The sequence below is a fragment of the Pseudomonas anguilliseptica genome (genome assembly GCF_900105355.1).
Classification (GTDB): Bacteria; Pseudomonadota; Gammaproteobacteria; order Pseudomonadales; family Pseudomonadaceae; genus Aquipseudomonas; species Aquipseudomonas anguilliseptica.
On record NZ_FNSC01000001.1, the window covers coordinates 3,122,153 to 3,179,319 of the forward strand.

48 protein-coding genes and 4 pseudogenes (2 of these 52 running past the window's edge) are annotated in these 57,167 nt (G+C 59.4%); 40 read left to right on the top strand and 12 right to left on the bottom strand.

What is annotated here, in order from left to right:
* The 15 genes from bamA to ispD form a co-directional block, all read left to right on the top strand.
* On the top strand, positions 1-1,320 hold the 3' portion of the coding sequence (gene bamA, locus BLW24_RS15125) for an outer membrane protein assembly factor BamA (protein ID WP_090383251.1). 1,029 nt of this gene lie to the left of the window's left edge; the window shows 1,320 of its 2,349 coding nt (coding positions 1,030-2,349); its start codon lies off the left edge, out of view; the stop codon is at positions 1,318-1,320.
* 43 nt (positions 1,321-1,363) lie between these two features.
* Positions 1,364-1,867: an OmpH/Skp family outer membrane protein gene (locus tag BLW24_RS15130; RefSeq protein WP_090248384.1), complete on the top strand. Its 504-nt coding sequence runs from the start codon at positions 1,364-1,366 to the stop codon at positions 1,865-1,867.
* Positions 1,867-2,931, top strand: coding sequence for a UDP-3-O-(3-hydroxymyristoyl)glucosamine N-acyltransferase (gene lpxD / locus BLW24_RS15135; protein ID WP_090383254.1), 1,065 nt, complete (start codon positions 1,867-1,869; stop codon positions 2,929-2,931). Before BLW24_RS15130 ends, lpxD begins: the two co-directional genes overlap by 1 nt.
* 48 nt (positions 2,932-2,979) lie before the next feature.
* Positions 2,980-3,420, top strand: a complete 441-nt coding sequence (gene fabZ, locus BLW24_RS15140) for a 3-hydroxyacyl-ACP dehydratase FabZ (RefSeq protein WP_090383257.1) — start codon at positions 2,980-2,982, stop codon at positions 3,418-3,420.
* On the top strand, positions 3,417-4,193 hold the full coding sequence (gene lpxA, locus BLW24_RS15145; protein WP_090383258.1) for an acyl-ACP--UDP-N-acetylglucosamine O-acyltransferase: 777 nt from the start codon (positions 3,417-3,419) through the stop codon (positions 4,191-4,193). The genes fabZ and lpxA overlap by 4 nt, the downstream gene beginning before the upstream one ends.
* Positions 4,194-4,196: 3 nt before the next feature.
* Positions 4,197-5,330, top strand: coding sequence for a lipid-A-disaccharide synthase (gene lpxB, locus BLW24_RS15150; RefSeq protein ID WP_090383261.1), 1,134 nt, complete (start codon positions 4,197-4,199; stop codon positions 5,328-5,330).
* Positions 5,330-5,926, top strand: a complete 597-nt coding sequence (rnhB, locus tag BLW24_RS15155; RefSeq protein ID WP_090383262.1) for a ribonuclease HII — start codon at positions 5,330-5,332, stop codon at positions 5,924-5,926. The genes lpxB and rnhB overlap by 1 nt, the downstream gene beginning before the upstream one ends.
* A gap of 111 nt (positions 5,927-6,037) precedes the next feature.
* Positions 6,038-9,559, top strand: coding sequence for a DNA polymerase III subunit alpha (gene dnaE, locus BLW24_RS15160; RefSeq protein WP_090383265.1), 3,522 nt, complete (start codon positions 6,038-6,040; stop codon positions 9,557-9,559).
* A gap of 168 nt (positions 9,560-9,727) precedes the next feature.
* Positions 9,728-10,678 carry an acetyl-CoA carboxylase carboxyltransferase subunit alpha gene (locus BLW24_RS15165; protein ID WP_090383272.1) on the top strand — a complete coding sequence of 317 codons (951 nt, stop codon included), beginning with the start codon at positions 9,728-9,730 and terminating at the stop codon, positions 10,676-10,678.
* A 60-nt stretch (positions 10,679-10,738) separates the two neighbouring features.
* The gene (gene tilS / locus BLW24_RS15170; RefSeq protein ID WP_090383275.1) at positions 10,739-12,055 is read left to right on the top strand and encodes a tRNA lysidine(34) synthetase TilS; all 1,317 of its coding nucleotides are present in this window, start codon (positions 10,739-10,741) and stop codon (positions 12,053-12,055) included.
* A 168-nt stretch (positions 12,056-12,223) separates the two neighbouring features.
* The gene (locus BLW24_RS15175; RefSeq protein WP_090383284.1) at positions 12,224-13,855 is read left to right on the top strand and encodes a CTP synthase; all 1,632 of its coding nucleotides are present in this window, start codon (positions 12,224-12,226) and stop codon (positions 13,853-13,855) included.
* Positions 13,856-13,859: 4 nt separating this feature from the next.
* A complete protein-coding gene (kdsA, locus tag BLW24_RS15180) occupies positions 13,860-14,705 on the top strand; it encodes a 3-deoxy-8-phosphooctulonate synthase (RefSeq protein WP_090383287.1) in 846 nt (281 codons plus the stop codon).
* Between the two features lie 145 nt (positions 14,706-14,850).
* Positions 14,851-16,140 (top strand): phosphopyruvate hydratase, encoded by a 1,290-nt coding sequence (gene eno / locus BLW24_RS15185; protein WP_090383292.1) that lies wholly within the window; start codon positions 14,851-14,853, stop codon positions 16,138-16,140.
* Positions 16,141-16,330: 190 nt separating this feature from the next.
* Complete coding sequence (ftsB, locus tag BLW24_RS15190; RefSeq protein ID WP_090383296.1) at positions 16,331-16,612, top strand: cell division protein FtsB; 282 nt, start codon at positions 16,331-16,333, stop codon at positions 16,610-16,612.
* Entirely contained in the window at positions 16,609-17,319 is a 711-nt protein-coding gene (gene ispD, locus BLW24_RS15195; RefSeq protein WP_090383302.1) for a 2-C-methyl-D-erythritol 4-phosphate cytidylyltransferase, read from the top strand. Before ftsB ends, ispD begins: the two co-directional genes overlap by 4 nt.
* A gap of 52 nt (positions 17,320-17,371) precedes the next feature.
* Here the strand turns inward: ispD and BLW24_RS15200 are convergent, their stop codons facing one another.
* Entirely contained in the window at positions 17,372-18,259 is an 888-nt protein-coding gene (locus BLW24_RS15200) for a LysR family transcriptional regulator (protein ID WP_090383307.1), read from the bottom strand.
* A gap of 123 nt (positions 18,260-18,382) precedes the next feature.
* Between BLW24_RS15200 and BLW24_RS15205 the strand changes: the two genes are divergently transcribed.
* The 12 genes and pseudogenes from BLW24_RS15205 (at position 18,383) to BLW24_RS27205 (ending at position 28,574) form a co-directional block, all read left to right on the top strand.
* Positions 18,383-19,495: an S-(hydroxymethyl)glutathione dehydrogenase/class III alcohol dehydrogenase gene (locus BLW24_RS15205; RefSeq protein ID WP_090383314.1), complete on the top strand. Its 1,113-nt coding sequence runs from the start codon at positions 18,383-18,385 to the stop codon at positions 19,493-19,495.
* Between the two features lie 40 nt (positions 19,496-19,535).
* A complete protein-coding gene (fghA, locus tag BLW24_RS15210; protein WP_090383318.1) occupies positions 19,536-20,381 on the top strand; it encodes an S-formylglutathione hydrolase in 846 nt (281 codons plus the stop codon).
* Positions 20,382-20,470: 89 nt separating this feature from the next.
* Complete coding sequence (gene ispF, locus BLW24_RS15215; protein ID WP_090383324.1) at positions 20,471-20,944, top strand: 2-C-methyl-D-erythritol 2,4-cyclodiphosphate synthase; 474 nt, start codon at positions 20,471-20,473, stop codon at positions 20,942-20,944.
* Positions 20,941-21,999, top strand: a complete 1,059-nt coding sequence (gene truD / locus BLW24_RS15220; RefSeq protein ID WP_090383329.1) for a tRNA pseudouridine(13) synthase TruD — start codon at positions 20,941-20,943, stop codon at positions 21,997-21,999. The genes ispF and truD overlap by 4 nt, the downstream gene beginning before the upstream one ends.
* Positions 21,987-22,736 carry a 5'/3'-nucleotidase SurE gene (surE, locus tag BLW24_RS15225; RefSeq protein ID WP_090383334.1) on the top strand — a complete coding sequence of 250 codons (750 nt, stop codon included), beginning with the start codon at positions 21,987-21,989 and terminating at the stop codon, positions 22,734-22,736. The genes truD and surE overlap by 13 nt, the downstream gene beginning before the upstream one ends.
* Positions 22,737-22,777: 41 nt before the next feature.
* Positions 22,778-23,413, top strand: coding sequence for a protein-L-isoaspartate(D-aspartate) O-methyltransferase (locus tag BLW24_RS15230; protein ID WP_167360449.1), 636 nt, complete (start codon positions 22,778-22,780; stop codon positions 23,411-23,413).
* A gap of 23 nt (positions 23,414-23,436) precedes the next feature.
* Complete coding sequence (locus BLW24_RS15235) at positions 23,437-24,387, top strand: polyprenyl-phosphate transporter (RefSeq protein ID WP_090383339.1); 951 nt, start codon at positions 23,437-23,439, stop codon at positions 24,385-24,387.
* A gap of 50 nt (positions 24,388-24,437) precedes the next feature.
* On the top strand, positions 24,438-25,301 hold the full coding sequence (locus BLW24_RS15240; protein WP_090383345.1) for a peptidoglycan DD-metalloendopeptidase family protein: 864 nt from the start codon (positions 24,438-24,440) through the stop codon (positions 25,299-25,301).
* Positions 25,302-25,406: 105 nt separating this feature from the next.
* Positions 25,407-26,417 (top strand): RNA polymerase sigma factor RpoS, encoded by a 1,011-nt coding sequence (gene rpoS, locus BLW24_RS15245; protein WP_090383351.1) that lies wholly within the window; start codon positions 25,407-25,409, stop codon positions 26,415-26,417.
* 127 nt (positions 26,418-26,544) lie between these two features.
* A complete protein-coding gene (locus BLW24_RS15250; protein ID WP_090383356.1) occupies positions 26,545-27,081 on the top strand; it encodes an acyltransferase family protein in 537 nt (178 codons plus the stop codon).
* Positions 27,082-27,238: 157 nt separating this feature from the next.
* Positions 27,239-27,880, top strand: a complete 642-nt coding sequence (locus tag BLW24_RS25635; protein ID WP_139272678.1) for an acyltransferase family protein — start codon at positions 27,239-27,241, stop codon at positions 27,878-27,880.
* A 32-nt stretch (positions 27,881-27,912) separates the two neighbouring features.
* A pseudogene (locus BLW24_RS27205) lies at positions 27,913-28,574 on the top strand (SGNH hydrolase domain-containing protein).
* Positions 28,575-29,199: 625 nt separating this feature from the next.
* On the opposite strand, the gene tnpC (BLW24_RS15255) reads toward BLW24_RS27205, so the two are convergent.
* Together tnpC (BLW24_RS15255) and tnpB (BLW24_RS15260) are read right to left on the bottom strand one after the other, a co-directional pair.
* A complete protein-coding gene (gene tnpC / locus BLW24_RS15255; RefSeq protein ID WP_090375563.1) occupies positions 29,200-30,756 on the bottom strand; it encodes an IS66 family transposase in 1,557 nt (518 codons plus the stop codon).
* Between the two features lie 18 nt (positions 30,757-30,774).
* Positions 30,775-31,170, bottom strand: coding sequence for an IS66 family insertion sequence element accessory protein TnpB (gene tnpB, locus BLW24_RS15260; RefSeq protein ID WP_244161054.1), 396 nt, complete (start codon positions 31,168-31,170; stop codon positions 30,775-30,777).
* A 188-nt stretch (positions 31,171-31,358) separates the two neighbouring features.
* Here tnpB (BLW24_RS15260) and BLW24_RS15265 point away from each other — a divergent pair, with 188 nt between their 5' ends.
* Both BLW24_RS15265 and BLW24_RS15270 read left to right on the top strand, forming a co-directional pair.
* Entirely contained in the window at positions 31,359-31,949 is a 591-nt protein-coding gene (locus BLW24_RS15265; protein ID WP_090383363.1) for a hypothetical protein, read from the top strand.
* A 61-nt stretch (positions 31,950-32,010) separates the two neighbouring features.
* Positions 32,011-32,238: a hypothetical protein gene (locus tag BLW24_RS15270; RefSeq protein WP_090383368.1), complete on the top strand. Its 228-nt coding sequence runs from the start codon at positions 32,011-32,013 to the stop codon at positions 32,236-32,238.
* Between the two features lie 135 nt (positions 32,239-32,373).
* On the opposite strand, the pseudogene BLW24_RS15275 reads toward BLW24_RS15270, so the two are convergent.
* Positions 32,374-32,745, bottom strand: a pseudogene (locus BLW24_RS15275) (transposase); the annotation flags it as partial.
* A gap of 48 nt (positions 32,746-32,793) precedes the next feature.
* On the opposite strand from BLW24_RS15275, the gene tnpB (BLW24_RS15280) reads away from it, so the two are divergent.
* Together tnpB (BLW24_RS15280) and tnpC (BLW24_RS15285) are read left to right on the top strand one after the other, a co-directional pair.
* Positions 32,794-33,189 carry an IS66 family insertion sequence element accessory protein TnpB gene (tnpB, locus tag BLW24_RS15280; RefSeq protein ID WP_244161054.1) on the top strand — a complete coding sequence of 132 codons (396 nt, stop codon included), beginning with the start codon at positions 32,794-32,796 and terminating at the stop codon, positions 33,187-33,189.
* An 18-nt stretch (positions 33,190-33,207) separates the two neighbouring features.
* Positions 33,208-34,764 (top strand): IS66 family transposase, encoded by a 1,557-nt coding sequence (gene tnpC / locus BLW24_RS15285; RefSeq protein ID WP_090375563.1) that lies wholly within the window; start codon positions 33,208-33,210, stop codon positions 34,762-34,764.
* A gap of 60 nt (positions 34,765-34,824) precedes the next feature.
* Here tnpC (BLW24_RS15285) and BLW24_RS15290 read toward each other — a convergent pair whose 3' ends face one another.
* Entirely contained in the window at positions 34,825-35,643 is an 819-nt protein-coding gene (locus BLW24_RS15290) for a PPK2 family polyphosphate kinase (protein ID WP_090383373.1), read from the bottom strand.
* A 147-nt stretch (positions 35,644-35,790) separates the two neighbouring features.
* Entirely contained in the window at positions 35,791-36,798 is a 1,008-nt protein-coding gene (gene yejK, locus BLW24_RS15295; RefSeq protein WP_090383377.1) for a nucleoid-associated protein YejK, read from the bottom strand.
* 378 nt (positions 36,799-37,176) lie between these two features.
* Here yejK and BLW24_RS15300 point away from each other — a divergent pair.
* Positions 37,177-38,784, top strand: a pseudogene (locus BLW24_RS15300) (M28 family peptidase).
* A gap of 90 nt (positions 38,785-38,874) precedes the next feature.
* Here BLW24_RS15300 and BLW24_RS15305 read toward each other — a convergent pair.
* Together BLW24_RS15305 and yjeH are read right to left on the bottom strand one after the other, a co-directional pair.
* The gene (locus BLW24_RS15305) at positions 38,875-40,200 is read right to left on the bottom strand and encodes a TAXI family TRAP transporter solute-binding subunit (protein WP_090383382.1); all 1,326 of its coding nucleotides are present in this window, start codon (positions 40,198-40,200) and stop codon (positions 38,875-38,877) included.
* A gap of 74 nt (positions 40,201-40,274) precedes the next feature.
* Positions 40,275-41,543, bottom strand: a pseudogene (gene yjeH / locus BLW24_RS15310) (L-methionine/branched-chain amino acid transporter).
* Positions 41,544-41,672: 129 nt separating this feature from the next.
* On the opposite strand from yjeH, the gene BLW24_RS15315 reads away from it, so the two are divergent.
* The 5 genes from BLW24_RS15315 (at position 41,673) to BLW24_RS15335 (ending at position 49,165) form a co-directional block, all read left to right on the top strand.
* Entirely contained in the window at positions 41,673-42,092 is a 420-nt protein-coding gene (locus BLW24_RS15315; protein WP_090383388.1) for an Lrp/AsnC family transcriptional regulator, read from the top strand.
* Positions 42,093-42,094: 2 nt separating this feature from the next.
* Positions 42,095-43,315, top strand: a complete 1,221-nt coding sequence (sbcD, locus tag BLW24_RS15320) for an exonuclease subunit SbcD (protein WP_090383395.1) — start codon at positions 42,095-42,097, stop codon at positions 43,313-43,315.
* The gene (locus BLW24_RS15325) at positions 43,312-46,746 is read left to right on the top strand and encodes an SbcC/MukB-like Walker B domain-containing protein (RefSeq protein ID WP_090383399.1); all 3,435 of its coding nucleotides are present in this window, start codon (positions 43,312-43,314) and stop codon (positions 46,744-46,746) included. Before sbcD ends, BLW24_RS15325 begins: the two co-directional genes overlap by 4 nt.
* A 271-nt stretch (positions 46,747-47,017) precedes the next feature.
* Positions 47,018-47,809, top strand: a complete 792-nt coding sequence (locus BLW24_RS15330; protein ID WP_208600181.1) for a substrate-binding periplasmic protein — start codon at positions 47,018-47,020, stop codon at positions 47,807-47,809.
* Positions 47,810-47,878: 69 nt separating this feature from the next.
* Entirely contained in the window at positions 47,879-49,165 is a 1,287-nt protein-coding gene (locus BLW24_RS15335; RefSeq protein WP_090387756.1) for an ABC1 kinase family protein, read from the top strand.
* Here the strand turns inward: BLW24_RS15335 and BLW24_RS15340 are convergent.
* Positions 49,162-50,304, bottom strand: coding sequence for an ABC transporter substrate-binding protein (locus BLW24_RS15340; protein ID WP_167360384.1), 1,143 nt, complete (start codon positions 50,302-50,304; stop codon positions 49,162-49,164). The genes BLW24_RS15335 and BLW24_RS15340 overlap by 4 nt on opposite strands.
* 121 nt (positions 50,305-50,425) lie before the next feature.
* Positions 50,426-51,220 carry a substrate-binding periplasmic protein gene (locus BLW24_RS15345; RefSeq protein WP_090383410.1) on the bottom strand — a complete coding sequence of 265 codons (795 nt, stop codon included), beginning with the start codon at positions 51,218-51,220 and terminating at the stop codon, positions 50,426-50,428.
* A 78-nt stretch (positions 51,221-51,298) separates the two neighbouring features.
* Here BLW24_RS15345 and BLW24_RS15350 point away from each other — a divergent pair, with 78 nt between their 5' ends.
* The 3 genes from BLW24_RS15350 (at position 51,299) to BLW24_RS15360 (ending at position 55,428) form a co-directional block, all read left to right on the top strand.
* Positions 51,299-52,279 carry an IS5 family transposase gene (locus BLW24_RS15350; RefSeq protein ID WP_090375275.1) on the top strand — a complete coding sequence of 327 codons (981 nt, stop codon included), beginning with the start codon at positions 51,299-51,301 and terminating at the stop codon, positions 52,277-52,279.
* Positions 52,280-52,588: 309 nt separating this feature from the next.
* Positions 52,589-53,956: a choice-of-anchor I domain-containing protein gene (locus tag BLW24_RS15355; RefSeq protein WP_139272680.1), complete on the top strand. Its 1,368-nt coding sequence runs from the start codon at positions 52,589-52,591 to the stop codon at positions 53,954-53,956.
* A 233-nt stretch (positions 53,957-54,189) separates the two neighbouring features.
* Positions 54,190-55,428, top strand: a complete 1,239-nt coding sequence (locus tag BLW24_RS15360) for an SLC13 family permease (protein WP_090383424.1) — start codon at positions 54,190-54,192, stop codon at positions 55,426-55,428.
* 139 nt (positions 55,429-55,567) lie between these two features.
* On the opposite strand, the gene rlmF is transcribed toward BLW24_RS15360, so the two are convergent.
* Together rlmF and BLW24_RS15370 are read right to left on the bottom strand one after the other, a co-directional pair.
* Entirely contained in the window at positions 55,568-56,596 is a 1,029-nt protein-coding gene (gene rlmF / locus BLW24_RS15365) for a 23S rRNA (adenine(1618)-N(6))-methyltransferase RlmF (protein WP_090383429.1), read from the bottom strand.
* 90 nt (positions 56,597-56,686) lie between these two features.
* On the bottom strand, positions 56,687-57,167 hold the 3' portion of the coding sequence (locus BLW24_RS15370) for a VTT domain-containing protein (protein ID WP_090383432.1). 83 nt of this gene lie beyond the right edge of the window; 481 of the gene's 564 nt are visible here — the last part of the coding sequence; its start codon lies beyond the right edge, outside the window — the gene reads right to left on this strand; its stop codon occupies positions 56,687-56,689.

Consider the following 57,167-nt stretch of genomic DNA (forward strand, 5'->3'; position numbering starts at 1 on the left):
CGTGCTTACGTTAACCGCATCAACTTCCGTGGCAACACCAAGTCGGAAGACGAAGTGCTGCGCCGTGAAATGCGACAGATGGAAGGTGGCTGGGCTTCGACTTACCTGATTGACCAGTCCAAGACCCGTCTGGAGCGTCTGGGCTACTTCAAGGAAGTCAACGTCGAAACCCCACAGGTGCCGGGCACCGATGACCAGGTTGACGTCAACTACAGCGTTGAAGAGCAGGCTTCCGGTTCCATCACTGCCCGCGTCGGTTTTGCCCAGAATGCCGGCCTGATTCTCGGTGGCTCGATTACCCAGAACAACTTCCTCGGTACCGGTAACAAGGTCAGCGTCGGCTTGACCCGTAGCGAGTACCAGAGCAACTACAACTTCGGTTTTGTTGATCCCTACTGGACGCCAGATGGCGTCAGCCTGGGCTACAACGCCTTCTTCCGTGAAACCGATTACGACGAACTGAATACCGATGTGTCCAGCTATTCGGTGGACAGCTATGGTGCAGGTGCCAGCATTGGTTATCCAATCAGCGATACCTCGCGTCTGACTTATGGCCTGACCATCCAGAACGACAGCATCGGTACTGGCGTGTATACCGTTGATGAGATTTTTAACTTTATTGAGGAAGAGGGTGACAGCTACCTGAACCTCAAAGCATCCATTGGCTGGTCTGAGTCGACTCTAAACCGTGGCGTGCTGGCTAATCGCGGTCACTCGCAAAGCCTGGTGTTCGAAACCACAGTGCCGGGTAGTGATCTGTCGTTCTTCAAGGTGGATTACCGTGGTCAGGTCTTCAAGCCACTGAGTGACACCTATACCCTGCGTTTGCACACCCAACTGGGTTACGGCGAGAGCTATGGCTCTACTTCCGACCTGCCGTTCTACGAGCACTACTACGCGGGTGGTTTCAATTCGGTACGTGGTTTCAAAGACAGCAGCCTGGGGCCGCGCAGCACACCGAGCAAGGGTACCAATCCAGGTACTGCGCGCGATCCGGATCAAGATCCACTGCCCTTCGGTGGTAACGTCCTGATTCAAGGCGGTGCTGAACTGCTGTTCCCCATGCCGTTTGTCAAGGATCAGCGCTCCCTGCGTACTGCGCTGTTCTGGGATGTGGGTAATGTATTCGACACCAATTGCGGCAAGTCGCAGGAAGAGTGCGGCAGCATCGATCCAGGCAACTTGGCCAGCTCCGTGGGTGTCGGCCTGACCTGGATTACAGCGCTGGGTCCGTTGAGCTTCAGCTTGGCCATGCCAATCCTCAAACCGGATGATGCCGATACGCAGATTTTCCAGTTCTCTCTCGGTCGGACGTTCTAAACGTCGGATTTTTGAATACCAACAGTTTTGCAGGAGTTGCATCGTGCGTAAGTTGACTCAACTGGTTTTGTTAAGCGTTGCCTTGCTGGCGACCCCGGCTTTTGCCGAGATGAAAGTAGCGGTACTGAACTACCAAATGGCGCTGCTGGAATCTGACGCTGCCAAGCGTTACGCGGTGGATGCCGAGAAGAAATTCGGCCCGCAGCTGAACAAGCTGAAAACCCTGGAAAGCGACGCCAAACGCATTCAGGACCGCCTGGTCAAGGACGGTGAGAAAATGCAGACCGCCGAGCGTGAGCGCCTGGAGCTTGAATTCAAGCAAAAGGCCCGTGATTTCCAGTTCCAGTCCAAGGAGCTGAACGAGTCCAAGGCTGTAGCGGACCGTGAAATGCTGAAGAAGCTCAAGCCCAATCTGGACAAGGCCGTGGAAGAGGTAATCAAGACCGGTAACTTCGACCTGGTGCTGGAGCGCGGTGCGGTGATTGATGTCAAACCTCAATTCGACATCACCCGCCAGGTTATCGAGCGCATGAATCAGCTGCGCTGATCATGAGTGCAACGGTTTATACCCTTGATCAGTTGGCCGAGCGTCTGGGCGGCGCCACCTTGCGTGGTGCCTCGGATAAGCCGATCAGCGGCTTGGCTACCTTGCAGGAAGCAGGCGCTGATCAGCTGAGCTTTCTCGCCAATGCGCAGTACCGCAAGTTTCTCTCGGGCTGCCAGGCTGGCGCGGTGCTGTTGACCGCTGCTGATGCCGAAGGCTATGCCGGCAATGCCTTGGTCGTTGCTAATCCTTACCTGGCGTATGCCGAACTTTCCCACCTATTTGACCGCAAGCCTTGTGCATTGCCTGGCGTGCATCCCACCGCTGTGGTGGCTGCAGATGCGCACGTTGATGCGAGTGCCAGTATCGGCGCCTATGCGGTGATCGAGAGTGGCGCGCAGGTTGCGGCTGGCGTGACTGTTGGTGCGCAGTGTGTTGTTGGCGCGCGTTCGGTTATTGGTGAGGGCGGGTGGTTGGCTCCGCGCGTGACGCTGTATCACGATGTGCGGATCGGCAAACGTGTGGTGATTCAGTCTGGTGCGGTGATCGGCGGTGAGGGTTTCGGCTTTGCCAACGAGAAGGGCGTCTGGCAGAAGATCGCACAGATCGGTGGGGTGACTATCGGTGATGACGTCGAGATTGGCGCCAATACCACGGTCGACCGTGGTGCGCTGTCGGACACGCTGATTGGTAATGGGGTCAAGTTGGATAACCAGATCATGATCGCGCACAACGTGCAGATCGGCGACAACACGGCCATGGCCGGTTGCGCGGGTATTTCCGGCAGCACCAAGATTGGCAAGAACTGCATGATCGCCGGTGGCGTGGGCATGGTTGGGCATATCGAGGTGTGCGACAACGTGTTCGTCACCGGTATGACCATGGTTACCCGCTCGATCACCGAGCCGGGCTCTTATTCGTCGGGCACCGCCATGCAGCCAGCGGCTGAGTGGCGCAAGAGCGCGGCACGGATTCGTCAGTTGGATGATATGGCGCGACGCCTGCAACAGTTGGAAAAGCAGCTGGCCGCCGTGACCCCAGCAGCTGATACCTCATCTGATGCCTGAGCCGGTATTTGCCGGCTTCTCTTTTTTCTCTTACAGGCTTCTCTGCACATGATGGACATCAACCAGATTCGCGAATACTTGCCGCACCGCTACCCGTTTCTTTTGGTGGACCGGGTGGCTGAGCTGGATCTTGAGGGCAAGCGAATTCGCGCCTACAAGAATGTCAGCATCAATGAGCCGTTCTTCAACGGGCATTTTCCTGAGCACCCGATCATGCCAGGCGTTTTGATCATCGAAGCCATGGCCCAAGCAGCCGGTATTCTTGGCTTCAAGATGATGGATCTGAAGCCATCCGATGGCACCCTGTATTACTTTGTCGGCTCCGACAAGCTACGCTTTCGCCAGCCAGTGGTGCCGGGTGATCAACTGATCCTCGAAGCCCGCTACCTGAGCAGCAAGCGCAGCATCTGGAAATTCGAGTGCAAGGCCAGCGTCGACGGCAAGGAAGTCTGCTCGGCAGAAATCATCTGTGCGGAACGCAAACTATGAGTTTGATTGACCCTCGCGCCATCATCGATCCCAGCGCCAAGTTGGCTGACGACGTAGTCGTCGGCCCTTGGTCGATAGTCGGGGCCGATGTAGAAATTGGCGAGGGTACAGTGATCGGCCCCCATGTGATCCTCAAGGGGCCGACGCGGATCGGTAAACACAACCGCATCTATCAGTTTTCCTCGGTGGGTGAAGATACCCCCGATCTCAAATACCAGGGCGAGGCGACTCGGCTGGTAATTGGCGACCACAACGTGATCCGCGAGGGCGTCACCATCCACCGCGGCACCGTGCAGGATCGCAGCGAAACCACCCTGGGTGATCACAACCTGATCATGGCCTATGCCCACATCGGCCATGACAGTGTGATCGGCAACCATTGCATCCTGGTCAACAACACCGCGTTGGCCGGGCATGTGTGGGTCGATGACTGGGCGATTCTCTCTGGTTACACCCTGGTCCATCAGTTCTGCCGTATCGGTGCGCACAGTTTCTCCGGCATGGGCACGGCGATTGGCAAAGATGTACCGGCGTTCGTCACCGTGTTCGGCAACCCGGCCGAAGCGCGCAGCATGAACTTCGAAGGCATGCGCCGTCGTGGTTTCAGTGCCGAGGCGATTGCTGCCTTGCGCCGCGCCTACAAAATCGTCTATCGCCAGGGGCTTACGGTTGAGCAGGCGATGGGCGAACTGGCCGAGTCGTCCGCAGAATTTCCCGAAGTCGCGATCTTCCGCGATTCCATCCAGGCTTCAAGCCGCGGCATTACCCGATAATTTATGACTGACCTGATGCGTGTCGCGCTGGTCGCCGGCGAGGCGTCTGGCGATATTCTTGGTGCGGGCCTGATGCAGGCCCTCAAAGGCCAATACCCACAGATCGAATTTATCGGTATCGGTGGCCCGCTGATGCAGGCCCAGGGGCTGAATTCCTATTTTCCGATGGAGCGTCTGTCGGTAATGGGTTTGGTCGAGGTGCTTGGCCGTCTGCCTGAGCTGCTGTCACGGCGCAAGCGGCTGATCAATACCCTGAGCGCGGCCAAACCGGACGTGTTTATCGGTATCGATGCGCCGGATTTCAACCTTACCCTGGAGTTCAAGCTGCGTCAGGCTGGGATCAAGACTGTGCATTACGTCAGCCCTTCGGTTTGGGCCTGGCGGCAGAAACGCGTGCTGAAAATTCGCGAAGCCTGCGACCTGATGTTGACCCTGTTCCCGTTCGAGGCGCAGTTTTATCAGGATCATCAAGTGCCGGTGCGTTTTGTCGGCCACCCGCTGGCCGATACCATTCCGCAGCAGGCGGATCGTGCTGCGGCCCGTTATGCGCTGAACTTATCGCATGATCAGTCGGTAGTGGCCCTGTTGCCGGGCAGTCGTGGTGGCGAGGTCTCGCGCCTGGGCAGCTTGTTTCTCGATGCGGCGGTGCGCTTGCGTACTTTGCGCCCCGGTATCCAGTTTGTTCTGTCGTGCTCCAGCCCGGAGCGTCGTGCGCAGCTTGAGCAGATGCTGGTGGGCCGCGATCTGCCGCTGACCTTGCTCAATGGCCGCTCCCATGAGGCGCTGGCAGCGTGCGATGCCGTCTTGATTGCATCCGGCACGGCGACCCTTGAGGCCCTGTTGTACAAGCGGCCGATGGTGGTGGCCTACAAGGTTGCGCCATTGACCTATCGCATTCTCAAGCGCCTGGTCACCAGTGCTTATATTTCCCTGCCGAATCTGCTGGCCGAGCGTTTGCTGGTGCCGGAAATGATTCAGGATGCCGCCACCCCGGAGGCCTTGGCCCAATTGCTGGCACCATTGCTGGACGGCGGCGAGGTGCAGACCGAGGGCTTTGATGTGATTCACCGCGCACTGCGGCGTGACGCGTCGGCGCAGGCTGCCAAGGCCGTGCTGCAACTGACAGGGCGCGGCTGATGCAGTTAGGGCTGGATTTCACCCTGGTGCAGGAGTTGGTGGCTGGCGTTGATGAAGTCGGCCGTGGCCCGCTCTGCGGCGCCGTTGTTACGGCGGCGGTGATTCTCGATCCGGCACGGCCGATTCTCGGTCTAAACGATTCGAAAAAACTGACCGAGACGCGTCGGGAAAAACTCTTCGACGAAATTCGCGAAAAAGCCCTGGCCTGGTGTATCGCCCGTGCCGAGGTCGAGGAAATCGACCAGCTGAATATTCTTCAGGCCACCATGTTGGCCATGCAGCGCGCGGTCGAGGGCTTGAGCGTCACGCCCAAGCTGGCGCTGATTGATGGCAATCGCTGCCCGAAACTTCAGGTGCCCAGCGCAGCTGTGGTCAAGGGTGACAGTCAGGTGCCGGCGATTGCTGCGGCGTCGATCCTGGCCAAGGTCAGTCGTGATCGCGAGATGCTGCTGCTGGATCAGCAATACCCCGGTTACGGTATCGCTGGGCACAAGGGCTACCCGACTCCGGTACACCTTGAAGCGCTGCGGCGACTGGGGCCGACCCCTATTCACCGGCGCTCGTTTGGCCCGGTACGTGCGTTGTTGGACGACTGATACAACGCTTCTGAAATTCCCTCGTTATCCTGTGCCCGGTAGCGCTTGTCGCGCGCTGCTGCGGTTGTACAATCCCTGCCTTGTCGTTTTTGCGTTTTGTATAGGACTGCCATGACCGCTTCGTTCGTCCACCTGCGTTTGCACACCGAGTTTTCCCTGGTCGACGGGCTGGTGCGGGTCAAGCCACTGATCAAGTCGGTGGCGGCAGCCGGAATGCCGGCGGTAGCGGTTACCGATATGAGCAATATGTGCTCGTTGGTGAAGTTCTATAAGGCGGCCATGGGCGGCGGTATCAAACCGATCTGCGGCGCTGATATCTGGCTGGCCAGTGCCGATGAAGATGGTCCGCTGAGCCGCATGACTCTGCTGGCGATGAATGCCAAGGGTTATCGCAACCTCACCGAGCTGGTCTCACGCGGCTGGAGCGAAGGGCAGAGCAATGATCTGGTCATTATCCAGCGCGACTGGGTTAAGGAAGCGGCCGAGGGGCTGATTGCCCTGTCGGGGGCAAAGGAAGGCGAAGTCGGCCATGCCTTGCTTGATGGCGAGCAGGCGCAGGCCGAAGCTGTTCTGCGCGAGTGGATGGCAGTGTTCCCCGAGCGCTTCTACCTGGAAGTACAGCGCACCAACCGGGTTAATGATGAAGAGAGTCTGCACGCCGCTGTCGCCCTGGCCGACAAGGTTGGCGCGCCACTGGTAGCGACTAACGATGTGCGCTTTATCAAGCAAGACGACTTCGCCGCCCATGAAACCCGTGTGTGCATCGGCGAAGGCCGTAGCCTGGACGACCCGCGCCGTCTGCGCACCTACTCCGATCAGCAGTACCTAAAAAGCCCGGAGGAAATGGCCGAGCTGTTCAGTGATTTGCCCGAGGCGCTGGAAAACACCATCGAGATTGCCAAGCGCTGCAATATCGAGGTGCAACTGGATAAGTACTTCCTGCCAGATTTCCCCGTGCCGGCCGGCCTGACCATGGACGAATACTTTCGTCAGGTTTCGTTCGAGGGGCTGGAAGAGCGTCTGGCGGTGCTGTGGCCGAAGGACACCACTCCGAATTACGAAGAGAAGCGTCAGGTCTATATCGATCGGTTGAATTTCGAACTGGATATCATCATTCAGATGGGTTTTCCCGGTTACTTCCTGATCGTAATGGACTTTATCAAATGGGCGAAAAACAACGGTGTGCCCGTGGGCCCTGGCCGTGGGTCGGGTGCCGGTTCACTGGTGGCCTACGTGCAGAAGATCACCGACCTCGATCCACTGGCCTATGACCTGCTGTTCGAGCGTTTCCTGAACCCGGAGCGGGTCTCCATGCCCGACTTTGACGTCGACTTCTGCATGGACGGTCGCGACCGAGTAATCGACTACGTGGCCGAAAAATACGGCCGCAACGCGGTGAGCCAGATCATCACCTTCGGCACCATGGCGGCCAAGGCGGTGGTGCGCGACGTGGCGCGTGCGCAGGGTAAGTCCTACGGTCTGGCCGACCGTCTGTCGAAGATGATTCCCTTTGAAGTCGGCATGACCCTGGAAAAGGCCTACGAGATGGAGGAGCCGCTGCGCGACTTCCTCAAGGTCGATGAAGACGCCCGGGAAATCTGGGAGATGTCGCTCAAGCTCGAAGGCATCTGCCGCGGTACCGGCAAGCACGCTGGGGGTGTGGTGATCGCGCCGACCAAACTCACCGACTTCTCGCCGATTGCCTGTGATGACGAGGGTGGCGGCCTGGTCACCCAATTCGATAAAGACGACGTGGAATCCGCCGGTCTGGTGAAGTTCGACTTCCTCGGTTTGCGCACCCTGACCATCATCAAGTGGGCGATGGAAACCATCAACCGCGAGCAAGCCAAGCAAGGTTTGCCGGATCTGAACATCGACTTTATCCCGCTGGATGACAAACCGACGTTCAGCATGCTGCAGAAAGCCGAGACCACTGCGGTGTTCCAGCTTGAATCGCGCGGCATGAAGGAGCTGATCAAAAAGCTCAAGCCAGACTGCCTGGAAGACATGATCGCTCTGGTGGCCCTGTTCCGTCCGGGGCCGCTGCAATCGGGCATGGTGGACGACTTTATCAACCGTAAGCACGGTCGCGAACCGATTTCCTACCCGCATCAGGACTACCAGTACGCGGGTCTGGAGCCGGTACTCAAGCCGACCTACGGCATCATCCTGTACCAGGAACAGGTGATGCAGATTGCTCAGGTTATGGCCGGCTACACCTTGGGTGGTGCGGACATGCTGCGCCGCGCCATGGGTAAGAAAAAACCCGAGGAGATGGCCAAGCAACGTGGTGGCTTTATCGAAGGCTGCGCTAACAACGGTATCGATGCGAACCTGGCGGGCAACATCTTCGATCTGGTGGAGAAGTTCGCCGGTTATGGCTTCAACAAATCCCACTCCGCTGCTTATGGCTTGCTCTCGTATCAGACCGCTTGGCTTAAAGCTCACCACTCGGCGGCCTTTATGGCGGCGGTGTTGTCGGCGGATATGCACAACACCGACAAGGTCGTGCCCCTGATCGAGGAGTGCCGCAGCATGAAGCTGCGCCTCGATGCGCCTGATGTGAATATCTCCGAATTCAAGTTCACGGTTAACCACGAAGGCTGGATCGTCTACGGCTTGGGCGCGATAAAAGGCGTCGGTGAGGGGCCGGTGGAGGCTATCGTCGAAGCGCGTCAAGAAGGAGTGTTCAAAGATCTGTTCGACTTCTGCTCGCGCGTCGACCTCAAACGCATCAACAAGCGCACCCTCGAAGCGCTGATTCGCAGCGGTGCACTGGACCGTCTCGGGCCGCATTTCCATGAAGAGCTGAAAGCCTATAAAGCCAATATCGACCGCAACCGCGCGGTGCTGCTGGCTGCCATGGAAGAGGCGGTGCAAGCGGCTGAACAGACTGCACGTAGCCATGACAGTGGCCATATGGACCTGTTCGGTGGGGTGTTTGCCGATGCTGAGGCAGATGTCTACCTCAATCACCTGCGTGCTCGCGAACTGACGCTGAAAGAGCGCCTCAAGGGTGAAAAAGACACCCTGGGTCTGTACCTGACCGGTCACCCTATTGATGAATACGAAGGCGAAGTGCGGCGCTTTGCCCGCCAGCGCATCGTCGACCTGAAAGCCGCACGCGGCGATCAGACGATTGCCGGCCTGGTGGTCAATCTGCGGGTGATGAAGAACAAGAAGGGCGACAAGATGGGCTTTATCACCCTGGACGACCGTTCCGGGCGGATTGAGGCCTCCTTGTTCGCCGAGGCGTTCAACAGTGCTCAAGCTCTGCTGCAGACCGACGCCCTGGTGGTGGTCGAAGGCGAGGTGAGCAATGACGATTTCTCCGGTGGCCTGCGTCTGCGTGCCAAGCGGGTGATGAGCCTGGAAGAGGCGCGTACCGGCCTGGCTGATAGCCTGCGTTTGAAAGTTGCCAGCAGTGCCCTGCAGGGTGACCGTCTGCGCTGGTTGGCCGAGCTGTGTGGCCGCCATCGTGGCGCTTGCCCGATCACCGTCGACTACAGCGGCAGCGATGCCAAGGCGCAATTGCAGTTTGGCGAGGGCTGGCGCATTGAGCCGGCTGATAGCCTGATTCAGGCATTGCGTGACCAGTTCGGCCGCGACAACGTCTTTTTGCACTACCGCTGATTTGCGAGGCTCAGGCTTCGCCGGTCGGTTGTGATACCCAGCGGGTTCTGTATTGAAGGCTTTCGTACAGAACCGGGTGTCGACCTGAATGCGCCTGCTGCTATAAGGTAGGGCGCGATAACGGATACAGCTCCCGGCCACTTGGCCGTCGACGCAAGACGGATGACTATGAACCCGAATTTTCTCGATTTCGAACAGCCGATCGCCGACCTGCAAGCCAAGATCGAAGAGCTTCGCCTGGTCGGTAACGACAACTCGTTGAACATCAACGATGAAATCGCCCGCCTGCAGGACAAGAGCAGCTCGCTGACCGAAACTATTTTCGGCAATTTGAGCAGCTGGCAGATCGCCCAGCTGGCGCGCCACCCACGCCGTCCTTACACCCTGGATTACCTGCAGCACATCTTTACCGAGTTCGATGAGCTGCATGGCGATCGCCACTTCTCCGACGACGCGGCCCTGGTGGGCGGAGTTGCCCGTCTGGGCGGCGAGCCGGTGATGGTTATCGGTCACCAGAAAGGCCGTGAGATTCGCGAAAAGGTGCGCCGCAACTTCGGTATGCCGCGTCCGGAGGGCTACCGCAAGGCGTGCCGCCTGATGGAGATGGCTGAGCGCTTCAAGATGCCGATCCTGACCTTTATCGACACCCCGGGTGCCTACCCAGGTATCGACGCCGAAGAACGCAATCAGAGTGAAGCCATCGCCTGGAACCTACGCGTTATGGCGCGCCTGAAAACCCCGATCATTGCCACCGTAATCGGTGAGGGTGGTTCCGGCGGCGCTTTGGCGATTGGCGTGTGCGATCAGCTGAACATGCTGCAGTACTCCACCTATTCGGTGATCTCGCCAGAGGGCTGCGCCTCGATTCTGTGGAAAACCGCAGAAAAGGCTCCGGATGCCGCCGAGGCGATGGGTATCACTGCCGAGCGCCTGAAAGGCCTGGGCATTGTTGATCAGGTGATCGGTGAGCCACTCGGTGGCGCGCACAGCGACCCGGCTGCAGCGGCTGAGTCGATCCGTCAGGCGCTGTTGACGCAGTTGGAAATGCTCAAGACCTTCGATACCGACGCGCTGCTCAAGCGTCGTTATGAGCGTCTGATGAGTTACGGGATTGCCTGATTGCTTGGTAGTCGCGCATACAACGGGCCTTCGGGCCCATTGTTGTTTTAAGCTTGGCCGATGACTCCTGTGCATATTCGTTTGCGTGATGCCTTGCAGCCCTGGCTCGGTGCCCCAGGCTGGTGTGTGGCCCTGTCGGGCGGGCTGGATTCCACGGTGCTGTTGCACCTGCTGGCCAGTCTTGCACAACGTGAGGCATTGCCGCCTCTTTCCGCTATTCATATCCACCACGGTCTGCAGGCTGCTGCCGACGCCTGGCCGGCGCATTGCCGTGAACTCTGTGAAATCTTGTCCGTGCCGTTGCAGGTTGATTATGTCCAGATTGCTCCTGGCGCCAGCCTTGAACAGGCGGCTCGCGCTGCTCGCTACGCGGCTTTTGCGGCGCGTCTGGGGGCTGGTGAGGTGCTGCTAACTGCGCAGCATCGCGATGATCAGGCGGAAACGTTGTTGTTTCGCCTGTTGCGCGGTGCCGGCGTGCAGGGTTTGTCGGCTATGCCGGTGAGTCGGGCGTTGGGCGCGGGGCAGCTGGTTCGGCCACTGCTCAACTGCTCGCGTGATGAGTTGTTGGCTTATGCCCGTGAGCACAAGCTGAGCTGGGTCGAAGATCCGTCCAATGCCGATGAGCGTTTTTCGCGCAACTACCTGCGTCGTCAGGTGATACCTGCGTTGCTCAGTCGCTGGCCCCGGGCCTCAGTTAGTATGGCCCGCAGCGCTGCACACTTGAGTGAGGCGGCGCAGTTGCTCGATGAGTTGGCGCAGCAGGATATGGCTACTGCGCAGGTCTCAGCCGAGTTTGCCTGGCTGCCATTACCCAGTTTGGCGCTGCCTGCGCTGCGCAGCCTGAGTGAGCCGCGCCAACGCAATGCCCTGCGTTACTGGCTGCGTCCGTTGACGGCGATGCCCGATAGCGAGCACTGGGCCGGCTGGCTAGCGCTGCGTGATGCTGCGTCGGATGCTGCGCCAATCTGGAAGCTGGCAGCGGGGGAGTTGCGTCGCAGTGATGAGCGGCTGTGGTGGTTGGCGGGTGATTGGTTGCGTTCGCCGGCTTCGCTTCATGTTGCGGTTCAAGGTAATCAGCAAATGACATTACCCGGGAATGGCCTGGTGCGAATTGATGGCCAGTTACCGGCGGGTAACTGGCAGTTGGGCTATCGCCAGCCCGGTGAGCAGATGTTGTTACCGGGGCGCGGGCACCGCGACCTCAAGCGTCTGTTTAATGAGCTGCGCGTTCCGGCTTTTGTTCGTGACCGCCTGCCACTGCTGCGCCTGGATAAGCAGGTGGTGGCAGTCGCCAACCTGCCAGGTCTGCAGGGTGCCGCTGATGGCAGCTGGCAATTGCATTGGCAGCCACCGACGAATGATCAAGGTTTGAGCTGATAAGCCCTTTCCGGTAGACTACGCTCCCGTCTTACTACAGCTTTTGTTGACTCCCCTTGGGAATCGACAGGGCTAGCTCATTGCAGTGCATCGCAGAGAGCCGCTTCGGTATTCCTTCGCTTTCCCTGGCGGCATTGACCGCTTAAACGCAGACTTCTAGGGTTTTTCATGACGCGCTACATATTCGTCACGGGTGGTGTTGTTTCTTCATTGGGGAAAGGCATCGCCTCGGCTTCATTGGCGGCTATCCTGGAGGCGCGGGGCCTGAAGGTCACCATGCTCAAGCTGGATCCCTATATCAACGTCGATCCGGGCACCATGAGCCCGTTCCAGCACGGTGAGGTGTTCGTCACCCACGACGGCGCTGAGACCGACCTTGACCTGGGCCACTATGAGCGGTTTATCCGCACCACCATGACCCAGAACAACAACTTCACCACTGGCCGCGTCTACGAAGACGTGCTACGCCGCGAGCGCCGTGGTGATTACCTGGGCGCAACCATTCAGGTCATCCCGCACATCACCGACGAAATCAAGCGCCGCATCATCAAGGGTGCCGGTGATGCTGACGTGGCCATGGTTGAAATTGGCGGCACGGTGGGCGACATCGAGTCGCAGCCGTTCCTCGAAGCCATCCGCCAGCTGCGTGTGGAAGTAGGCGCCAAGCGCGCCATGCTGATGCACCTGACCCTGGTGCCGTACATCGCCACAGCGGGCGAAACCAAGACCAAACCGACTCAGCACTCGGTGAAAGAGCTGCGTTCTATAGGCCTGCAACCGGACGTGCTGATCTGCCGCTCCGATCATCCGGTGGATATCTCCTCGCGTCGCAAGATCGCGCTGTTCACCAACGTTGAAGAGCGTGCGGTGATTTCCCTGGAAGACGTCGACACCATCTACAAGATTCCGGGTGTGCTGCATGCCCAGGGCCTGGATGATTTCGTCGTCGAGCGCTTTGGTCTGGAGTGCAACGGCGCCGACCTGTCCGAGTGGGACCGCGTGGTCGATGCCAAGCTGAATCCGGAGCACGAAGTCACCATCGCCATGGTCGGCAAGTACATGGAGCTGCTGGATGCCTACAAATCGCTGATCGAAGCGATGAGCCATGCCGGTATTCAGAACCGCACCAAGGTTAACCTGCGTTATATCGACTCCGAAGACATCGAGAACAAAGGCACTGCGCTGCTTGAAGGCGTGGATGCCATTCTGGTGCCGGGTGGTTTCGGTCTGCGCGGTGTGGAAGGCAAGATCAAGACCGTGCAGTACGCCCGTGAGAACAAGATTCCTTACCTGGGTATCTGCCTCGGCATGCAGGTCGCGGTTATTGAGTTCGCCCGCAACGTGCTGGGCTGGACTGATGCCAATTCCACCGAATTCGACACCGTCAGCACTCATCCTGTAGTCGGGCTGATTACCGAATGGCAAGACGCCACCGGCGTGACCGAGCAGCGTACTGATGCTTCCGACCTGGGCGGCACCATGCGCCTGGGCGCGCAGGACTGCCAACTGCAGGCCGGTTCGCAAGTGCATGCCTGCTACGGCAAGGATGTAATCGTCGAGCGTCATCGTCATCGCTACGAAGTGAACAACAACCTGTTGCCGCAGCTGATCGAAGCTGGCCTAAAGATTACCGGCCGCTCGGGTGACGGTGCGCTGGTTGAAGTGGTTGAGGCGCCGGATCATCCGTGGTTCGTAGCTTGTCAGTTCCACCCGGAGTTCACTTCGACTCCGCGCGATGGCCACCCGCTGTTCAGTGGTTTTGTCACTGCCGCGCTGGCGCAGAAAGCTAAGAAGGCATAGGGATATGACGCAGAGAATCATCAAGGTTGGCGGTATTGAGATCGCCAATGACAAGCCATTCGTGCTGTTCGGCGGGATCAACGTCATCGAATCCCGCGATCTGGCCATGCGCGCCTGTGAAGAATACGTGCGGGTCACCGAAAAGCTCGGTATCCCTTACGTGTTCAAGGCCAGCTTCGACAAGGCCAACCGCTCGTCCGTGACCTCGTTCCGTGGCCCTGGCCTGGAAGAAGGCATGAAGGTCTTCGAGGAAATCAAAAAGACCTTCGGCGTGCCGGTGATCACCGATGTGCATGAGCCTGAGCAAGCAGCTCCAGTGGCTGCGGTCTGCGACATTATCCAGTTGCCGGCGTTTCTGTCGCGGCAGACCGATCTGGTCGTGGCCATGGCCAAGACCGGCGCGGTGATCAATATCAAGAAGGCTCAGTTTCTTGCGCCCCAGGAGATGAAACACATCCTGGCTAAGTGCGAAGAAGCGGGTAATGACCAACTGATTCTCTGCGAGCGCGGCTCCTCTTTCGGCTATAACAACTTGGTAGTAGACATGCTCGGCTTCGGCATCATGAAGCAGATGAATTACCCGGTGTTCTTCGACGTGACCCATGCCCTGCAAATGCCGGGTGGCCGCGCCGATTCTGCTGGCGGCCGCCGTGCTCAGGTGGCTGATCTGGCCAAGGCGGGCATGAGCCAGGGCTTGGCTGGTCTGTTCCTCGAAGCCCATCCGGATCCGGACAACGCCAAGTGCGACGGCCCTTGCGCTTTGCGCCTGGACAAGCTGGAGCCGTTCCTCACCCAGCTCAAGCAGCTGGATGATTTGATCAAGAGTTTTGCGCCGATTGAGACTGCCTGAAACGGAAAATCTCCGGTAAAGTGCCATTTGTATACAATCTGACTAAATAGTCGGTACATGTTGTGCGTTGGAATAACTGCCAACGCGCAATGAGTGTGCAACTCGGTACTACCCTTTTCGTCAATTTTTTGGAGTGCTACACGCAATGGCAAAGATCGTCGACATCAAAGGCCGTGAGGTTCTCGATTCCCGTGGTAACCCGACAGTGGAAGCCGATGTAATTCTCGACAGCGGCATCATCGGCAGCGCCTGTGCGCCATCCGGTGCCTCTACCGGTTCGCGTGAAGCGCTGGAATTGCGTGATGGCGACAAGAGCCGTTACCTGGGCAAGGGCGTGTTGAAGGCTGTAGCCAACATCAATGGTCCAATCCGCGACCTGCTGCTGGGTAAAGATGCCACCGACCAGCAAGCTCTCGACCTGGCGATGATTGCCCTCGACGGTACCGAGAACAAAGCCACTCTGGGTGCCAACGCCATCCTCGCCGTATCCCTGGCTGCGGCCAAGGCTGCCGCTCAGGCCAAGGGCGTGCCGCTGTACGCACACATTGCCGACCTGAACGGCACTCCTGGCGTTTACTCGATGCCAGTACCGATGATGAACATCATCAACGGCGGCGAGCACGCCGATAACAACGTCGACATTCAGGAGTTCATGGTTCAGCCGGTTGGCGCCAAGACCTTCGCCGACGCGCTGCGTATGGGTACCGAAATTTTCCACCACCTCAAAGCCGTGCTAAAGGCCCGTGGCCTGAGCACCTCCGTGGGTGATGAAGGCGGCTTCGCGCCGAACCTGGCTTCCAACGAAGACGCGCTGGCTGCTATCGCCGAAGCCGTGGCCAATGCCGGCTACAAACTGGGTGATGACGTGACCCTGGCACTGGACTGCGCTTCCAGCGAGTTCTTCAAGGACGGTCAGTACGACCTGGCTGGCGAAGGCAAGGTGTTCAGCGCCGAAGGTTTCGCCGACTACCTGGCGGGCCTGACCCAGCGTTACCCGATCATCTCCATCGAAGATGGCATGGATGAGTCCGACTGGGCTGGCTGGAAAGTCCTCACCGACAAGATCGGCGAAAAGGTGCAGTTGGTAGGTGACGACCTGTTTGTAACCAACACCAAGATCCTCAAGCGCGGTATCGACGAGTCGATCGGCAACTCGATCCTGATCAAGTTCAACCAGATCGGCACCCTGACCGAAACCCTGCAAGCCATCCATATGGCCAAGGCTGCCGGTTACACCGCCGTGATCTCGCACCGTTCGGGTGAAACCGAAGACAGCACCATCGCTGACCTCGCGGTCGGTACGGCTGCTGGCCAGATCAAGACTGGCTCGCTGTGCCGCTCGGACCGCGTGTCCAAGTACAACCAACTGCTGCGCATCGAAGAGCAGCTGGCGGGTAAGGCGCCTTACAAAGGCCGCGCCGAGTTCCGTGGCTGAAAACCGCTGCGCTCGACTATGCGGCGTTAAAATCAGGCTCGGCATGCTCATTTACTGCAGTAAATTCCGCTGCCTCGCCTGATTTAGCCTTGCCTAGTCTTCGCTCGCGATGTTTTCAGTGACCACTCAATGCGTGGTAAAAGAGGGGCGGCGCGAGTCGCCCCTTTTCCGTTCGGAAGCTTTTTACGCTATGCGCAATAATTTCTACTGGGTATTTATCGTGCTGATTGCCGTGCTGGCAGGTCTGCAATATCGCCTATGGGTCGGCGATGGCAGCCTGGCGCAGGTGGCCCAGTTGCAGCAACAGATCGCCGGTCAACAGGGCGAAAACCAGCAGCTGCAAGAGCGTAACCGGATTCTCGAAGCCGAGGTTCTGGAGTTGAAAAGCGGGATGGAAACCGTCGAAGAGCGTGCGCGGCATGAGCTGGGCATGCTTAAAGAGGGCGAAACCCTCTATCAGTTGGCTGAATGAATACCTCTGCATTACCCCCTTTCTGGGCATTGCTTCCTGCTGCCGGCATTGGCAGCCGGATGCGCGCCGACCGGCCTAAGCAGTACCTGCAACTGGCCGGCAAAAGCATTATCGAACACACCCTGGCGTGCTTTCTTGAGCATCCGCAGCTGCGGGTCGTGGTGGTCAGCCTGGCGGCGGATGATCCCTACTGGCCGGCCCTGAGCTGCGCACATGATCCACGCATCCATCGCGCAGATGGCGGTGCCGAGCGCGCTGATTCGGTGCTCAATGGTCTGCTGCGCTTGAGCGAACTTGGCGCCCAGGAGCAGGATTGGGTGCTGGTGCACGATGCGGCGCGGCCTAACCTGGCACGCAGCGATCTCGACCTGCTGCTCAGCGAGCTGGCCGATGACCCCGTAGGCGGCCTGTTGGCCGTACCGGCGCGCGATACCCTCAAACGTGCTGGCGCCGATGGTCGGGTGCAGGTGACGGTGGATCGTTCGACCATCTGGCAGGCCTTTACCCCGCAGATGTTCCGTCTTGGCGAATTGCAGCGTGCTCTGGCCGATGCGCTGATTGCCGGTGTGGCGATTACCGATGAGGCCTCGGCCATCGAGTGGGCCGGACAGGCGCCGCGCCTGATCGAAGGACGCTCCGACAACCTCAAGGTCACTCGTCCTGAAGATCTACGCAGCCTGGCAAGCCTTTGGCACCTCAAGAACTAAGAGCCTGTTTTTAACGCAGCAGGGCCGACGCGTAGCAGGTCGTAAACAGGTTCTAGCGATACTCGCTGCGCTGCGCTAACCCCTGTTTAAGAAACTCCACCAGCTGCCGCACCTTTGGTGACAGGTGGCGTTGCTGTGGATACAGCGCCCACACCGCAGTGTCCGGTGGCTGCTGGTTATCCAGCAACGAGACCAACGCGCCGCTGCGCAAATGCTCCAGTACGTAGTAGTCCGGCAGTTGGCACAGACCCAGGCCGCGCAGCGCGGCTTCCAGCACCGCCTGGCCACTGTTGCAGCGCCAGTTGCCTTGTACCCGCAGGCTGGAGTCGCGGCCGCTGGCCTGAAAACTCCAGAGATCCGAACTGCCGACCAGGCAGTTGTGCCGCGCCAGCTCCGACAGCGAATGCGGGCGCCCGTAGCGCTGCAAGTACGCCGGGGCGGCGCATAAGTACATCTGTCGTGGCGCCAAGCGTGTGGCTACCAGGCGCGAGTCCTGCAAGCGGCCCAGGCGAATGGCCAGGTCGAGGCCGTCATGCAAAAGGTCGAGGGTGCGGTTGCTTAGTTCGATGTCCACCCGCAATTGCGAATGTTGCAGCATAAAGTCGGTGACCAGCGGCACGATAAAGCGCTCGCCATAGGCCACGGCGCAGGTCATGCGCAGCAGACCCTTGGGCTCACTACCCAGATCGCCGACGGCGCGCAGTGCTTCCTCGCGGGCATCCTGCAGACGCTGACAGTGCTGCAGAAAGGTTTGCCCGGCCTCGGTCAGCGCCACGCGGCGGGTGCTGCGGTAGAACAGGCGCGTCTGCAGGCGTTCCTCCAGTCGCGCGATCTGCCGGCTGACCTGAGAGGATGACAGGCTCAGGCGTTCGGCGGCAGCGGTGAACTGGCCGCATTCAGCGACCGCGACAAATTCATCAAGGCCTTCCCAGCGGTTCATACGGATGTCCTGTTGCGAATTGATTGTCCCTATATAGCAAGAATGTTTTGTTTTTTGTTCGATTATCTATCTGCATCACTGATCTACACTCTGCGCCACCGTTGAATCCGCTGGAGAGCGATCATGATCAAGTCCCGTGCTGCCGTAGCCTTTGCCCCCAATCAGCCGCTGCAAATCGTCGAAGTCGACGTGGCGCCGCCCAAGGCCGGGGAAGTGCTGGTGCGTATTGTCGCCACCGGCGTGTGCCACACCGATGCCTACACCCTGTCGGGGGAGGATTCCGAAGGGGTGTTCCCGGCGATTCTCGGCCATGAAGGCGGCGGCATCGTCGAGGCCATTGGCGAGGGCGTGACCTCGGTGCAAGTCGGCGACCACGTGATTCCGCTGTACACCGCCGAATGCCGCGCCTGTAAGTTCTGCAAATCCGGCAAGACCAATCTGTGCAGCTCGGTACGTGCCACTCAGGGCAAGGGCCTGATGCCGGACGGCACCAGCCGCTTCAGCTATAACGGTGAGCCGATCTACCACTACATGGGCTGCTCGACCTTCTCCGAATACACCGTGCTGCCGGAAATCTCCCTGGCGGTGATCCCCAAGGAGGCTCCGCTGGAGAAGGTTTGCCTGCTCGGTTGTGGCGTGACCACCGGCATCGGCGCCGTGCTCAACACTGCCAAGGTGGAAGAGGGCGCCACCGTGGCGATCTTCGGCCTCGGCGGTATCGGCCTGGCGGCGATCATCGGTGCGAAGATGGCCAAGGCCTCGCGCATCATCGCTATCGATATCAACCCGGCCAAGTTCGAGGTGGCCCGTGAACTGGGCGCGACCGATTTCGTTAACCCCAAGGATTTCGCCAAGCCGATTCAGGAGGTCATCGTCGAGATGACCGACGGCGGTGTCGATTACTCCTTCGAGTGCGTGGGTAATGTGCAGCTGATGCGCGCCGCCCTGGAGTGCGCGCACAAGGGCTGGGGCGAGTCGGTGATTATCGGCGTGGCCGGTGCCGGTCAGGAAATCAGCACCCGCCCGTTCCAGTTGGTGACCGGTCGCGTCTGGCGCGGTTCGGCCTTCGGCGGCGTCAAGGGCCGTACCGAGCTGCCGAGCTATGTGGAAAAGGCGCAGAAGGGCGAAATTCCACTGGACACCTTTATCACCCACAACATGCCGCTGGATGACATCAACAAGGCCTTCGATCTGATGCATGAAGGCAAGAGCATCCGCACCGTTATCCACTTCTGATCACGCTGGGCGGCTGACATAACCGCCCACTGGAGGCCCTATGACCTTGGAAAATATTTCCTGCCAGAAGAGCGCCGGCGGCTGGCACAAGCGTTATCGCCACCGTTCGACGGTGCTGGGCTGTGACATGGTGTTTGCCGTGTACCTGCCGCCGCAGGCCGAGCAGGGCGGCAAACTGCCGGTACTGTATTGGCTGAGCGGGCTGACCTGCACCGATGAGAACTTTATGCAGAAGGCTGGGGCACACAAGCTAGCGGCCGAGCTGGGGATGATCATTGTCGCGCCGGATACCAGCCCGCGCGGTGCCGATGTGCCGGATGATCCGGACAAGGCCTGGGACTTCGGTCTGGGTGCGGGTTTCTACCTGAACGCCACTCAGGAACCCTGGGCGCGGCATTACCGCATGTACGATTACGTGGTGCAGGAACTGCCGGCGCTGATCGAGGCGAACTTCCCGGTATCCGACAAGCGCGGTATCAGCGGTCACTCCATGGGCGGGCATGGCGCGCTAGTCTGTGCGCTGCGTAATCCGGGGCGCTATCAGTCGCTGTCGGCCTTTGCGCCTATCAGCAACCCGAGCAATTGCCCCTGGGGCGAAAAGGCGTTCTCGCGCTACCTGGGCGACGAGCGCCCGCGCTGGCGCGAATGGGATGCCTGCGCCTTGCTCGCCGAGGCAACAGAAAAGCTGCCGATTCTGGTCGATCAGGGTGATCGTGATGACTTCCTGGAAAACCAGCTCAAGCCGGATGCGCTCAAGGCAGCGGCGCAGGCCGCAGGTCATCCACTGACCTTGCGTCTGCAGCCGGGCTATGACCACAGCTACTACTTTATCGCCAGCTTTATCGATGACCACCTGCGTCATCACGCCAAGGCGTTGTTGAGCTGAGCCGCTACTGACCGACGGCCAGCTAGCCGGGTTGATCCTGTAGCTTTCAGTTAGAATCACGCCCTGACTTTTTCAGGGCGTTGTTTCTTATGCGTATTGGCCACGGCTACGATGTGCACCGCTTCGGTGAGGGCTCCTTTATCACTCTGGGCGGCGTGCAGATTTCCCATAAATTCGGCCTGCTGGCCCATTCCGATGGTGACGTGCTGCTGCATGCCCTGAGCGATGCCCTGCTCGGCGCTGCGGCGCTGGGTGATATCGGCAAACACTTCCCCGATACCGATCCGACCTTCAAGGGCGCTGACAGCCGCGTGCTGCTGCGCCATGTGCTCGGTCTGGTGCATGCCAAGGGCTGGCAAGTCGGTAATGTCGACGCCACCATCGTTGCTCAGGCGCCAAAAATGGCGCCGCATATCGACACCATGCGCGCGCGGATTGCCGAAGACCTGCAGGTGAGCCTGGATCAGGTTAACGTCAAGGCCACCACTACCGAGAAGCTCGGCTTTACCGGCCGCGAAGAAGGCATTGCGGTGCATGCCGTCGCGCTGTTGGTCGCCCGATGAACGAACTCGAATTGCTGGGGCCGCGCGCCTATGGCGAGCCTTGTGGTACTGCGGTGCTCAAGGCCGTGGCGGAGGACTTTCAGGTCGATGAAGTGCTGGATATTCCCCTGGCGGGCGAGGGTGAGCACCTCTGGCTGTGGGTGGAAAAGCGCGAGCTGAATACCGAGGAAGCGGCCAAGCGTATTGCCCGCGCGGCCGGCGTGCCGTTGAAGTTGATCAGCTACGCTGGCCTCAAGGATCGTCAGGCCCTGACCCGTCAGTGGTTCAGCCTGCACCTGCCAGGCAAGGTCGATCCCGACCTGAGTGCCGCCGAAGATGCCAGCCTGCGCATCCTCAAGCAGGTGCGACATAGCCGCAAACTGCAGCGCGGCGCCCATGCAGCCAACGGCTTTACCCTGCGCCTGACCCAACTGGCTGCGGATCGCGACGCGTTGGATCAGCGCCTCAAACAGATCGCCGCCCAGGGCATTCCCAACTATTACGGCTTGCAGCGTTTCGGCTTCGAGGGCGGCAATGTCGCCCATGCCCGGCACTTTGCGGCAAACAAGAGCCTGCCGGAGAAACGCAATGTGCGTTCGCGGGTGCTTTCGGCGGCGCGCAGTTACCTGTTCAATCAGGTGCTGGCTGAGCGGGTCGCCGCCGGCACCTGGAATCAGGCGTTGCTCGGTGATCTGCTGGCCTTTACCGACAGTCGCAGCTTCTTTGCGGCCGGCGAGGCGGAGTGCAACGATCCGCGCCTGGCGATTCTCGATCTGCACCCAACGGGCCCGCTGTGGGGTGCAGGCGTCTCTGGCGCTGCGGGTGTCGCGCAAGCGCTGGAGCAGCAGGTTGGCGTGCGCGAAAGTGCCTTGGTCGATTGGTTGGCAGAAGCAGACATGACGCACGAACGGCGTATCCTGCGCCTCCCCATTGGCGGCCTGTCGTGGCATTATCCGGAACCTGACATTCTGCAACTGGAATTCGTCCTGCCGGCTGGATGCTTTGCCACCGTCTTGGTGCGTGAGCTCGTCGATCTGTTGCCTGCAGGGCAGACGGACAACCCATGCGTATTCTGATTTCCAATGATGACGGCGTTGCTGCGCCAGGCCTGGCGGCGCTGCATGCGGCGCTGGCCGACTATGCCGAGTGCACGGTGATTGCCCCCGATCAGGACAAGAGCGGTGCGAGCAGCTCGCTGACCCTTGATCGTCCGCTGCACCCGACCACGCTGCCCAATGGCTATATCAGCCTTAACGGTACGCCGACCGATTGCGTGCACCTGGGCCTCAACGGCCTGCTGCCACAGGTAGCGGATCTGGTGGTGTCCGGTATCAACCTGGGTGCCAACCTGGGTGATGACGTGCTGTATTCCGGCACCGTGGCGGCGGCCTTGGAAGGGCGCTTTCTGGCGCGTCCGGCGTTTGCTTTCTCCTTGCTTTCGCGCCTGCCGGACAATCTGCCAACCGCGGCCTATTTCGCCCGCAAGCTGGTCGAGGCGCATGAGCAGCTCGATCTGCCACCGCGCACCGTACTCAATGTGAATATCCCCAATCTGCCGCTGGAGCATATCCGTGGCATCCAGCTTACCCGCCTGGGCCACCGCGCCCGTGCTGCGGCGCCGGTCAAAGTAGTTAATCCGCGCGGCAAAGAGGGTTACTGGATCTCGGTGGCCGGTGATGCCGAAGACGGCGGTCCCGGTACGGATTTCCATGCGGTAATGCAGGGCTATGTCTCGGTCACGCCGCTGCAACTGGACCGCACCTTTGCTGATGGCTTCAACAGCCTGCAGCCCTGGCTGGAGGGGCTGCTGTGATCCGTCGGGAACAGGATGAGCTGCACCATCGTGGCATCGGCATGACTTCGCAGCGCACCCGTGAGCGGCTGATTCAAAGGCTGTACGAGGAAGGTCTATCCAACGCCCATGTGCTGGAAGCCATCCGCCGCACGCCGCGTCATCTGTTTGTCGATGAGGCTCTGGCCCATCGCGCCTACGAAGACACCGCGCTGCCTATTGGCAACAATCAGACCATCTCGCAGCCTTATATGGTTGCGCGCATGAGTGAGCTGCTGCTGGCGGCAGGGCCCTTGGACAAGGTGCTGGAGATCGGCACCGGCTCGGGCTATCAGACCGCGATTCTGGCGCAGCTGGTCGAGCGGGTATTTAGCGTCGAGCGCATCCAGAGCCTGCAGGACAAAGCCAAGGAACGCCTGGCTCAGCTTAATCTGCGCAATGTGGTGTTTCGCTGGGGGGACGGTTGGGAGGGTTGGAATGCCCTGGGGCCATACAACGGCATCATCGTCACTGCAGCCGCGGCCAATGTGCCGCAGGCCCTGCTCGATCAGTTGGCTCCGGGTGGGCGCCTGGTAATTCCGGTCGGCGCAGGCGATGTGCAGGAGCTACTGCTGATCGTCCGTGAAGACGATGGCTTTTCCCGGCATGTGCTGGATGCGGTGCGTTTTGTGCCCTTGCTCAACGGGCCCCTGGCCTGACTCGATTGTTTTCGGATGAACCCATGAAGAAGTATTTCCTGCTTTACGCCAAAGGCATCGCCATGGGCGCGGCCGATGTGGTGCCCGGCGTATCTGGCGGCACCGTCGCCTTTATTACCGGTATCTACGATGAGCTGCTGCGTTCTATCGCCAGTATTCCGGCCGCGGCCATAATGTTGTTGCGCGGGCGCGGGCGCGGGCGTGTGCGCGATGCCTGGCAGGCAGCCAATGCCACCTTTCTGCTGATTCTGCTGCTGGGCATCATGACCAGCGTGCTGAGCCTGGCACGACTGATTACTTACCTGCTGGCCGAACACCCCATACCGGTGTGGTCGTTCTTCTTTGGTTTGATTCTGGTCTCTGCGCATCTGGTGGCACGGGAGATCCAGCGCTGGAACTGGAGTCGGGGCTTGAGCTTCGCCCTCGGCGGCGGCTTTGCCTACTGGATTACCGTGGCCTCGCCGGTGCAGTTGGACAGCGATCCGTTCAGTCTATTTATCGCCGGGGCCATTGCCATCTGCGCGATGATCCTGCCGGGGATCTCCGGCAGCTTTATTCTGGTGCTGCTGGGCCTTTACTCGGTAGTGCTGGGGGCGGTGAAGAGCTTCGATCTGGCCCTGCTGGCGGTGTTTGCCGCGGGCTGCCTGGTCGGCCTGGTCAGCTTCGCCAGTCTGTTGCGCTGGCTGCTGGTGCGCTGGCGCGACCTCAGTCTGGCCTTTCTTACCGGCCTGATGCTGGGGTCGTTGAACAAGATCTGGCCCTGGAAGGAAACCCTGACCTGGCGGACTGATAGCCACGGCGAACAGGTACCGCTGCTGCAAGCCAATCTGTTGCCTGCGCAATTCGCCGAAATCAGCGGCCAGAACCCGCAGTTGCTGCTGGCCATTGTCCTGGCGATTGCTGGCATCCTGCTGGTGCTGGGCTTGGAGTGGCTGGCTGGGCGTAACCCGCAAAGCGCTGGTGATAACCCATAATTGCGGCACAATGCACGCCAGTTAGATGTAAGCAGTTTTGCCCGAGGGAGATGCAGGTGAGTTTCACAGCCATTCAATTGCCGATTCGCGCCAGCAGTGCTCGTACTCTGTTGAGTGGTCTTGTCCTCGGTGCGTTGCTCAGCGCTTGTGCAAGCCCGCCTCCGGGTGGCGTTAAGGTGGTTGACCGTACTCAGGGCGGCGCTACTCAGGCGCCGCAGCGCCAGCCGGTCAGCAGTGGCCAGTATCAGGTGCAACGTGGCGATACGCTGTATTCGATTGCGTTCCGTTTCGGCTGGGACTGGAAGGCGCTGGCTGCACGGAATGGCATTGCGCCGCCTTACCTGATCCGGGTTGGTCAGATCATTCGCTTTGATGGTCAGCCTGCCGCCCGTCCGCCCGTGGTCGCCAAGGCGCCTGTGGTCGTTACACCGCCGCCTGGCCGGGCTAGTACCCCCATCCAGACTCGCGCCCCCAAAACCCAACCACCAGCGCCGGTGAAAACCACTCCAAGCGTTACCGCGTTACCTCCGACTAAGCGCTCTGCATCGGGTTGGCTGTGGCCTTCCAGTGGGCCGGTTATCGGGCGTTTTTCATCAAACGGCAGTTTGAATAAAGGCATTGATATCGCCGGAGAATTGGGCCAGCCTGTTTTGGCTGCGTCTGATGGTTCAGTGGTCTATGCCGGGAGTGGTTTACGGGGCTACGGCGAATTAGTGATCATCAAACATAGCGATACCTACGTAAGCGCTTACGGTCACAACCGCAGGCTGTTGGTGCAGGAGGGGCAAAAGGTCAAAGCCGGGCAGAAAATTGCCGAAATGGGTTCCACAGGAACCGACCGGGTGAAACTTCATTTTGAAGTACGCCGCCAAGGTAAACCTGTCGACCCTCTGCAATACCTGCCGCGACGTTGATCTAGCGCTAGCCTGTCTCCATCACGTGGGAGGGACAGGCTTTGGTGTAACCAGGGATTCGGTCGCGCTAGGGCTTGCTGTCGAACTCAGCAAGGAATAACAAAAATGGCTCTTAATAAAAAAGAAGCGCCGGAGTTTGACGTCGATGATGAAGTGCTCCTGATGGAGCCCGCTATTGTCCTTGACGATGATTCAGACGAAGAAGCGCAACCGCCACTTTCCCGCAGCAAAGTAAAAGCTTCCACCGCTAGCAGCAAGCAGCATAAATACATCGATTACACCCGCGCGCTCGACGCCACCCAGTTGTATCTCAACGAAATCGGCTTTTCTCCTCTCCTAACCCCTGAAGAAGAAGTGTTCTTTGCGCGCCTGGCGCAGAAGGGCGACCCTGCTGGCCGCAAGCGCATGATCGAAAGCAATCTGCGCCTGGTCGTGAAAATCGCCCGTCGTTACGTCAATCGCGGCTTGTCCCTGCTGGATTTGATTGAAGAGGGCAACCTCGGTCTGATCCGCGCGGTGGAGAAATTCGACCCTGAGCGTGGTTTCCGTTTTTCGACCTATGCCACCTGGTGGATCCGCCAGACCATCGAACGGGCGATCATGAATCAGACCCGTACTATTCGTTTACCTATTCATGTGGTCAAAGAGCTCAACGTCTACCTACGTGCTGCTCGCGAATTGACCCAGAAGCTCGACCACGAGCCTTCGGCAGAAGAAATTGCCAACCTGCTGGAAAAACCGGTAGGTGAAGTCAAACGCATGCTCGGTCTGAATGAGCGTGTTTCCTCGGTGGATGTTTCACTGGGCCAGGATTCGGACAAGACCCTGCTCGATACCCTGACCGATGACCGCCCGACCGATCCTTGCGAGTTGCTGCAGGACGATGATCTATCGCAGAGCATCGATCAGTGGCTGTCTGAATTGACTGACAAGCAGCGTGAGGTGGTGATTCGCCGCTTTGGCTTGCGCGGCCATGAAAGCTGTACGTTGGAAGAAGTTGGCCAGGAAATCGGCCTGACCCGTGAGCGTGTGCGGCAAATTCAGGTTGAAGCCCTCAAGCGTTTGCGGGAAATTCTGGAGAAGAATGGCCTGTCGAGCGACTCACTGTTCCAGTGAGCTTGATGCGTTAACACTCAACCCGGCCTTGGCCGGGTTTTTTGTGCCCGTTCCATGCCAGCTATCCTCACAAGTAATGGGGGGCGTATAATCGAGTCCTCCAAAGTAAAGAAATTACCCAATAAAAATGTCAGAACACAATTTTCATTCGACGTATCGTCCTGATATCGACGGTCTACGTGCCCTTGCCATCCTTCCTGTAGTTGCTTATCACGCATTCCCACGCTTTGCGCCAGGCGGATTCATCGGGGTTGATATATTTTTCGTCATCTCCGGCTATCTGATCTCGATGATCATTTTCAAGAGTTTGATGAACAATAACTTCGTCTTCACGGAGTTCTACGCTCATCGAATCAAGCGAATTTTCCCTGCCTTGATACTGGTGGCAGGATCTTGTTACACATTTGGATGGTTCGCATTACTGCCTGACGAATTCAAGCAACTAGGCAAGCATATAGCCGCAGGAATGGGGTTTGTACAGAATTTTGTACTCTGGAAAGAAGCAGGATATTTCGACGTTGCTTCCGACCAGAAACCGCTCCTCCACTTGTGGTCGCTTGCTATTGAAGAGCAGTTTTACCTTATCTACCCCCTTCTGATATGGTTGGCGTGGAAGGTACGATTGAACGTCCTGGCCGGGATCATCTTGCTCGGCATAACTTAACCTCAAAGGTGTCCATCAGGATCCAGTAAAGGCATTCTTTGCTCCCCATACTCGCTTCTGGGAATTAATGGCGGGATCCATCCTGGCATACATCTATGTGTTTAGAGCATGGAGGCCATCCTTTACTCGTTGGGTAGATGCCGGAGTATTTAATCGGGTGTTCTTTCGTGAACCTCCAGCAGAGGAGGTTCGAGGAGCACTGTCGGCAAGCAGCCTGTCCTTCATCGGGTTGGCATTGGTCGTTTATTCGATTGCCGGATATGACCACACCATGCCCTACCCCGGATCACGTGCGCTTGCCCCAGTACTGGGCGCCTTACTTCTGATCCTTGCCGGCCCACAGGCGTGGGTGAATCGGAAATTGCTGGCGAATAAAGCGTTGGTCTGGATTGGGTTAATCAGTTATCCGCTTTACTTGTGGCATTGGCCACTGCTGTCATTCGCCCGCATCGTTGAATCCGAAACACCATCACCTGAAATCCGAATTGCGGCAGTGTTGCTCAGCTTTATTCTTGCTGCGCTGACGTATTACCTGATCGAGAAGCCAATCAGGTATGGTCGTTCAACTTGGCGAAAAGTCACGCCACTGTGCGTGCTTGCTGTGGTAGTTGGTTATGTTGGATGGCACACATTCGAGAAGAATGGATTTTTATACAGAGGCATCGCTAAAGGATACGATGTTTTTTCATACAGCCAACATTGGGATGGCTGGGGACGATGTGAAACTGTTACCAATACGAAGGGAATGGGTGGGTGTCGGATTCTTTATGAAAAAAACCTATCGATATTCTTGTCATAGGCGACAGTCACGCAGGGCATCTTGCTTCAGGACTGAAATCGGCGCTCACAGGAAAAAACATAAATATTTCAGTGATGCTATACGCAGGATGTTTTCCAACATACTCCGTGAGACAAGAGGGGTTTTCATATTTAGGCTGCCCTGATGCTCTTATAGAGCAAGCTCTAAATTACGCAATCAAAACACCATCAATAAAAACGGTCATTCTTAGTGGTTACTCAGCTTTGAAAATTCAAGTGAATCGCTTTCACGAACCACAGACATTGTCGCAAGGACAAGTTGAAAAAAATAGAGATATTTTAATGGCCGGACTAGAGAAAACGTTTTCAGCTCTTGTCAATTCCGGGAAAACCATAATTTATGTTAATGACAATCCAGAGCTGCTAGCCGACCCGAAATCGTGCGTAGAACGGATGGGCATTATAAATGCGATATTAAAATACCAAAAACATTATATTTAAACAGAACTCTTATGTATCGCAACATGATTGGCGAGCTTCAGAATAAGTATCCAACCATTTCATTTACAGATACCGCTGGCTTTTTCTGTGACGATAGTTACTGCTATGGTGCTGGCGCCGGAGGTTTGTGGTATGCTACTAGGGATCACCTCACAACAGCTGGAAGTCGTGAGTTTGTAAAATCTTTTATTAAATTGATTGATCAACAATCACAATCGTCCAACAGTCGATGATCATCTGGACAGTGTGATGGTCCCGCTATAATCTTCGGGACTTTGGCGGGCGTCGTATAATGGCATTACCTGAGCTTCCCAAGCTCATTAGTAGAGGCTCACGACCACCGTCACCACTGTGGAACCGCAACGGTTCCAGCGATCTTGATGATCGAGACGGTACCGGGACTCACCCGACCATTCCTGTCACCAGTCCATGTAATCCCGCCTGAGCCACCGTTGTGCCGTTGCCATTTCCATGGGCGATGATTACGGTAAGGGACTGAGTGGGATCGGATAATCGGATACCGGGTGGGTTCCGAGGGTGGAAGGCAGGCCCTATACCTTTGGCCCAGACCAACCGCCAAAATATGTTCGAGTTTGGATCAGTCCAGAAAACTTCAATTTCGAAACCGAAACAGACCCCATCAAGCAAGAGATTTCCGGGAGCGGAGTCATTCCAGAGATTTTGACGGGGTACGGACCGATAAGTGGGCTACCGGAATACAACTGGAAGGACCCCTACCTCACACTGTATGCAAATATATTGTCTGCTCAGAGGGCATCGAAAAATAGCCTGCGCCAGAACTTTATTGATCTGTAAGCGCTCCATAGACCCCACCTCCCTCTGGAGAGGTTTTGCGTTTTACAGTGGCGTCGTTGGTTGGCAGTTCCAAGGCAGCAGCGCTTCGTAGGCTTCAACGCTGTTGGCCAGCGGCAGGCGTTCGAGGACATGGCGCAACCAGGCGTAGGGCTCCTGGCCATTGGTCTTGGCGGTTTCCACCAGGCTGTAGAGTTGGGCGCTGGCGGTCGCGCCTTTCGGCGTGTCGCTGAACAGCCAGTTCTTGCGACCTATGACGAAGGGCCGGATCGCGCGCTCGGCAGCGTTGTTATCGATCGGCAGGTGGCCAGCCTCGATGTAGCGTTCGAGTCGGCTCCAGTTGCTCGCCAGGTAGTTCACTGCTTTGCCCAGGGCATTCTGCGCCGTGACCTGCGGCTGGGTTTTCTCCAGCCAGGTCTTGAGCTGATCGAGGAGCGGTAGGCTGTGCTGCTGGCGGCCCCGGTAGCGCTGTTCATCGCTGGCATCCTTAAGTTCGCGCTCGATGCCGTAGAGCTTGTTGATCATCCCCAACGCGATGTCGGCACGCCCGGTTTTGCCCTTCGGTTGCACCTTTTGCGCTTCGACGAACTTGCGCCGCGCATGCGCCCAGCAGGCCAGGCGCTCAACACCTTGTTGTGCGGCCACGGCGTTGTAGCCGGCGTAATCGTCGGTCATCAGGTAGCCGCGATAACCGTCGAGCAGGCGCAGCGGCACCTCCTGCGCGCGGCTGGTTGTGTAGTCGAAGAGGATCACCGGTTTGCCAGGCGGGCCACCGGTCTGCACCCACATCCAGGAGTGGCTGCTCGGATCGCGCCCAGGCTCCTTGAGCACCTGCACGCGGGTTTCATCGCAGTGGATCACCGGACTGTCCAGCAGCCTGTCGCGCATCAGGTTGAGCAACGGTTGTAGCAGTTCGCCGCACTGGATCACCCAGCGCGCCAGGGTCTGCCGGGGGATGTCGATGCCATGGCGACTGAGCATCTTTTCGAAGCGATACAGTGGGATGCCGTCGGCGTATTTGCTGGTCAGCAGCATCGCCAGCACGCTCGGGCTGGCCAGCCTTTTCTCGATCAGTTGGGCCGGTTTGTCAGCGGTGACCGGCGCGCTTTCGCAGGCCTTGCAGGCATAGGTCTTGCGAATGTGGCGGATCACCTGAACCTGCATCGGGATGATTTCCAGCTGCTCGCTGGTTTCTTCGCCGATGGCCTGCTTGCGGCAACCGCATTCGCAGGTCAGTTCGTGTTCGGGCAGTTCGTGGATGACCTCGACACGCGGTAGTTCGGCCGGTAACGGCTTGCGCTTGCCGCGGCGCTTGGTCGGCGCAACGACTTCTTCCTCGACCTCAGCGGCCGGAGCTTCAGCCGCCGCTTCGGCCAGGCTTTCCGCTTCGTTGAACATCTCTAGCTGCGGTGAATCCGGGTCGCTGCTCTGCTCGGATTTACGGCCGAACAGGCGCTGGATCAACAGCGCGTTTTGTTCGCGCAGGCGCTCGATCTGCCCATCCTTGTCCTTGGCCAATTCCTGCGCCGACGACAACACCTCAGCGAGCAATTGCTTGAGCGCGGCGGGGTCATCAGGAAGGGTTTCGGGCACAGAAATCATGCCGTGGATTATACCGGCTCAGGTGACGAACCTAGGGGTCAAAACCTGGTGCGGCCGGTTGCGCCACAGGTCGATACCGTCCAACAACCAGTTCAACTCCTGGGCCGTCAGCACGATCGCATCTTCGCCAGGTTCCGGATGCGACTTGAAGCGTTCAGCCTCCAATCGCTTGAGCCACAGGCAAAAGCCGTTGCGCTCCCAATACAAAATCTTCACCCGGCTGCGCGCGCGGTTGAGGAAGACGAACAGCACCGGGTCGAACACCGCCACCTTGATATCCAGCTCGACCAGGGCGGCCAGGCCATCGATGGATTTTCGGAAATCCACCGGCTTGGGGTATAGATAGACTTTTTCGACTTTGGCGTCGGGGCGCATCATGACGGCTGGCTCCAGAAAGAAATTGGAGCTCAGCATTGGCTGGCCTGCGGATCATTTGTAGATGAGGTTTATGGAGCGCTTACATTGATCTTAAGGCTTACAACGGATGGAGCGTCGAGGAAATTGATCGCAATGCAGCTACTGCATCCAGCGGTGCAGAGCACGCAAAGCTTGGTGAGGCACTCCGTAGGGAAAAGCGCATCCATCGAATTCTTGACGCTGAAGTGCTCAACCACATCCAAGTCGATGACCTGAAACGCAAGAGTGATGGAGGGAAATCCCTGTCCGACAGCGAGCAGGATGGAATAACTCGTTACTTCATTGAGCATTTCTACTACACACCTGTCACTTACGAACTCATCGTCAAAGATGATGAAAGCAAGCACCAAGAACAGATTCGCATGTTCGAGCAGGTTATTGCAGGTGAACTCGGGACGACTACAAGAGAGAATGAACTTCGTTCCAAGGTGCGACTGCTGGTTGAGCTGTATAAATCTGCTGGAATTTTCTCCGGCTCCGAATTTGACACCTCGGCAACGATCTCAAAAGAAAGTTTGAAGCCATTCGTGGCAGTCTGCAAAAAGCAGAAGGTGAAAATCGAGCGTGTTCTCGGCGTTACTCTTCGTAATGACTACACCGGTAAACCGATGCAACAACTCAGTCAGTTTCTGGGAATGTCCGGCATCAAGACGTTGAAGCAAAAATCGGCAAAGAAGAACAGTCAGAAAGTCTATCAATACAAAATTGACGCTGTTGCCCTTGGTGAGATTCAAGAAATCGTGAAGCGGCGTAAATCCAAGTCGTCACTGCCATAAGCGACCGAAGCTAATGGTCTGACCTGTTGCCCACTCACGTATTGGAATTGATGGTGGAGTTATGCGGGTTACAGAGCAATCCATCATGGGCGTCATCAAGCGAGGCAATTCAAAGTTCTGGTACATCCAGTTCCAGCACAACGGTCAGACCTTTATCAAGTCATCGAAGACGACTGACAAGAAAATTGCCGAGATGATAGAGGCGGATTGGCGGAAGAAGTTGATTCTCAACGAGGTTGTTGGAATTAAGGACCGTGCTGATTTCGATGAAATTCTAAGGATGGTCTGAAATAGCCCGATATTTCAGGCTGACTTCAGCCCTTGCTGATTTTTAAAGCGACGATTCGAGGAGAAACGATCAAATCGTCCGCTCATTTCAGTGTTTCTGGTCGCTGCGATAACCTCGCCGCAACCATTTCCCACATTACAGGCGCACCTCTCCTGCATTCGTCAGTAAATGTCGACGGGCCATCCACAGGTTCGACAGGGCGAACAGCGTTACCAGTTGTGCGGTGTTTTTGGCCAGGCCACGGAAGCGCGTCTTCACATAACCGAACTGGCGCTTGAACACGCGAAACGGATGCTCGACCTTGGCGCGCACTTGGGCTTTGGCCTTCTCGATCTTGCGCTTGGCTTTGTATAACCCGCTGCGCTTATCGAGCTTCCTGTAGGTGCTGCGGCGTGCCGCCACCTGCCAGATTACCTTCCGACCTTCATGCTCCGGACGCTTTTCGACACCGGTGTAACCTGCGTCAGTACACACCACGTTTTCGTCGCCGTGCAGCAGTTTGTCTACCGTAAGCGCTCCATAAACCTCATCTACAAATGATCCGCAGGCCAGCCAATGCTGAGCTCCAATTTCTTTCTGGAGCCAGCCGTCATGATGCGCCCCGACGCCAAAGTCGAAAAAGTCTATCTATACCCCAAGCCGGTGGATTTCCGAAAATCCATCGATGGCCTGGCCGCCCTGGTCGAGCTGGATATCAAGGTGGCGGTGTTCGACCCGGTGCTGTTCGTCTTCCTCAACCGCGCGCGCAGCCGGGTGAAGATTTTGTATTGGGAGCGCAACGGCTTTTGCCTGTGGCTCAAGCGATTGGAGGCTGAACGCTTCAAGTCGCATCCGGAACCTGGCGAAGATGCGATCGTGCTGACGGCCCAGGAGTTGAACTGGTTGTTGGACGGTATCGACCTGTGGCGCAACCGGCCGCACCAGGTTTTGACCCCTAGGTTCGTCACCTGAGCCGGTATAATCCACGGCATGATTTCTGTGCCCGAAACCCTTCCTGATGACCCCGCCGCGCTCAAGCAATTGCTCGCTGAGGTGTTGTCGTCGGCGCAGGAATTGGCCAAGGACAAGGATGGGCAGATCGAGCGCCTGCGCGAACAAAACGCGCTGTTGATCCAGCGCCTGTTCGGCCGTAAATCCGAGCAGAGCAGCGACCCGGATTCACCGCAGCTAGAGATGTTCAACGAAGCGGAAAGCCTGGCCGAAGCGGCGGCTGAAGCTCCGGCCGCTGAGGTCGAGGAAGAAGTCGTTGCGCCGACCAAGCGCCGCGGCAAGCGCAAGCCGTTACCGGCCGAACTACCGCGTGTCGAGGTCATCCACGAACTGCCCGAACACGAACTGACCTGCGAATGCGGTTGCCGCAAGCAGGCCATCGGCGAAGAAACCAGCGAGCAGCTGGAAATCATCCCGATGCAGGTTCAGGTGATCCGCCACATTCGCAAGACCTATGCCTGCAAGGCCTGCGAAAGCGCGCCGGTCACCGCTGACAAACCGGCCCAACTGATCGAGAAAAGGCTGGCCAGCCCGAGCGTGCTGGCGATGCTGCTGACCAGCAAATACGCCGACGGCATCCCACTGTATCGCTTCGAAAAGATGCTCAGTCGCCATGGCATCGACATCCCCCGGCAGACCCTGGCGCGCTGGGTGATCCAGTGCGGCGAACTGCTACAACCGTTGCTCAACCTGATGCGCGACAGGCTGCTGGACAGTCCGGTGATCCACTGCGATGAAACCCGCGTGCAGGTGCTCAAGGAGCCTGGGCGCGATCCGAGCAGCCACTCCTGGATGTGGGTGCAGACCGGTGGCCCGCCTGGCAAACCGGTGATCCTCTTCGACTACACAACCAGCCGCGCGCAGGAGGTGCCGCTGCGCCTGCTCGACGGTTATCGCGGCTACCTGATGACCGACGATTACGCCGGCTACAACGCCGTGGCCGCACAACAAGGTGTTGAGCGCCTGGCCTGCTGGGCGCATGCGCGGCGCAAGTTCGTCGAAGCGCAAAAGGTGCAACCGAAGGGCAAAACCGGGCGTGCCGACATCGCGTTGGGGATGATCAACAAGCTCTACGGCATCGAGCGCGAACTTAAGGATGCCAGCGATGAACAGCGCTACCGGGGCCGCCAGCAGCACAGCCTACCGCTCCTCGATCAGCTCAAGACCTGGCTGGAGAAAACCCAGCCGCAGGTCACGGCGCAGAATGCCCTGGGCAAAGCAGTGAACTACCTGGCGAGCAACTGGAGCCGACTCGAACGCTACATCGAGGCTGGCCACCTGCCGATCGATAACAACGCTGCCGAGCGCGCGATCCGGCCCTTCGTCATAGGTCGCAAGAACTGGCTGTTCAGCGACACGCCGAAAGGCGCGACCGCCAGCGCCCAACTCTACAGCCTGGTGGAAACCGCCAAGACCAATGGCCAGGAGCCCTACGCCTGGCTGCGCCATGTCCTCGAACGCCTGCCGCTGGCCAACAGCGTTGAAGCCTACGAAGCGCTGCTGCCTTGGAACTGCCAACCAACGACGCCACTGTAAAACGCAAAACCTCTCCAGAGGGAGGTGGGGTCTATGGAGCGTTTACTAGTGAGTCGTGGGCTAGCTGCGCTGCAAATCTTCCAAACTGAACGGCGGCGGGGTATCCGGCCAGTCCAGCTTTAGCCGTTCCAGCTCTCGAGCCAGCAGGCTGGCCACCAGCCAGTCGCGCACCCAGCGATGATCCGCCGGAATAACATACCAGGGCGCTGCGTCGCTGTGGCTGGCTGTTAACTGCTCGGCCCAGCGCTGTTGGCGCAGGTCAAATTCGCAGTAGGACTGCAGGTCGCTGCTGTGCAGTTTCCAGCGTTTATGCGGGTGTTCCAGGCGCTCCTGCAGGCGGCGCCTTTGTTCATCTCGGGAGAGCTGCAAAAAGCATTTCAGCGGCTGAATCGACTGGCTGAGCAGCTGCGCCTCGAAGGTCTGAATGGCCTGCTGGCGCGCGGGGAGTTCGGCGGCACTGCACAGGCCATCCAGCGGATCGCTGATCAGCCCTTCGTAGTAACTGCGGTTGAATACCCCGAGCAGGCCCAGCTCAGGCAAACGCCGCTGGTAGCGCCAGAGAAAGTCATGGCGTTGCTCGCAGGCATTGGGCTTTTGAAAACTGTAAATGCGCAGGCCCTGGGGATCGAAGCTGCTGATCACCCGGCGAATCACGCCATCCTTCCCGGAGCAATCGGTGCCTTGCAGGATCAGCAGCAAGGCATTACGCCGGTTGGCCCAGAGCATGCGCTGTCGCTGGTTGAGCCAGGGCCGCAGTTCGGTCAGGGCTAGCTGCGCCGCCTGCTTGTTCAGGCCGAAATCGCGTGCCGGATCCTGGGCGAAGGGTGCTGCCGGATTACAGCGGCAGGCATCCAGCAGGCTATCCGGAAGGCGGCTCATGGATGTGACAGGCCGTTTAAAAACGTAGGCGAGGCAGTCGAGGCAAGGCAAAAGCAGGCGAAAAAGCGGAGTTTACTGGTGTAAATGAGCATTTTGAGCCTGTTTTTAACGCCGCCTCGGCAACGTAGGTAGTTTTTCAGCGGGCTGTTAGTTTTTGCGGCGCTTAAGCTGATCGGTAAGCTGCGTCGGCAGGTTGCGGATCACCAGAGTGTCAGTGCCTTCGTCGTACTCGATTTTCGAGCCGAGCAGGTGCGCCTCGAAGCTGATCGACAAACCTTCGGCGCGCCCGGTAAAGCGCTGGAACTGGCTGAGGGTGCGTTTGTCCGCTGGAAACTCCGGGGCCATGCCGTAATCCTTGTTGCGGATATGCTCAAAGAAGGCCTTGGGCCGTTCTTCGTCGATCAGTCCCGATAGCTCGTCGAGGGTGATTGGCTCGCCTTGTTTGGCCTGGTTTGCGGCATAGCTGACCAGGGTCTTGGTCTTCTCGCGGGCCTGTTCTTCGGGCAGGTCTTCGCTCTCGACGAAGTCGCTGAAGGCTTTCAGCAGGGTGCGGGTCTCGCCCGGACCGTCGACGCCTTCCTGGCAACCGATAAAGTCGCGGAAGTATTCCGAGACTTTCTTGCCATTCTTGCCCTTGATAAACGAGATGTACTGCTTGGAGTGGGCGTTGTTGCGCCATTCGGAGATGTTGATGCGCGCCGCCAGGTGCAGCTGGCCCAGGTCCAGGTGCTTGGCCGGGGTCACGTCCAGCGCATCGTTCACCGCCACGCCTTCGCTGTGGTGCAGCAGGGCAATGGCCAGGTAATCGGTCATGCCCTGCTGATAGTGGGCAAACAGTACATGGCCGCCGGTGGACAGATTGGACTCTTCCATCAGCTTCTGCAGCTGCTCGACCGCCTGGCGGCTGAACGTGGCAAAGCCCTGACCTTCATCCAGGTAGTGCTTCAGCCAGCCGCTGAACGGGTAGGCACCGGATTCTTCATGGAAAAATCCCCAGGCCTTGCCCTGCTTGGCGTTATAGCTCTCTTTGAGGTCGGCGAGCATGTTCTCGATGGCTTGCGAGGCAGCCAGCTCGGTGTCGCGAGCATGCAGCACGGCGGGGGTGCCATCAGGCTTCTTGTCGATCAGGTGGACGATGCAGTGGCGGATCGGCATGGGGCTAGGTCTTCAACTCAGTCGTAGGGGGATGGCTCCTGGGGCGTTGGCGAGGCCAACGCGGAGCCGATCTAGAAAATGTGCGCAGAGTTTACCTGAGTACAGGTTTCTCTCCATCTGTCAGCGGAACGCCCTGGGTCGCTCGCGCCCTGGCGCCCATTATTGCTGTCAGATTGGTAAAACGTTCGATGCTGGCCAATGGCTCCCATATTCGTCGATAAGTTCTTATTTTCAAGAAAATTGTAGATACCGGTTCGCGAAGATGAATATCCACGTCTAGGTTATGTAGCGTCCACACGACGCAGTAAAGGGACGTATCGCGGCAGTGTCACAAGCGCCGCCGCACCTAAAAAACTCCATATATGGATTGGAGGCAGCATGCATAACAAGATTGTGAAAAGCGGCTTAATAGTGGGAAGTCTACTGGCGGCGATTTCGGGCGAGGTGCTCGCAGAGTCGAACAAAAGTAGCAGCCAGCTGTTCAATGCGTTTTGGAGCCCGACTCGTTTGGGCCCTCTGGAATGTCGTTTCGGCCTGCTCAACAGCACTACACTGGGGTTGCCGCGCTGTATGCAGGCGAGCAACACCTCCACTCACTTGCAGATGTTCAAGGACATTGCTCAGGCCAATGGTGGCAATCGGGCTGCAGGTTTGCCGGGTTACCAGCGCTCGATCGACTACGTGAAGTCCACCCTGGAAAGTGCCGGCTATCGCGTAGAGGTTCAGCCATTCCCCTTCACCGCCTATTACCCACAAGGGCCCGGCGAGCTGCAGGCCTTGGCGCCGACGCCGGCGGTGTATGAGTGGGATGTGGATTTCACCTACCTGTCGCAAACCGAAGACGGTGACGTCAGTGCGCCAGTGGCGGCGGTAGATATCGCGCTTGGCGCTGGAAACCTGTCCAGCAGTGGTTGTGAGGCGGAGGACTTTGTCGACTTCCCCTCTGGTTCTATCGCCTTGCTGCAGCGCGGCGCCTGTAACTTCCAGCTGAAAGCGGAGAACGCCGCTGCGGCCGGAGCCTCAGGGGTAATCATCTTCAACCAGGGCGATACCGAGGACCGCAAGGGCCTGCTCAACGCTACTCTGGGTGACAGCTATGCCGGCGGTGTTCCGGTGTTCTTCGCCACCTACGATGTCGGCGTTGGCCTGGCGCAGAGCGCAGAGACCCAGGTGCGCATGCTGGCTGACGTGGTGCGCGAGCGTACGCAGACCTTCAACCTTATCGCCGAGAGCCGCCACGGCAATGCCAATAATGTGGTGATGGCCGGGGCTCACCTCGACTCCGTGTATGAAGGCGCGGGTATCAACGACAACGCATCAGGCAGTGCCGCGTTGCTGGAGCTGGCGTTGCAGCTGCAGAAAGTGCGGCCGAAGAACAAGCTGCGCTTCGCCTGGTGGGGGGGCTGAGGAGTCGGGGTTGGTTCGACTTACTATGTCAGCCAGCTGCCGGCCGAGCAGAAGAGCAAGATCAAGGCGTACTTGAACTTCGACATGATTGCTTCGCCCAACTTTGCCTACTTCATCTATGACGGCGACGGTTCTGCGTTCGGTCTGCAAGGCCCACCCGGTTCGGCAGCCATCGAGAAGCTGTTCGAGGAGTACTACAAGCTGCGTGGCCTGCCTTCAGAAGGCGATGAGATCACCTTCCGTTCGGATTACGCGCAATTTTTCCAGGATGGCATCGCCTTTGGCGGCTTGTTCACGGGAGCAGAGGTACTGAAAACGCCTGAGCAGGCGAACCTTTATGGCGGTACGGCGGGGGTCGCGCTTGATCCGTGCTACCACGCCAGTTGCGATGACCTGAACAACATCGCGCAGCGTGCCCTGGAGATCAATGGCGATGCGATGGCCTTTGTGACCAGCTGGCTGTCGTTCTCCACCAAAGTGGTCGATGATCAGATTGAAGCCGCCAAGGCCGAGAAGAGCGTGGCGCGTAGTGTGCAGAGCTACGACATCACGCACTGGGGTAAACACTGGATCAAGTGATCGGCTGAAATGCAAAACCCCGGCAGAGCTAAGCTCTGCCGGGGTTTTCTTTGTCTGCGATAAATCTGGGCGGCGGCTTGTTCTGCAGGCTTAGCTGGCCACTAACTGGCGCTGCTTCAGCGCATTCAGGCGCTCGATCATATAGCGCAAGTGCATATGCAGCTGGTACAGCTCGTTGGAGTAGGACAGTGGCACTTCGACCCGCGCCAGTTCGTCTTCCAGGCGTTCCAGGCGAGCGATTTCGGAGTCCAGGTCGCTTGGTAGTTTGCCCTTGTACAGCTGCTGGTCGATTTCGCGCAGGTGTTTGTACCAGCGGTAGATGCGTGCGCGGATGCGCCACTGGTAGATCGGGCCGATGGCCTTGAACAGCGGGAACAACAGCACCAGCAGCGGGATGGCCAGAATGATATAGCGGTCGGCCAGCGAGGCGATGCGAAACGGCAGGTAGCGCTGCAGAATGGGCAGGCCCTTGTCGTAGTAGTACTCGGCCTCGCTCAGGGTGTTTAGTGACAGTGGCGGTTTGGTTGGGTAGCTGCCGGCGGGGTCGAGCAGGCTGCCATTCTTCAGCACGGTTTTTGCCGCTTCGAGGATCAGTGGGGTTAGCGAAGGATGAAACTCTTCGCCGGCCACCAGAGTGGCGACCGGGCCGAGGGTGACGATATCGCGATCAGGGCTGTTGTGCGCCATATCCAGCATACCTTCGCCTACTTCCAGGCGGCTCAGGTAAGGCAGGCGTGCCAGATAGGCCTCGGTGCGCCGCAGGCTGACCAGGCGTACCTTGGGTTCTGCGGCCAGGCGCTGAATCAGTGCGTTTTCCGCCGGGCCGACAAAAAAAGCGGCATCCAGTTTGCCGGCAATCAGCGCATCGGCGGCGCGACTGCCTCCCAGTTGTTGCCAGCGCTTGGGGTATTGCGGCGGTTCGATCCGATTGGCGGCGAACAATGCTGCAGTCACCGCCTGGGTGCCGCTGCCCTGCGAGCCAACCGCCAGGCGCAGTTTCATCAGATCGCTCAGGCGTTCGAATTTGACCTTGTCACCGAGAAACAGCCACAACGGTTCGCGGTACATCACGCCCAGGCCATTAAGCTTGCCGCGAGCCTCGGCGCTTAGAGTCAGCTCCTGGCCGCTCTGTACCAGTGCCAGCTCCACTTCACCGCTGCCGAGTTTGCCCAGGTTGTCTTCGGAGCCGGCGCTCTCAACCAGCTCCAGGCTAAAGCCCTGCAGTTCCAGCTCCGCCTGCAGGCGCTCGCCAAATGCATGATAGCCACCACCCACGGCACCGGTCGCCATGCGCGCATGGATTGGCGGCGGCGGCGCGGCGAAATAGAACAGCGCGCCGACCAGTCCGGCCAGCACCGGCACTATCCACAGGTTGGTGAGGATCAGGATTTTCAGATCATGGAGAATGCGGCGCATGGTCAGTCCTTGTCATCAGTTGGGCTCAGAATAGCCGCAATGACTGACCAAGCTAAATGCCGAGTGTGTTCTGATCAGTTGCTCACGCCAGCCAGGCGCATGCTGCGCTGTTCGCGCCAGCGATCGAGTAACCCGAGTACCACCAGCAAGCCCAGGGCATACCCGGCATCCATGCCCAGCATCAGCAGCACCAGGGCGCAGAGCAGGCAACTGAATGCGGCCAGCCAGCGCCAGATACCGCGCAGCAGCGCCATGCCTGCGGCCATGCTCAGCAGGTAAATCACAACGAAGTTGCCATTGGCGTAGCGAATCAGGTCGTCCACGGTCAAATTGAGCCACTGAGCCAGGCTGGCGCACAGGGCGCAGCTGAGAATCACCCACAGCAGGGCGCGGGCCGGTACGCCGTGGCGGTTGCGTTGGGCCAGGGCAGCCGGCAGTTTGCCTTCGTCGGCCAGGCTCCAGATCAGCCGGGCGAAGCCCTGCATATAGACGTTCATCGAGGCGAAGCAGGCCAGATAGCCCACAGTGGCGGCGATCCAGCGCGCCTGCTCGCCCAGCAGCAGGTCGAGCATACGCGGCAGCGATGCGGCATCCGTTGTGACGTCGCCGTAGCTATGCAGGCTCAGCACCGCCACCGAACAGGCCCAGTACACCAGGCCCGCCAACAGCACGCCAAATAGCTACGCCAGGGGGAAGTCGCGCTCGGGGTTCTTGAACTCTTCGCCCATATGGGTAAAGGCCTCAATGCCGACAAAACACCAGAACATCACCCCCAGCGCCGCCGGCAGTAGATGCCAAGAGCCGCTAATTGGCGGCAGCAGCGGCTGGCTGGGGGCGGGCAGATCACCGACCCACCAGATCAGCGCGATGGTGGCGATAATCGCCACGGCAATCGCGCCCTGAATCATCCCGCTTGCCTTGGCCGGACGTTGGCCGAGCAACAGCATGGCTGCGAGGGTAGCCAACTGGATCGCTAGGGCTTGGCCGCGGCTGAGATCGAACAGCGCCTGCCAGAAACCGCTGGCGATATTCAGCGCCGCCGGCAAACCCACCGGCAGCACGGCGAGGAACAGCAGGGCGCTGAGGCGCTCCATCCGTGCCCCAAAGGCGCGGCCAATCAGGTGCGGCGCGCCGCCGGCATGGGGAAAGTGGCGGCCCAGCTGAGCAAAGGTAAATGCCACCGGCAGCACCAGGGCGATCAGCAGCATCCAGGCCCATAACGATGCCTCGCCTGCAGCGGTGGCTGCCAGCGCCGGGATCACGAAAATCCCGGTGCCCAGTAGCGAGGTACTCAGCAGGCCAATCCCTTGCAGCAGGCCCAATTCCTGGTTCAGACGACTCATGTTGTATGCTCTGGCGTTTTGCCGGCTATGGTAGGGCGCGTCCCTGCAAAACACCGCCGTAGAAGTGTCGGCGTTGCCCGGCAGAATGACGGAATTGGCCGTCAAATTGCTTTTTGCCTGAGAGTTGCCGTGGACAAGTTTGATCAGCAGATACTCGCCCTGTTACGCGCCGATGCGCGTTTACCCGTCAGCCAGATCGCCCGCGAGGTCAACCTGTCGCGTTCGGCGGTCAGCGAGCGGATTCGTCAGCTGGAACACAGTGGCGTGATCGGCGGCTATCACGCCCAGGTGGCGCTGCCGGGTGAGGCGGCGATCAAGGCCTATCTGGAGCTGTTCTACCAGGACGGGCGCTGCGAGCACTATGTTGAGCTGATGCGTGTCTACCCCGAGGTGCGCCGCTGCAGTGGCATCAGCGGCGAGACCGATATGCTGGTGGTTATCGAGGCCGCCTCAATGCAGCGCCTGAGCGAGATTCGCGGCGAGATCGAAAACTTCCCCGGTATGCAGAAAGTGAAGACCCATATGGTGGTCAAGGATTGGGTGTTTTGAGCATGCGCATTCTGCACACCTCCGACTGGCACCTCGGCCAGCACTTTATGGGCAAGACCCGCCAGGCCGAGCATCAGGCCTTCTGCGCCTGGCTGATCGAGCAAGTATGCGCGCACGGGGTCGATGCCGTGCTGATTGCTGGCGATATCTTCGACACCGGCGCGCCGCCCAGCTATGCCCGCGAGCAGTACAACCGCTTTATCGTCGAGTTGCGTGGCACCGGCTGCGAGCTGGTGGTGCTCGGCGGCAACCATGATTCGGTGGCCATGCTCGGTGAGAGCAAGACACTGCTGGCGCAACTGGGTACGCGGGTGATTCCGGGGGTTAGCGAAAGCCTCGAAGAGCAGCTGCTGGTGCTGCACCAACGTGACGGCTCGCCCGCTGCAATTCTCTGTGGCATCCCCTTTATCCGCCCGCGCGATGTGTTGCAAAGCCAGGCCGGGCAGAGTGCGCAGGACAAGCAGCAGTCGCTGCAGCAGGCGATCCAGCAGCATTACCAGGACCTCTATGCCCTGGCCGAGGCCAAGTGCGCCGAACTGGGCGGCGACCTGCCGATTATTGCCACTGGGCATCTGACCACTGTGGGTGCCAGCGCCAGCGATTCGGTGCGCGAGATTTATGTCGGTAGCCTGGAGGCCTTTCCCACCAGTGCCTTTCCGCCGGCGGCCTATATCGCCCTGGGGCATATCCACCGGCCGCAGAAGGTCGGCGGGCTGGAGCATATCCGCTACTGCGGCTCGCCCATTCCCCTGAGCTTCGATGAAGCCAAGCAGCAGAAGGAAGTGTTGCTAGTCGAGCTGGATAGCAGTGGTTTGCGCCAGATCAGCGCGCTGCTGGTGCCGCGTTTTCAGCCGTTGCTGTCGCTGCGCGGTTCGCTTAAAGAGTTGGACGTGCAGATCAAGCAAGCGGCAGAGCAGGGCAGTGCCGAACAGCCGGTGTGGCTGGAGGTGTTGGTCGGTACCGACGATTACCTGAGCGATTTGCAGCTGCGTATCGCCGCCCTATGCGAAGGGCTGCCGGTGGAAGTGCTGCGTATCCGCCGCGAACGCGGTAATGCCAGCGCGAGCTTGCAGGGCCAGGCCAAGGAAACTCTGGATGAGCTAAGCGTTGAGGATGTATTCGCGCAACGGCTTAGTAGCGAAAGCCTGGATGACGCTGAGCAGCAACGCTTGCTGGGGCTGTATCAGCAGGTGGTCAGTGAGCTGCGTGAGGGCGAGCTATGAAGATCCTTAGCCTGCGCCTGAAAAACCTTAATTCGCTGAAAGGTGAATGGAAGATCGACTTCACCGCCGAGCCGTTCAAGGACAACGGTTTGTTCGCCATCACCGGGCCGACCGGCGCGGGCAAGACCACGCTGCTGGATGCCATCTGCCTAGCCCTGTACCACCGCACGCCGCGTATTAGCTCGCTGTCGGATAAGACCAATCAATTAATGACCCGCCACACCGCAGACTGCCTGGCTGAGGTCGAATTCGAGGTCAAAGGCGTCGCCTACCGCGCGTTCTGGAGCCAGCGCCGCGCCCGTGATAAGGCTGACGGTCAATTGCAGGGGCCCAAGGTTGAGCTGGCCGCCGCTGACGGGCAGATCATCACCGACAAGATCAACGAGAAGCTGCATGAGACCGAGCGCCTCACCGGTCTGGATTTTGAGCGCTTTACCAAGTCCATGCTGCTGGCCCAGGGCGGTTTTGCCGCCTTTCTCGAAGCGGGTGCCAACCAGCGCGCCGAGCTGCTGGAAGAGCTGACAGGTACCGATATCTACGGGCAGATATCCCAGCGGGTGTTTGAGCAGACCCGCGAGGTAAAAAACTCACTCGACCAGCTACGTGCCAGGGCCGAAGGGGTGGAGCTGCTTAATGCGGAGCAGCGCCAGGCACTGCAGGATGAAGTCACGCAACTGGCTGAGCAGGAAGTGTTGCTCAACGGCCAGCAACAGAGTTGCCAGCAGCAACGCCAACATGTTCTCGATCTGAGCAAGGCGCATAGTCAGCATCAACAGGCCCAGGCCCAAGAACAGCAGGCGCAACACGCCTGGCAGGATGCACAAGTGCAATTGCAGCAGCTTGCAGACTGCGCGCCGGCACTGCGTCTGCAGCCCGCTCATCAGGCCTGGCAGCAGGCCCAGCAACTGCTGGCGCAACGGCAGGATGAGTTGAACAACATCACCATTGCCCAGCAGCAGGCCACCGAGCAGATGGCCCAGCAACTGTGGCTGGCCAGTCAGTTCAGCCAGCAGTTGGTGGCGCTCAGGCAGTCGCGTATTGGCCAGCTCGTTAACCAGCAGCAGAGCGTGCAGACGCAGTTGGCGCAGCACCCGCAGCGCGCTCAGTTGGGTGTGCAACTGGGCATCTGGCGTGAGCAACTGACTGCGCGGCAGCAGTTGAGCAACGCTGTCACCGAGCAGTTGAATAGGCAGCAGCAAGAGCAGGCTGATGCGGCGCAGTTGGCGCAGCAGATACAGAGCCTGCAGGCCCAGTTGCAGCAGGCCGAGGCGGCACTGCTGGTTGCAGAGGCCCGTGAGCATGAGCAGCAAGCGGCGCTTGAGCAACTGCTGGCCGGGGAAGCCGAAGCCGTCTTGCGTGAGCACTGGCAGCGCTTGCTGGAGCAGGGGCACGTGTTGCAGCGTCTGGAGCAGATTGCTCAGCATCGTCAGGAGCTGGCCAGGCAGGCCGGGCAACTGAGCGATGCCATGCTGGAGCAGCAACAGCACAAGGCCAAGCAGGAACAGGCGCTGGTCAGCCTGCGCGAGCAGTACCGCGATCTGCAGCAGCAGGTGCGCGACAAGGAAACCCTGTTATTGCAGGAACAGTGCATTCAGGCCCTGGAGCAATACCGCGCCCAGCTACAGCCTGAGCAGGCCTGCCCGCTGTGTGGCTCCCTGGAGCATCCGGCCGTGGCGGCTTACCAGGCGCTGGACAGCTCGGTCACGGTCTCTGCGCTGGAACTCAAGCGCGAGCAGTTGAAAGCCCTGGGCGAGCAGGGCGAAGGCCTGCGCAGCACTGTCGCCACTTTGAATGAACGTATCGAACAGCAACAGGTGCAGGTGCAGCGGGTCGAGCAGGAACGTCAGCAGCAGGCCGATCTCTGGCAGCAACAAACCGAACTGCTGGGCCAGCAACTGGCGGACGCCGCCGCGCTCAAGGTTGCCATGCAGATCCATGCCGAACAGGCGCAGCAGTTGCAGGCGCGCCTGAGCCAGCTTGAAGAATGTAAGGTCGCTCTGGATAGCGCCCGTACCGCCAACCAGCAGGTGCAGGGTAGCCTGCAACAGCAGCGCACCGAGCAGGCAGTGCTGCTCAGCAAACAGGAGCAGCAACAGCGTCAGCAGCAAGACATCGCCAAGCAGTTGCAACACCTGCAGCAACAGCAGCAACAGCAGCAGGAGCAGCTGGGCGCAGCCTTGGCGCAGTTCGGTTACAGCCTGCCGGAGCAAGGTGATAGCTGGCTGCAGCAGCGCGAGGAGGAATGGGCGCAGTGGCAGCAGTATCAGCAGCAACTGGCGGAGCTGCAGGAGCGTCTGCGTGATGAACAGCATGGTCTGAGCAGCAGCCAGGAAGTAGCCGACCTCTGGCAGCAGCGGTTACATCAGCAGCCGTTGCCTGCCTTGCCGGAGCTGCCGCAGGTGGCGGATGCCCGCGAACGTCTGGCGGCTGCGCAGCAGGGCTACGACGACGCTGTGCAAGCACTAAGTAGCTGGCAGGGCAAACAGCAGACCCACAATGAACTGCTCAGCCAGGCGCAGGCGGGTCTGCATCGGCAACAGCAAGCCTGGATCGACGCGCTGGCCCTCAGCCCCTTTGCCGATGTAGCCAGCTACCAGGCGGCGCTGCTTGATCCTGAGCAGCAAGCGCAACTGACAGCCCTCAAGCAGCGTGTGGACAAGGCGCTGGCCGAAGCACAGGCACTGATGCTGTCCAGCACTCGGCATCTTGAGCAATTGCAGGCGCTACCGCACAGCGTGCTGAGCCTTGAGCAGCTTGATGAACAGTTGCAGTCTCTCAACGCTCAGCTGAAAACCCTGAGTGAGCGCCAGGGAGAGATCCGCGCCCAACTGCAGGGTGACGACGCGCGCAGGCAGGGCCAGCAGAGCCTGTTTGCCGAGAACCAAGCCAAGCAGGGCGAATACGATCTATGGCAGCAGCTCAACAGCCTGATCGGCTCGGCCGATGGCGCCAAATATCGCAAGTTTGCCCAGGGCCTGACCCTCGATCATCTGGTCTACCTGGCCAATCAGCAGCTCGAACGTTTGCATGGCCGCTACCAGTTGGCGCGGCGCAGCAGTGGCGAGTTGGAGCTGGAGGTGATCGACACCTGGCAGGCCGATGCGGCGCGCGACACCAAGACCTTGTCCGGCGGCGAGAGCTTTCTGGTCAGTCTGGCCCTGGCCCTGGCGCTGTCCGATCTGGTCAGCCACAAGACCAGCATCGACTCGCTGTTTCTCGACGAAGGCTTCGGCACGTTGGACGGTGAAACCCTGGAGGTCGCTCTGGACGCCTTGGATAACCTCAATGCCAGCGGCAAGATGATCGGCGTGATCAGTCATGTCGAAGCGCTTAAGGAACGCATCCCGGTGCAGTTGAAAGTGCACAAGGGCGTCGGCATGGGTTATAGCGGCCTGGATAAGCGCTTTGCGGTGAATGCACGGGACAATTGATCTGCGCCAGCGTTGCTTGGGCTATGCCTACCTATACTGAAACCTAGGAGCCTGTCGGACTTAACGCTGTTCTACTGCGGCAAAGCCGGAGTTGGTCATTTTTGCTGCTTTCCCTCGTTAAATAGCCAGCTATTCGCCTCGGAAAACCAGCAAAACTGCCTCAAGCCGGGCTTTCCCTCGCTACGAACGGTTAAGTCCGACAGGCTCCTGGCGCGCAGGAAGCCGCACTCGCCCTCAGGGAACGACGCTTTCACTGTCTCGGAGCATTGCCTTGGCCAAGCTGTTGATCTGCCTGCTGTGCTGCTGTTGTCTGGTTGTTGAGGCCCATGCGGCCCCACGTTCGGCCGATGCCTTGATCCTCTGTTATGAGGATCAAAACTCCTACCCCTGGGTGATGACCGACGGCAGCGGGCTCAACCTGCAGCTGCTACGGCTGGTCGACGAGAGCTTGCCGCTGCAGTTCAGCTTCGTTGCCGTGCCCTGGAAGCGCTGTTTGTCTGGCATGGCTCAAGGCACCTATGACGGCGCTTTTGCCTCCAGCTTCAAGGAGGAACGTCTGCTTCTCGGCCGTTACCCGCAGGATGCCGATGGCCGCCTGGATGAGCGCAAACGGCTGCACACCTCGATCTACGCCCTGTACCGGCGTAAGGGCAGCCCTGTGAGCTGGAACGGCGAAGAGTTTCGCCAGTTGCAAGGGCGGGTTGGCTCCCTGAGCGGCTTTTCGATTGTCGACTTTATTCGCGCCCAGGGCGCCGAGGTTGATGAAGCCAGCCGTGATCCGCTGGCGCTGTTGCAGATGCTTAGCCATAAGCGCATCGAAGCGGCTGCGCTGCAGAGCCTGCGCGGCGACTTTGTGCTGCAGAGCAATCCTGAGCTGGCGGCGCGGCTGGAAAAGGTCAAGCTGCCGCTGGAAGAGAAGGCTTACTACCTGATGCTGTCCAACGCCTATGTGGCGGCTAACCCTGCGTATGCCGCGCGTATCTGGGATGAAATTGAGCGTCAGCGCGAGTCGGTGACGTATCGGCAGCAGGTGCGGGATTTTCTGGCACGCTCTCAGCCCTGAGTCGGTTAATGCTTGGAGCCTGTTAAGGGCAGGCGCATGATCGTGCTTCGCCTCGATGAGTATTGCCGCATGGCTAAGCCTCCCGCCGCTCCACCGTCTGCCTCTGCGCTTGGGCGCTTTCTGACCTTGGCCGGTACGGCCACGCGCATCGGCGGCAGCGTGCTGGGGCAGCGTCTGCGTCCTGGGCGCAGTGGAATTGATTGGCAGCCGGTGGGCGATCTGCTCACGGATGTGCTGGGCGAGATGAAAGGCCCGGTGCTCAAGCTGGGGCAAATGGCCTCACAGTGGCAGGGTGTGCTGCCTGAGCCGGTGGCTCTGGCGCTGGCCTCGTTGCAGAACCGTGTGCCGGCCTTGCCCTTCAGCGCGCTGCGCGAACACCTGCAACAGGTGTATGGCGCGGACCTCGGGCAGTTTTTCCAGCAGATCGACGAGCAACCCTTTGCCGCCGCCTCCTTGGGCCAGGTGCATCGCGCGATAGCGGCAGATGGCCGGGCGCTGGTGCTGAAAGTGCAATACCCGGGTATCGCCGAGAACTGCCAGGCGGATCTGCGCCAGCTGCGCCGTTTGTTGCCGCTGGGGCGCTTGTTCCGCGCGCCCGCCGAACAGCTGGAAGGCTTGTACCAGGAACTGGCAGCGGTGATCGCAGCTGAGCTGGATTACCCGACGGAGATGCGCCGTCTGCAGGACTTTCGCGCGCATTTCGCCGATTGGCCGGGCTTGCGTCTGCCGCAGCCGCAGGAAGATCTGTGCCGCCCCGGTGTACTGGCGCTAAGCGAGGAGGCCGGCTTGCCGTTTGCCGAGGTTAGCCGGGCCAGTGCTGAAGTGCGTGAGCGTCTGGCCCTGCCCCTGGTGCTCTGGCTGAGTGCCCAGGCCTTCGAGCTGGGGCTGCTGCATGCCGATCCGCATCCGGGCAATTTCGCCTACACCGCAGCCGGTGAGCTGGTGGTGTATGACTTCGGCTGTGTGCAGGCGCTGTCTGCGCCGTTACTGGCGGCCTATGTGCAAACCTACAAGGCGTTGCAGGCCCGCGACGGCGAGCAGCTGGAGAAGGCCTTCCAGGCGCTCGGTACACGCCAGCCGCAATCCACCACGCCCTATGGCTTGTACCGTCAGCTGCATGGCTTGCTCGGGCCGCTGTTGCAGCCTGGCGTGCACTGGGACTTTGCCGCCACGCCGCTGCATGAACAGGTGCAGCGGCTGTTGCCCGATGTGCTGGGCGCATTGGGCAGTCTGCAACCCGCACCGGCCACCTTGCTGGTCAATCGCACGCTGGAAGGGCATTACTGGAACCTCAGCCGCCTCGGTGTCGCGCTGCCGGTGGCCGATCTGTTGCAGGTACAGCTGGTCGGGCGTTAGCGCATGCTGGTAACGGGTATGGCCTGGCCGTTTTCGATGCGAGTCAGGAAGACCAGACTGGAACCCTGGTGCTGGCGGCGTGAGAATGCCACCTTGAAACCGCCGAGGTCCGTGTCGAGGTGTTCCAGCGCATCGAGAAACGTCTCGCGTGTAGGCTCAGCGCCGGCTTTGCGCAGCGCCTGAGTAAACACCGCTGCACCGATATAGCCCTCCAGTGACGCGTGGTCAAAATCGCCAGGCTGCATATCGGCTTGATAGGCGCGCACCAGCGCCAGCGAACTATCGTCAGGTGAGGGCACCACCTGGGATATATATACCCCATCGCCGTCACTGCCGATCTCACGGATAAACCCCTCGGTGCCGATAAACGACACGCTGATAAAGCGTGTATTGAAGCCCAGCGCTTTCGCCTGTTTGATTGCAGCCGCCAGTTGCCTGTAAGTGCCGACAAAGAACACCGCTTCCGGCTGGGTGCGCTGCAAGGCCTTGATGGCAGCAGTCACGTCCAGCGAATTGCGCTGGATGCGCGCCTGCGCATGGATCTTCAGCTCGCGTTTGAGCAGCGCGCCGTTGAGGCCGCCCTTGACCGATTCACCGAAGGAGTCGTCCTGCATCAGGATGGCAATCTTGCTCAGCTTGAGGTCCTGGGTCATGTGCTCGACCAGTTGCTCGGTTTCCTCGATATAGGATGCGCGGATATTGAATACCCCGGGTTTGGCCGGTGTGCGCAGAAACTCGGCCCCAGTAAAGGGGAACAGGTACGGCACTTGCGCCCGCAGCGCCAGCGGCACCGCGGCGCGTGAGGTGGGCGTGCCGACATAGCCGAGCAGGGCAAACACCTGCCGGGTTTTCAATAGGCTGCGGGTATGCGCGGCGGTCTGGCTGGGCTCATAGCCATCGTCCCGGCTGAGCAGGTTGATACGCCGACCATGTACCCCACCTTCGGCGTTGACGCGTTTGAAGTAGGCTTGAGCGCCATTGAGCATGCCCAAACCCAGAGCTGCCGCCGGGCCGCTCTGTGCGTTGACCATGCCGATCCGTACTTCATCCGTGCTCAGGCCTGGCTCCGCTGCGCTGGCGACTCCCGGTATCAGCAGGCAGCTGATCACCAGGCCACGCAGCAGCTGTCGAGAGGTCATCGATACGCTCCTTGGCATGATCGCGGGCCACTATAGGGTCCGCTCGTCCATTTCTTCTTATTCTGGGTGTGCATGTGATTCTCTAAAACACTCTAGTCAGTTGTGCATAAAAGACCGGTTTTTACTCGCCTGTGGCTGATGCTGACGGCTCCTGCTGGTACTTGCCTTGCTGTAGATCATCGAAATAACGCTGATAACGGCCGCTGTCACGGTAGAGCTGCAGGCGCTTATTGAAGCGCTCAAGCAGCGCCGGGCTGCCTTCCAGGGCTTTCGGCAGCATCAGGTAGCTCAGATTGACTAGCAGCGGCTTCGGGTGATGGGTGATCTTGGCCTGATCTTCCGCGCTGAAGTGACTGCGCAGGGCGGCATAACCGACGTTCATCTCCTGCGGGTAGAGCACCACGCGCTCCTTGAGCAGCTTCTCGAAGTTCTGCTGGTCGTTTGAAACGCGCTCGATCTTCACCTTGTTCTCGGCGAGAAAGGCATCGAACTGCGGGCCGTAGCTGTATTCCAGGCCGCCGCCGAGGGTCATGCCGGTGAGGTCGTCAAAGCGTTGCCAGTCAAAGGGTAGGCTTTTCAGGTGAAAGAACACGAACTGTTCATCGAGCAATGGCGCGCTGAACAGAAAGTCCGCCTCGCGCTCGGTCTTGTGCATCCATACCGCAGTGCCGTCAAAGCGGCTTGCAGCCGCTGCGGCATAGGCCCGCGGCCAGGGTAGAAACTGGAACGTGACACGATAGCCCTCATCGGCGAGCAGGTCGCTGATCAGGTGGGCAATCACCCCGTTGTGTTGTAAGTCGCTGGACAAATAAGGCGGCCAGTCGCCGACGCTGATCTTCAGTTCTGGCTGTTCGCTGGCTTGCGCGGGCAGCCCCAGCAGCAGGCAGAACGCGACGAACAGGTTTTTCCACTTCATTAAAGCCCCTTAGGGATGGTCTGAAAAAGACTTCCTGATTTTGGCAAAATATCCGCACTCCACCCGCCGAGTTTTCCGATGAAGCAGATGACCTTCGCCGACGCCGAGTACGCCGGCAAGCGCAAGCAGACCCGCAAAGAATTGTTCCTGATCGAGATGGATCGGGTAGTGCCATGGAAAGGGTTGATCGCTTTGATCGAGCCGCATTATCCAAAGGGTGAAGGCGGCCGACCGTCCTATCCGCTGATGGCGATGCTGCGAGTGCATCTGATGCAAAACTGGTTCGGTTACAGCGATCCGGCGATGGAAGAGGCGCTGTACGAGACCACCATCCTACGCCAGTTTGCCGGGCTGACTCTGGAGCGCATTCCTGACGAAACCACCATCCTCAACTTCCGCCGCTTGCTGGAAAAACACGAACTGGCTGCCGGCATCCTGGCCGTGATCAATGGCTACCTGGGTGACCGTGGTTTGTCGCTGCGCCAAGGCACCATCGTCGATGCCACGCTGATCAACGCGCCGAGTTCAACCAAGAACAAGAACGGTAAGCGTGACCCTGAGATGCACTCAACCAAGAAAGGCAATCAGTATTACTTCGGCATGAAGGCGCACATCGGGGTGGATGACGAGTCTGGCTTGGTGCACAGCGTGGTGGGTACTGCCGCCAACGTGGCGGATGTCACCCAGGTCGATAAGCTGCTGCACGGCGAGGAAAACATGGTGGGGGGCGATGCCGGATATACCGGTGTCGAGAAGCGCCCCGAGCATGAGGGCCGTCAAGTGATCTGGCAGGTTGCAGCACGGCGTAGCACTTACAAGAAACTCGGTAAGCGCAGCGCGCTGTACAAAGCCAAGCGCAAAATCGAGAAGGCCAAGGCCCAAGTGCGAGCCAAGGTCGAGCATCCGTTTCGGGTGATCAAGCGTCAGTTCGGTTATGTGAAGACGCGCTTCCGTGGCCTGGTCAAAAACACGGCGCAACTGGTGACTTTATTCGCGCTGTCAAATCTGTGGATGGCGCGCCGACATTTACTGACGAATGCAGGAGAGGTGCGCCCGTAATGCTGGAAATGGCTGCCGCGAGGTGCTCGCGGCGGCTAAAAACACAGAAATGAGCCGGTAATCTGATCGTTTTTGATCGATTTATCACTTTCGAAATCAGCAGAGGCTGACGTCAGCCAGAAATGCATGGCTACTTCAGAGGATCCTTAGTGACAACCGGGAATATCGCCTGCATGTATTTATGCCCTAGTAATACCACTGCGCAGACGCAGATAAAACGCCATTAATGCTTCATTAAAACGTCATCGTGCGGATGAAGACTGCTGCGGATTTGTTCAATCCCCATGTCTCTGCATAAGGATAGTTACTGTGCTGCGAATCTCTACACTTTGCGCGCTTTTTGCCCTGGCTCCATTGGCCTCTGCTCTTGAGCTTAAACCCCTGGCGCTGTACGAGAGCGGCTTCGCTGCCGACACTGAAATTGTCAGCGCGCAGGCTTCGAGCATGCGCGTGATTGTGTCCAATAGCGCCGAAGGCTTGGTCGATGTGCTGCAGCTGGACCCGGCCAAGGGGCTCAAGCGCATTGCCCGGCATAACCTGGTGGCAGCCGGCACGGGGGAAATCACTTCGGTAATTTTCCACCCCAGCGAAGACCTGTTTGCCGTGTGTATTCGCAATAGCGATGGCCTGAAAAACGGTCGCGTCGAGTTGCGTTCGGTGGCCGATGGCAAGCTGCTTAATACCGTTGAAATTGGTATCTGGCCTGACAGCCTGGCGTTTTCGCCTAAAGGCGACTTCATCGTGGTGGCCAACGAAGGCGAAGGCTATGTGCGTGACGGCGAGGGTTTTCGCAGCGGTGAAGGCTCGATCAGCCTGATCGACCTGCGTGGCGGCGTGGCGGCGGCCAAGCACAGCCTGATTACCCTGCCGGACCTGAAAGGTGTCGAGGGCGCGACCCAGGCTGAGCATAAGCGTCTGCTGGAACGGGTGATCGACGGCGAAGAGTTGAAAGTGCCGTTCGGCACCAGCCCCGAGCATATCGAGCCGGAATACGTGACCTTCAGCCCGGACGGCGCGCGTGCCTACGTCAGCCTGCAAGAGAACAACGCGATTGCGGTGGTTGATGTGCTGCAAGGCAAGCTGGACAAGGTGTTTGGTCTGGGTACCGTGCGCCATGCCGCGGATATCGTCGATGACGGAAAATACACCCCGGCGGCCGAGCTGTTTGCCCTGCGCGAGCCGGATGCCTTGGCGGTGAGCGCCGATGGCCGTTACCTGGTTAGCGCTGATGAAGGCGATACCGACCCGAAAGTCGCCAAGACCAAGGCTGGCCTGCCCAGCGGTGGTGGACGCACGGTCAGTGTGTTCGATGCCATGAGCGGCAAGCTGCTCGGTGATACCGGCAGCCAGCTGGATGATATGGCCGCTCAGGCCGGTGTTTACCCGGATGCGCGCAGTCCCAACAAGGGCAGCGAGCCGGAAGGTGTGGTGAGTTTCGATGCCTTCGGCAAGCGTCTGGCGGTGGCGACCCTGGAGCGCGCCGATGCCCTGGCCCTGATCGACCTTGACCTGGCCGAGCAACCCAAGGTGTTGCAGGTGGTGGGTGCCGGTGAAGGCGCAGGCTCCGGCAACCTGGCGCCGGAAGGGTTGGCTCATGTTGAGCGTGAGGGGCGGCATTTCCTGGTCACTGGCCTGGAGAAGAGCGGCAACGTGGCGGTGTTCGAGTTGCTCAAGTAATACGCCTGTTGTGGTCAGGCGCGCTGCCTGCGTCTGGCCGAGTACCGAACAAGCCGGCCGTTGCGCCGGCTTTTTATGGCCTGCCATCCCTGGCGGCCACCCTTCGGGCCGTCGTTGCGCGGCGTTGAAAATTGCTCCTGGCGCTTTTTTCTTTGCGGCCAGTTCCCCGTCAGCCTCACGCCCTTTAGAGTGCTGCAGCGCAATCGCGCAGGTATGAGGGGGATGGCAGGCGCATGACCGTTTGGGTCGTATCGATTCTGTTTGTACTGACCTACCTGGGCATGGCCGCAGGGGGCATCCGTGGCCTGCGCGTCGATCGCAGCTGGATTGCCGGCTGCGCGGCGTTGTTGCTGCTGGTCAGTGGTGCGCAGACACCCAGCGAGGCAGCCAGCCATTTGGATGCCGGCGCGCTGTTGCTGCTGTTGGCGCTGATGCTGATCAGTGCGCAGTTCGACTTCTCTGGTGTGTACGCCTGGCTTAACCAGCAACTCAGCCACTATGCCGAGCAGTCGGTGCTGTTGCTGCTGGGGGTGGTCCTGTTGGGCGGTGTGCTGTCGGCGTTGCTGGTCAATGACATCGTCGCCTTCGCTCTGACTCCGCTGCTGTGCCACAGCCTGCTGGCCCGTGGCCTCGACCCGCGGCCGTTTCTCCTGGCATTGGCGCTGTCGTGCAATGCCGGCTCCAGCGCCAGCCTGATCGGTAATCCGCAGAACATCCTGATTGGCCAGGCTGGTGGCCTGGATTTCTGGTCCTACACCTGGATTGCCGGCCCGCCGGCACTGGCGGCGTTAGCCATCACCTATGCGGTGATCTGGCTGCAGTGGCGCAAACGCTGGGGTACGGCCAAACCGGCGGTGCAGGCGGAAACCCCGGTGCAGCACATTTGTGGCGTGCGCAGTTACCTGAAACCGCTGCTGGCCAGCCTGGTGCTGCTCGGGCTGTTTTCCACCAGCATGCCGCGGGAGATTTCCGCCCTGTTGATTGCGGTACTGGTGATGCTGTCGCGGCGGGTGGACAGCCGCGACTATGTGCAGAAGGTTGACTGGAACCTGTTGCTGCTGTTTGCCGGGTTGTTCGTGGTGACGGGCGCGGCGATGAGCCTGCCGCAGGTCGTCGGTTTGGCCGGCAATCTGGCCGATTTGGGCCTGTTACCCCATGGGGTGATCACCCTGGCGAGCTTGTCGCTGCTGGCCGGCAACCTGATTGGCAATGTGCCCTACGTGATGTTGCTGTTGGGCGTGTTGCCGGAGGCCGGCGAGGCCTTGCTGGTGGGTTTGGCGATCATGTCGACGCTGGCCGGCAACCTACTGCTGATTGGCAGCGTGGTGAATCTGATCGTCGCCGAAAGCGCGCGGCGTCAGGGCGTGCCGCTGAGTTTTGTCGACTTTGCCCGCAGCGGCGTGCCGGTAACCCTGCTGAGCATGGGGCTGGCTGGGGTGTGGCTGGTCCTAGGCGGCTGGCTGCCCTGGTAGATGAGATATGGCCGTTGCGTGTAACTGGTAGGTTGGTGCTGAGCGCAGCGAAGTCCAACGTGTACCGGCATACCCTGTTGGGCTTCGTCGCGTTGCTCCTCAACCCAACCTACGTTCGCCGTGTCATCGCGTTGCCAGCCTACGACCAGCGGGCTTTGCGCCAGGCCTGCTGCTGTTCCGCCGTCTGAAAGGTCCAGGCAACAAAGCGGCTCTGCTTCTGCCCCTGAGCCATCTCCACAGTCTGCACCTGTAGCGCGCCGGCCTTTTTTAGCGCGCTGTATACGCCCGGCAGGTTACCGGCCTTGGAAATCAGGCTGCTGAACCACAGTACCTGCTGGCCAATCTCGGCGCTTTCCTTAACCAGTTGGCTGGCAAACGCCGCTTCACCGCCCTTGCACCACAGCTCTGCCGCCTGACCGCCGAAGTTCAGCACTGGCAGTTTGCGTTTGGGGTCGAGCTTGCCGAGGTTGCGCCATTTGCGTTTGCTGCCGCTGCTGGCTTCTTCCGCACTGGCGTGGAAGGGCGGGTTGCACAGCGTCAGGTCGAAGCGCTCATCGGGGTGCAGCAAGCCCTGAAAGATATGCGCGCTGTCGCGCTGCTGGCGCAACTCAATTGCCTCGCTCAAACCCGGATTGGCCTGCACGATGGTCTTGGCTGAGGCGATAGCGCTGGCGGCGATGTCCGAGCCGAGAAACTGCCAGGCATATTCGCGGTGACCCAGTAGCGGGTAGATGCAGTTGGCGCCGACGCCAATATCCAGTGCACGCACCCTGGCCCCGCGTGGAATCTCGCCGCCATTGCTGGCGGCCAGCAGGTCGGCCAGGTAATGCAGGTAATCGGCACGCCCCGGAATCGGCGGGCACAGGTAATCCGTCGGAATATCCCAATGCGCGATGCCATAGAACTGCTTGAGCAGCGCGCGGTTGAACACCTTGACCGCTGCCGGGTTGGCGAAGTCGATGCTCTCCTTGCCATAGGGGTTGATGATCACGAAGGCCGCCAGCTCCGGGCTGGCCTTGATCAGCGCGGGAAAGTCATAACGGCCCTGGTGGCGATTGCGTGGGTGCAACTGGCCCTTGCTCGCATCGGCCGGGCTGGCCACAGGTTTACTGGGCGCAGTGCGCGGTGTGGCAGGTTTACGGCTGGGACGTTTCGGCGGCAAGGACATGGCAGACGAATCTAAGGCTTGGGGCGCGGGATTTTCCCACAGCTGGGCGCAGGTTGCTTGCTGACTGGAGGTAAACGCTGAATGCCGGTGCTAGTGGGCAATATTGAGCAGCATGGCCAGGTAGTCGAAGAACACGCAGTACAAGGCAATGGGTAGCGGCAGGCCGAGCAGGGTGCCGAGCAGGTAGATGCGAAAGCGCACGCCAGATAAGGCTAGCGCGTAGTTCAACGCCGGCACGGTCTGAAACAGCATGCGCAGACTGATGATGCTGGCCAGTGGGTGGCGATCAAGGCCGTTTAACAGACGTTGCGCCAGCGGGTTGTCCAGCTCACGCAGGGCGTTTCCGCCCAGATAGCGAATGGCGATGTAGGTGGCGGTGCAGGACACGCAGGCCGCGATATAGGTGACGACGCCGCCATATACCCGTCCCAGGGCCAGCACCGCAGCGGCGAGAAATACCCAGCCGGGAATCTGGATCAGATTGCCCAGAGCAAATAGCAGGGTAAACAACAGCAGGCCGACGACCGGGTGCATCAGGAGCAGCGCCTGCAAGGCGTCGAGGTTGAACTGC

Bases quoted from the DNA above. Each gene is read 5' to 3' on its own strand.
- fabZ (WP_090383257.1), top strand. From the start codon at position 2,980: ATGATGGACATCAACCAGATTCGCGAATACTTGCCGCACCGCTACCCG.
- lpxA (WP_090383258.1), top strand. From the start codon at position 3,417: ATGAGTTTGATTGACCCTCGCGCCATCATCGATCCCAGCGCCAAGTTG.
- lpxB (WP_090383261.1), top strand. From the start codon at position 4,197: ATGACTGACCTGATGCGTGTCGCGCTGGTCGCCGGCGAGGCGTCTGGC.
- rnhB (WP_090383262.1), top strand. From the start codon at position 5,330: ATGCAGTTAGGGCTGGATTTCACCCTGGTGCAGGAGTTGGTGGCTGGC.
- dnaE (WP_090383265.1), top strand. From the start codon at position 6,038: ATGACCGCTTCGTTCGTCCACCTGCGTTTGCACACCGAGTTTTCCCTG.
- BLW24_RS15165 (WP_090383272.1), top strand. From the start codon at position 9,728: ATGAACCCGAATTTTCTCGATTTCGAACAGCCGATCGCCGACCTGCAA.
- tilS (WP_090383275.1), top strand. From the start codon at position 10,739: ATGACTCCTGTGCATATTCGTTTGCGTGATGCCTTGCAGCCCTGGCTC.
- BLW24_RS15175 (WP_090383284.1), top strand. From the start codon at position 12,224: ATGACGCGCTACATATTCGTCACGGGTGGTGTTGTTTCTTCATTGGGG.
- kdsA (WP_090383287.1), top strand. From the start codon at position 13,860: ATGACGCAGAGAATCATCAAGGTTGGCGGTATTGAGATCGCCAATGAC.
- eno (WP_090383292.1), top strand. From the start codon at position 14,851: ATGGCAAAGATCGTCGACATCAAAGGCCGTGAGGTTCTCGATTCCCGT.
- ftsB (WP_090383296.1), top strand. From the start codon at position 16,331: ATGCGCAATAATTTCTACTGGGTATTTATCGTGCTGATTGCCGTGCTG.
- ispD (WP_090383302.1), top strand. From the start codon at position 16,609: ATGAATACCTCTGCATTACCCCCTTTCTGGGCATTGCTTCCTGCTGCC.
- BLW24_RS15200 (WP_090383307.1), bottom strand. From the start codon at position 18,259: ATGAACCGCTGGGAAGGCCTTGATGAATTTGTCGCGGTCGCTGAATGC.
- BLW24_RS15205 (WP_090383314.1), top strand. From the start codon at position 18,383: ATGATCAAGTCCCGTGCTGCCGTAGCCTTTGCCCCCAATCAGCCGCTG.
- fghA (WP_090383318.1), top strand. From the start codon at position 19,536: ATGACCTTGGAAAATATTTCCTGCCAGAAGAGCGCCGGCGGCTGGCAC.
- ispF (WP_090383324.1), top strand. From the start codon at position 20,471: ATGCGTATTGGCCACGGCTACGATGTGCACCGCTTCGGTGAGGGCTCC.
- truD (WP_090383329.1), top strand. From the start codon at position 20,941: ATGAACGAACTCGAATTGCTGGGGCCGCGCGCCTATGGCGAGCCTTGT.
- surE (WP_090383334.1), top strand. From the start codon at position 21,987: ATGCGTATTCTGATTTCCAATGATGACGGCGTTGCTGCGCCAGGCCTG.
- BLW24_RS15230 (WP_167360449.1), top strand. From the start codon at position 22,778: ATGACTTCGCAGCGCACCCGTGAGCGGCTGATTCAAAGGCTGTACGAG.
- BLW24_RS15235 (WP_090383339.1), top strand. From the start codon at position 23,437: ATGAAGAAGTATTTCCTGCTTTACGCCAAAGGCATCGCCATGGGCGCG.
- BLW24_RS15240 (WP_090383345.1), top strand. From the start codon at position 24,438: ATGCAGGTGAGTTTCACAGCCATTCAATTGCCGATTCGCGCCAGCAGT.
- rpoS (WP_090383351.1), top strand. From the start codon at position 25,407: ATGGCTCTTAATAAAAAAGAAGCGCCGGAGTTTGACGTCGATGATGAA.
- BLW24_RS15250 (WP_090383356.1), top strand. From the start codon at position 26,545: ATGTCAGAACACAATTTTCATTCGACGTATCGTCCTGATATCGACGGT.
- tnpC (WP_090375563.1), bottom strand. From the start codon at position 30,756: ATGATTTCTGTGCCCGAAACCCTTCCTGATGACCCCGCCGCGCTCAAG.
- tnpB (WP_244161054.1), bottom strand. From the start codon at position 31,170: ATGCTGAGCTCCAATTTCTTTCTGGAGCCAGCCGTCATGATGCGCCCC.
- BLW24_RS15270 (WP_090383368.1), top strand. From the start codon at position 32,011: ATGCGGGTTACAGAGCAATCCATCATGGGCGTCATCAAGCGAGGCAAT.
- tnpB (WP_244161054.1), top strand. From the start codon at position 32,794: ATGCTGAGCTCCAATTTCTTTCTGGAGCCAGCCGTCATGATGCGCCCC.
- tnpC (WP_090375563.1), top strand. From the start codon at position 33,208: ATGATTTCTGTGCCCGAAACCCTTCCTGATGACCCCGCCGCGCTCAAG.
- BLW24_RS15290 (WP_090383373.1), bottom strand. From the start codon at position 35,643: ATGAGCCGCCTTCCGGATAGCCTGCTGGATGCCTGCCGCTGTAATCCG.
- yejK (WP_090383377.1), bottom strand. From the start codon at position 36,798: ATGCCGATCCGCCACTGCATCGTCCACCTGATCGACAAGAAGCCTGAT.
- BLW24_RS15305 (WP_090383382.1), bottom strand. From the start codon at position 40,200: ATGCGCCGCATTCTCCATGATCTGAAAATCCTGATCCTCACCAACCTG.
- sbcD (WP_090383395.1), top strand. From the start codon at position 42,095: ATGCGCATTCTGCACACCTCCGACTGGCACCTCGGCCAGCACTTTATG.
- BLW24_RS15325 (WP_090383399.1), top strand. From the start codon at position 43,312: ATGAAGATCCTTAGCCTGCGCCTGAAAAACCTTAATTCGCTGAAAGGT.
- BLW24_RS15335 (WP_090387756.1), top strand. From the start codon at position 47,879: ATGGCTAAGCCTCCCGCCGCTCCACCGTCTGCCTCTGCGCTTGGGCGC.
- BLW24_RS15340 (WP_167360384.1), bottom strand. From the start codon at position 50,304: ATGACCTCTCGACAGCTGCTGCGTGGCCTGGTGATCAGCTGCCTGCTG.
- BLW24_RS15345 (WP_090383410.1), bottom strand. From the start codon at position 51,220: ATGAAGTGGAAAAACCTGTTCGTCGCGTTCTGCCTGCTGCTGGGGCTG.
- BLW24_RS15350 (WP_090375275.1), top strand. From the start codon at position 51,299: ATGAAGCAGATGACCTTCGCCGACGCCGAGTACGCCGGCAAGCGCAAG.
- BLW24_RS15360 (WP_090383424.1), top strand. From the start codon at position 54,190: ATGACCGTTTGGGTCGTATCGATTCTGTTTGTACTGACCTACCTGGGC.
- rlmF (WP_090383429.1), bottom strand. From the start codon at position 56,596: ATGTCCTTGCCGCCGAAACGTCCCAGCCGTAAACCTGCCACACCGCGC.